This window comes from Terribacillus saccharophilus, assembly GCF_002272075.1.
GTDB lineage: Bacteria > Bacillota > Bacilli > Bacillales > Amphibacillaceae > Terribacillus > Terribacillus saccharophilus_A.
Genome location: NZ_NPBJ01000037.1, coordinates 1 through 56872, shown reverse-complemented (window position 1 = coordinate 56872; position 56872 = coordinate 1). Strand labels below are relative to the sequence as shown.

General features: G+C 44.6%; 60 protein-coding genes and 1 pseudogene (1 of these 61 cut by a window edge). 46 read left to right on the top strand and 15 right to left on the bottom strand.

Features of this window, described 5'->3' with window-relative positions; genetic code table 11:
• The 10 genes from CHH48_RS17055 to CHH48_RS17010 form a co-directional block, all read left to right on the top strand.
• Nucleotides 1-655 carry the 3' portion of an ABC transporter permease gene (locus tag CHH48_RS17055; RefSeq protein WP_176466504.1) on the top strand. The gene continues 209 nt to the left of window position 1, outside the view, so only the last 655 of its 864 coding nucleotides appear in the window; its start codon lies off the left edge, out of view; the stop codon is at nt 653-655.
• Nucleotides 656-676: 21 nt separating this feature from the next.
• Complete coding sequence (locus tag CHH48_RS19980) at nt 677-2491, top strand: ABC transporter ATP-binding protein (protein ID WP_095220509.1); 1815 nt, start codon at nt 677-679, stop codon at nt 2489-2491.
• Nucleotides 2488-3834, top strand: coding sequence for an LLM class flavin-dependent oxidoreductase (locus CHH48_RS17045; RefSeq protein WP_095220510.1), 1347 nt, complete (start codon nt 2488-2490; stop codon nt 3832-3834). Before CHH48_RS19980 ends, CHH48_RS17045 begins: the two co-directional genes overlap by 4 nt.
• Nucleotides 3835-3842: 8 nt before the next feature.
• The gene (locus CHH48_RS17040; protein ID WP_095220511.1) at nt 3843-5456 is read left to right on the top strand and encodes an ABC transporter substrate-binding protein; all 1614 of its coding nucleotides are present in this window, start codon (nt 3843-3845) and stop codon (nt 5454-5456) included.
• Between the two features lie 35 nt (nt 5457-5491).
• Nucleotides 5492-5758, top strand: coding sequence for a hypothetical protein (locus CHH48_RS17035; protein WP_245840430.1), 267 nt, complete (start codon nt 5492-5494; stop codon nt 5756-5758).
• Nucleotides 5755-7050 carry an O-acetylhomoserine aminocarboxypropyltransferase/cysteine synthase family protein gene (locus CHH48_RS17030; protein ID WP_095220513.1) on the top strand — a complete coding sequence of 432 codons (1296 nt, stop codon included), beginning with the start codon at nt 5755-5757 and terminating at the stop codon, nt 7048-7050. Before CHH48_RS17035 ends, CHH48_RS17030 begins: the two co-directional genes overlap by 4 nt.
• A gap of 15 nt (nt 7051-7065) precedes the next feature.
• Nucleotides 7066-7449, top strand: a complete 384-nt coding sequence (locus tag CHH48_RS17025; protein WP_095220514.1) for a hypothetical protein — start codon at nt 7066-7068, stop codon at nt 7447-7449.
• A 13-nt stretch (nt 7450-7462) separates the two neighbouring features.
• On the top strand, nt 7463-8791 hold the full coding sequence (locus CHH48_RS17020; protein WP_095220515.1) for an LLM class flavin-dependent oxidoreductase: 1329 nt from the start codon (nt 7463-7465) through the stop codon (nt 8789-8791).
• A gap of 13 nt (nt 8792-8804) precedes the next feature.
• Nucleotides 8805-8945 (top strand): YezD family protein, encoded by a 141-nt coding sequence (locus CHH48_RS17015; RefSeq protein ID WP_318250124.1) that lies wholly within the window; start codon nt 8805-8807, stop codon nt 8943-8945.
• Nucleotides 8946-9258: 313 nt separating this feature from the next.
• Nucleotides 9259-10029: a zinc ribbon domain-containing protein gene (locus CHH48_RS17010; RefSeq protein WP_176466503.1), complete on the top strand. Its 771-nt coding sequence runs from the start codon at nt 9259-9261 to the stop codon at nt 10027-10029.
• 51 nt (nt 10030-10080) lie between these two features.
• Here the strand turns inward: CHH48_RS17010 and CHH48_RS17005 are convergent, their stop codons facing one another.
• The 4 genes from CHH48_RS17005 to CHH48_RS16990 form a co-directional block, all read right to left on the bottom strand.
• Entirely contained in the window at nt 10081-11679 is a 1599-nt protein-coding gene (locus CHH48_RS17005) for a zinc ribbon domain-containing protein (protein WP_095220517.1), read from the bottom strand.
• A 195-nt stretch (nt 11680-11874) separates the two neighbouring features.
• The gene (locus tag CHH48_RS17000) at nt 11875-12330 is read right to left on the bottom strand and encodes a GNAT family N-acetyltransferase (RefSeq protein ID WP_095220518.1); all 456 of its coding nucleotides are present in this window, start codon (nt 12328-12330) and stop codon (nt 11875-11877) included.
• A gap of 69 nt (nt 12331-12399) precedes the next feature.
• Nucleotides 12400-12828 (bottom strand): universal stress protein, encoded by a 429-nt coding sequence (locus CHH48_RS16995; protein WP_095220519.1) that lies wholly within the window; start codon nt 12826-12828, stop codon nt 12400-12402.
• A 14-nt stretch (nt 12829-12842) separates the two neighbouring features.
• The gene (locus CHH48_RS16990) at nt 12843-14315 is read right to left on the bottom strand and encodes a SulP family inorganic anion transporter (protein ID WP_095220520.1); all 1473 of its coding nucleotides are present in this window, start codon (nt 14313-14315) and stop codon (nt 12843-12845) included.
• Nucleotides 14316-14462: 147 nt separating this feature from the next.
• Between CHH48_RS16990 and CHH48_RS16985 the strand changes: the two genes are divergently transcribed.
• On the top strand, nt 14463-14984 hold the full coding sequence (locus CHH48_RS16985) for a recombinase family protein (protein WP_095220521.1): 522 nt from the start codon (nt 14463-14465) through the stop codon (nt 14982-14984).
• 153 nt (nt 14985-15137) lie between these two features.
• Here CHH48_RS16985 and CHH48_RS16980 read toward each other — a convergent pair whose 3' ends face one another.
• From CHH48_RS16980 to CHH48_RS16965, 4 genes are read right to left on the bottom strand one after another with little or no spacing between them, the layout of a single operon-like run.
• Nucleotides 15138-16010, bottom strand: coding sequence for an ABC transporter permease (locus CHH48_RS16980; RefSeq protein ID WP_095220522.1), 873 nt, complete (start codon nt 16008-16010; stop codon nt 15138-15140).
• Nucleotides 15976-16914, bottom strand: coding sequence for an ABC transporter ATP-binding protein (locus tag CHH48_RS16975; protein WP_095220523.1), 939 nt, complete (start codon nt 16912-16914; stop codon nt 15976-15978). Before CHH48_RS16975 ends, CHH48_RS16980 begins: the two co-directional genes overlap by 35 nt.
• Complete coding sequence (locus CHH48_RS16970; protein WP_176466502.1) at nt 16901-17341, bottom strand: DUF3021 family protein; 441 nt, start codon at nt 17339-17341, stop codon at nt 16901-16903. Before CHH48_RS16970 ends, CHH48_RS16975 begins: the two co-directional genes overlap by 14 nt.
• A 3-nt stretch (nt 17342-17344) precedes the next feature.
• On the bottom strand, nt 17345-17797 hold the full coding sequence (locus CHH48_RS16965) for a LytTR family DNA-binding domain-containing protein (RefSeq protein WP_095220525.1): 453 nt from the start codon (nt 17795-17797) through the stop codon (nt 17345-17347).
• Nucleotides 17798-17975: 178 nt separating this feature from the next.
• Here CHH48_RS16965 and CHH48_RS16960 point away from each other — a divergent pair, with 178 nt between their 5' ends.
• From CHH48_RS16960 to CHH48_RS16915, 11 genes are all read left to right on the top strand, one after another.
• Nucleotides 17976-18818, top strand: coding sequence for an aldo/keto reductase (locus CHH48_RS16960; RefSeq protein WP_245840427.1), 843 nt, complete (start codon nt 17976-17978; stop codon nt 18816-18818).
• Nucleotides 18819-18897: 79 nt separating this feature from the next.
• Nucleotides 18898-19722: an aldo/keto reductase gene (locus CHH48_RS16955; protein WP_095220527.1), complete on the top strand. Its 825-nt coding sequence runs from the start codon at nt 18898-18900 to the stop codon at nt 19720-19722.
• Nucleotides 19723-20063: 341 nt separating this feature from the next.
• Complete coding sequence (locus CHH48_RS19640; RefSeq protein WP_176466500.1) at nt 20064-20231, top strand: hypothetical protein; 168 nt, start codon at nt 20064-20066, stop codon at nt 20229-20231.
• Between the two features lie 151 nt (nt 20232-20382).
• A complete protein-coding gene (locus CHH48_RS16950; protein ID WP_095220528.1) occupies nt 20383-21273 on the top strand; it encodes a DMT family transporter in 891 nt (296 codons plus the stop codon).
• Nucleotides 21274-21332: 59 nt separating this feature from the next.
• On the top strand, nt 21333-22484 hold the full coding sequence (locus CHH48_RS16945) for a GNAT family N-acetyltransferase (RefSeq protein WP_176466499.1): 1152 nt from the start codon (nt 21333-21335) through the stop codon (nt 22482-22484).
• A gap of 15 nt (nt 22485-22499) precedes the next feature.
• Nucleotides 22500-22934: an NUDIX domain-containing protein gene (locus tag CHH48_RS16940; protein WP_095220530.1), complete on the top strand. Its 435-nt coding sequence runs from the start codon at nt 22500-22502 to the stop codon at nt 22932-22934.
• Between the two features lie 89 nt (nt 22935-23023).
• A complete protein-coding gene (locus tag CHH48_RS16935) occupies nt 23024-23785 on the top strand; it encodes a MerR family transcriptional regulator (RefSeq protein ID WP_095220531.1) in 762 nt (253 codons plus the stop codon).
• A 70-nt stretch (nt 23786-23855) separates the two neighbouring features.
• Complete coding sequence (locus tag CHH48_RS16930; protein ID WP_095220561.1) at nt 23856-24161, top strand: DUF3219 family protein; 306 nt, start codon at nt 23856-23858, stop codon at nt 24159-24161.
• Nucleotides 24162-24364: 203 nt separating this feature from the next.
• Entirely contained in the window at nt 24365-24547 is a 183-nt protein-coding gene (locus CHH48_RS16925) for a YolD-like family protein (RefSeq protein WP_095220532.1), read from the top strand.
• A gap of 164 nt (nt 24548-24711) precedes the next feature.
• Nucleotides 24712-26181 (top strand): nicotinate phosphoribosyltransferase, encoded by a 1470-nt coding sequence (locus CHH48_RS16920; protein WP_095220533.1) that lies wholly within the window; start codon nt 24712-24714, stop codon nt 26179-26181.
• Between the two features lie 241 nt (nt 26182-26422).
• Nucleotides 26423-26695, top strand: a complete 273-nt coding sequence (locus CHH48_RS16915) for an HU family DNA-binding protein (protein WP_038557662.1) — start codon at nt 26423-26425, stop codon at nt 26693-26695.
• Between the two features lie 57 nt (nt 26696-26752).
• Here the strand turns inward: CHH48_RS16915 and CHH48_RS16910 are convergent, their stop codons facing one another.
• Both CHH48_RS16910 and CHH48_RS16905 read right to left on the bottom strand, forming a co-directional pair.
• Complete coding sequence (locus CHH48_RS16910; RefSeq protein WP_095220534.1) at nt 26753-27163, bottom strand: hypothetical protein; 411 nt, start codon at nt 27161-27163, stop codon at nt 26753-26755.
• Between the two features lie 13 nt (nt 27164-27176).
• Nucleotides 27177-27815 (bottom strand): serine/threonine protein kinase, encoded by a 639-nt coding sequence (locus CHH48_RS16905; protein WP_095220535.1) that lies wholly within the window; start codon nt 27813-27815, stop codon nt 27177-27179.
• 274 nt (nt 27816-28089) lie between these two features.
• Here CHH48_RS16905 and CHH48_RS16900 point away from each other — a divergent pair, with 274 nt between their 5' ends.
• The 12 genes from CHH48_RS16900 (at nt 28090) to CHH48_RS16845 (ending at nt 40055) form a co-directional block, all read left to right on the top strand.
• Nucleotides 28090-28614 carry a DinB family protein gene (locus tag CHH48_RS16900; RefSeq protein ID WP_245840426.1) on the top strand — a complete coding sequence of 175 codons (525 nt, stop codon included), beginning with the start codon at nt 28090-28092 and terminating at the stop codon, nt 28612-28614.
• Between the two features lie 257 nt (nt 28615-28871).
• On the top strand, nt 28872-29261 hold the full coding sequence (locus CHH48_RS16895) for a sporulation protein (protein ID WP_095220537.1): 390 nt from the start codon (nt 28872-28874) through the stop codon (nt 29259-29261).
• A 178-nt stretch (nt 29262-29439) separates the two neighbouring features.
• Nucleotides 29440-30768, top strand: a complete 1329-nt coding sequence (locus CHH48_RS16890) for a hemolysin family protein (RefSeq protein WP_095220538.1) — start codon at nt 29440-29442, stop codon at nt 30766-30768.
• Between the two features lie 76 nt (nt 30769-30844).
• Nucleotides 30845-31633 (top strand): helix-turn-helix transcriptional regulator, encoded by a 789-nt coding sequence (locus tag CHH48_RS16885; RefSeq protein WP_095220539.1) that lies wholly within the window; start codon nt 30845-30847, stop codon nt 31631-31633.
• Nucleotides 31634-31714: 81 nt separating this feature from the next.
• Nucleotides 31715-32866, top strand: coding sequence for a Gfo/Idh/MocA family protein (locus tag CHH48_RS16880; RefSeq protein WP_095220540.1), 1152 nt, complete (start codon nt 31715-31717; stop codon nt 32864-32866).
• A 13-nt stretch (nt 32867-32879) separates the two neighbouring features.
• Complete coding sequence (locus tag CHH48_RS16875; protein ID WP_095220541.1) at nt 32880-34055, top strand: dihydrodipicolinate synthase family protein; 1176 nt, start codon at nt 32880-32882, stop codon at nt 34053-34055.
• A complete protein-coding gene (locus CHH48_RS16870; protein WP_095220542.1) occupies nt 34052-34870 on the top strand; it encodes a sugar phosphate isomerase/epimerase family protein in 819 nt (272 codons plus the stop codon). Before CHH48_RS16875 ends, CHH48_RS16870 begins: the two co-directional genes overlap by 4 nt.
• A 13-nt stretch (nt 34871-34883) precedes the next feature.
• On the top strand, nt 34884-35978 hold the full coding sequence (locus CHH48_RS16865; RefSeq protein ID WP_245840425.1) for a Gfo/Idh/MocA family protein: 1095 nt from the start codon (nt 34884-34886) through the stop codon (nt 35976-35978).
• Nucleotides 35975-37165: a Gfo/Idh/MocA family protein gene (locus CHH48_RS16860; RefSeq protein WP_095220543.1), complete on the top strand. Its 1191-nt coding sequence runs from the start codon at nt 35975-35977 to the stop codon at nt 37163-37165. The genes CHH48_RS16865 and CHH48_RS16860 overlap by 4 nt, the downstream gene beginning before the upstream one ends.
• A gap of 61 nt (nt 37166-37226) precedes the next feature.
• Nucleotides 37227-38240 carry a TRAP transporter substrate-binding protein gene (locus CHH48_RS16855; protein WP_095220544.1) on the top strand — a complete coding sequence of 338 codons (1014 nt, stop codon included), beginning with the start codon at nt 37227-37229 and terminating at the stop codon, nt 38238-38240.
• A 16-nt stretch (nt 38241-38256) separates the two neighbouring features.
• On the top strand, nt 38257-38748 hold the full coding sequence (locus CHH48_RS16850) for a TRAP transporter small permease (protein ID WP_176466498.1): 492 nt from the start codon (nt 38257-38259) through the stop codon (nt 38746-38748).
• Entirely contained in the window at nt 38745-40055 is a 1311-nt protein-coding gene (locus tag CHH48_RS16845; protein ID WP_095220546.1) for a TRAP transporter large permease, read from the top strand. The genes CHH48_RS16850 and CHH48_RS16845 overlap by 4 nt, the downstream gene beginning before the upstream one ends.
• Before the next feature lie 38 nt (nt 40056-40093).
• On the opposite strand, the gene CHH48_RS16840 is transcribed toward CHH48_RS16845, so the two are convergent.
• The gene (locus CHH48_RS16840) at nt 40094-40564 is read right to left on the bottom strand and encodes a collagen-like protein (RefSeq protein WP_371809661.1); all 471 of its coding nucleotides are present in this window, start codon (nt 40562-40564) and stop codon (nt 40094-40096) included.
• Nucleotides 40565-40694: 130 nt separating this feature from the next.
• On the opposite strand from CHH48_RS16840, the gene CHH48_RS16835 reads away from it, so the two are divergent.
• From CHH48_RS16835 to CHH48_RS16815, 5 genes are all read left to right on the top strand, one after another.
• Nucleotides 40695-41543: a DUF1206 domain-containing protein gene (locus CHH48_RS16835; RefSeq protein ID WP_095220547.1), complete on the top strand. Its 849-nt coding sequence runs from the start codon at nt 40695-40697 to the stop codon at nt 41541-41543.
• A gap of 269 nt (nt 41544-41812) precedes the next feature.
• The gene (locus CHH48_RS16830; RefSeq protein ID WP_038557686.1) at nt 41813-42229 is read left to right on the top strand and encodes a DUF1641 domain-containing protein; all 417 of its coding nucleotides are present in this window, start codon (nt 41813-41815) and stop codon (nt 42227-42229) included.
• 29 nt (nt 42230-42258) lie between these two features.
• Nucleotides 42259-43437: an NAD(P)/FAD-dependent oxidoreductase gene (locus tag CHH48_RS16825; RefSeq protein ID WP_095220548.1), complete on the top strand. Its 1179-nt coding sequence runs from the start codon at nt 42259-42261 to the stop codon at nt 43435-43437.
• 116 nt (nt 43438-43553) lie between these two features.
• Entirely contained in the window at nt 43554-44588 is a 1035-nt protein-coding gene (locus tag CHH48_RS16820) for a potassium channel family protein (protein ID WP_095220549.1), read from the top strand.
• 341 nt (nt 44589-44929) lie between these two features.
• Nucleotides 44930-46141, top strand: coding sequence for an MFS transporter (locus tag CHH48_RS16815; RefSeq protein WP_176466497.1), 1212 nt, complete (start codon nt 44930-44932; stop codon nt 46139-46141).
• 108 nt (nt 46142-46249) lie between these two features.
• On the opposite strand, the gene chrA is transcribed toward CHH48_RS16815, so the two are convergent.
• Nucleotides 46250-47437 carry a chromate efflux transporter gene (chrA, locus tag CHH48_RS16810; RefSeq protein ID WP_428848895.1) on the bottom strand — a complete coding sequence of 396 codons (1188 nt, stop codon included), beginning with the start codon at nt 47435-47437 and terminating at the stop codon, nt 46250-46252.
• A 212-nt stretch (nt 47438-47649) separates the two neighbouring features.
• Here chrA and CHH48_RS16805 point away from each other — a divergent pair, with 212 nt between their 5' ends.
• The 3 genes from CHH48_RS16805 (at nt 47650) to CHH48_RS16795 (ending at nt 50615) form a co-directional block, all read left to right on the top strand.
• On the top strand, nt 47650-48219 hold the full coding sequence (locus CHH48_RS16805) for a TetR/AcrR family transcriptional regulator (protein WP_095220564.1): 570 nt from the start codon (nt 47650-47652) through the stop codon (nt 48217-48219).
• A 27-nt stretch (nt 48220-48246) separates the two neighbouring features.
• Nucleotides 48247-49701, top strand: coding sequence for a DHA2 family efflux MFS transporter permease subunit (locus CHH48_RS16800; RefSeq protein WP_095220552.1), 1455 nt, complete (start codon nt 48247-48249; stop codon nt 49699-49701).
• Nucleotides 49702-49790: 89 nt separating this feature from the next.
• Nucleotides 49791-50615: a GNAT family N-acetyltransferase gene (locus CHH48_RS16795; protein WP_095220553.1), complete on the top strand. Its 825-nt coding sequence runs from the start codon at nt 49791-49793 to the stop codon at nt 50613-50615.
• A gap of 28 nt (nt 50616-50643) precedes the next feature.
• On the opposite strand, the gene CHH48_RS16790 is transcribed toward CHH48_RS16795, so the two are convergent.
• A complete protein-coding gene (locus tag CHH48_RS16790; RefSeq protein WP_095220554.1) occupies nt 50644-51927 on the bottom strand; it encodes an aminotransferase class I/II-fold pyridoxal phosphate-dependent enzyme in 1284 nt (427 codons plus the stop codon).
• Between the two features lie 117 nt (nt 51928-52044).
• Here CHH48_RS16790 and CHH48_RS16785 point away from each other — a divergent pair, with 117 nt between their 5' ends.
• The gene (locus tag CHH48_RS16785) at nt 52045-53172 is read left to right on the top strand and encodes an alpha-hydroxy acid oxidase (protein ID WP_095220555.1); all 1128 of its coding nucleotides are present in this window, start codon (nt 52045-52047) and stop codon (nt 53170-53172) included.
• 26 nt (nt 53173-53198) lie between these two features.
• Nucleotides 53199-53636 (top strand): phosphate-starvation-inducible protein PsiE, encoded by a 438-nt coding sequence (gene psiE, locus CHH48_RS16780; protein WP_095220556.1) that lies wholly within the window; start codon nt 53199-53201, stop codon nt 53634-53636.
• Between the two features lie 18 nt (nt 53637-53654).
• On the opposite strand, the gene CHH48_RS16775 is transcribed toward psiE, so the two are convergent.
• Entirely contained in the window at nt 53655-54203 is a 549-nt protein-coding gene (locus CHH48_RS16775; RefSeq protein ID WP_095220557.1) for a 2TM domain-containing protein, read from the bottom strand.
• Nucleotides 54204-54315: 112 nt separating this feature from the next.
• Here CHH48_RS16775 and CHH48_RS16770 point away from each other — a divergent pair, with 112 nt between their 5' ends.
• Nucleotides 54316-54918 carry a TetR/AcrR family transcriptional regulator gene (locus CHH48_RS16770; RefSeq protein WP_095220558.1) on the top strand — a complete coding sequence of 201 codons (603 nt, stop codon included), beginning with the start codon at nt 54316-54318 and terminating at the stop codon, nt 54916-54918.
• 269 nt (nt 54919-55187) lie between these two features.
• Nucleotides 55188-56633 (top strand): NADP-dependent glyceraldehyde-3-phosphate dehydrogenase, encoded by a 1446-nt coding sequence (locus CHH48_RS16765; protein ID WP_245840424.1) that lies wholly within the window; start codon nt 55188-55190, stop codon nt 56631-56633.
• A gap of 43 nt (nt 56634-56676) precedes the next feature.
• Here CHH48_RS16765 and CHH48_RS16760 read toward each other — a convergent pair.
• Nucleotides 56677-56872 (bottom strand): annotated as a pseudogene (locus CHH48_RS16760) (NAD-dependent malic enzyme); the annotation flags it as partial.

Here is a 56872-nt window from a genome sequence, read left to right as displayed (position 1 = left end):
TCAATTCGGCAGAGATATTTTCAGTCTGATTGTACATGGCAGTCAGCAATCCGTGGTTATCGGTGTTCTGTCAGTCTTAATTGGCGGAGGAATCGGCGCGTTAATCGGGTTGGTGTCTGGCTACTGTAATAACGCATTGGATAATACGTTCATGCGAATCATGGACATTATAATGACGATTCCCGGTATTATGCTGGCTATTCTCGTTTCGGCTGTCTTGGGACCAAGTACGCTGAACCTTATTCTGGCTGTTTCCATCGCTTCATTGCCAGGCTATGCGAGAGTGATGCGCGGGCAAGTACTGCATGTGAAGGATGCGGGATATGTTCATGCATCCAGGTCAATTGGATTGGGACATACAGGACGGATCCTTTTCCACATATTACCGAACAGTCTTCCGCCCATGCTTGTTATGGCAACAATCGGAGTTGGGAATGCAATCTTAATGGCAACAGGTCTTAGTTTCCTAGGTTTAGGTACTGTTCATGAAATACCAGATTGGGGTTATCTGCTGTCCCTAGGAAGGGACTACCTTACAGTCGCTTGGTGGATCGGATTCTTCCCAGGTCTGTTCATTTCATTATTCGTTATTTCCGTCAACATTCTTGGCGATGCCTACCGAAATTATCTTGATCCGCGATCTGCCACGTCTTAAAGAACAGAAAGGAGCTGTAATATGCGTACATTACTGGAGATCAGAAACTTATCTGTAGGGATAGAGCGTGGAAAGGAAGTGATTCCAGCTGTTCGCAATGTGAATCTGGACATTGGAAGCGGGGAAATTGTCTGCCTTGTGGGAGGTTCCGGAAGTGGCAAAACAGTAACATCCCTGGCTGTTCTTCGTTTGATCGATTACGAAGGAGGACGTATTACTGGAGGGGAAATCCTCTTCCAGGAAGAAGATATTGCCTCTTTAGCGCAACAGGAAATGAACGGTATAAGGGGACGAAAGATTGCCATGGTAACACAGGATCCGATGACTGCATTAAATCCAGTTTTTACGATCGGCAACCAATTCGTTGAGGTGATTCGCAAGCACAAATCTGTCAGTCGTTCTGAGGCGTGGAACGAAGCAATCGGATTACTGGAGAAAGTACATATCCCGGAGCCAGCATCCAGGATGAAGCAATATCCACTTGAACTGTCCGGAGGTATGCTGCAGCGGGTAGCCATTGCACTTGCACTTGCTTGTCAGCCAGAACTTCTAATAGCGGATGAGCCGACGACAGCGCTGGACGTAACCATCCAAGCTCAAATATTGAATCTGCTTCTTGAGCTTCGTGCAGAAGAAGGAATGTCAATTTTATTCATCACACATGACTTAGCTGTTGCCGCGGAAATAGCTGATAAAGTAGCAGTCATGCATGAAGGAAGCATTGTAGAGCAAGGGACGGCTCTGGAGATTTTTGCTTTTCCTGGTCATTGGTATACCAAGTCATTGGTGCAATCCAAGCATGATTTGCTTACGAGTTCTGCCTCTGATGAGAACAGGCAGGATGACGAAATAATTTTGGAAGCAGAAGGCATCAGCAAGGTATTTCCGCTAAAGAGCAAACCGTTCCAGCCGAAAAAATACGTTCAGGCTGTGGATGAAGTGAGTTTATATATACGGAAAGGGGAGACGCTGGGCCTGGTCGGAGAATCAGGAAGCGGAAAATCGACACTCGGCAAGCTGCTCGTTTCCCTCCAGGAAGCAGATAGCGGACAAATTCTATACCGCGGTAAGGATGTCACCGGCGGAACGAAGCGGGAGAAAAAGGAACTTCGAAAAAATACACAGGTTGTTTTTCAGGATACCTTTTCTGCTTTGAATCCGCGCTGGAAGGTAGAAGAAATTATCGGAGAACCGCTTCGCGTCCATACCCGCTTATCCAAGGGTGAGATAAGGGAGCGCGTAGAGGAAGTTCTGCAGCTTGTTGACTTGGATCCTGCGTCTCGTACACGATATCCACATGAATTCTCTGGAGGGCAGCGGCAGCGTATCAATATTGCTCGTGCTATTATCTTGCATCCGGAATTCCTGTTACTGGATGAGGCTGTATCTGCCTTGGATCTTGCCGTCCAATCAAAGGTAATCGAATTGCTGAAAAAGCTGCAGCAGGAAATGGGACTGTCTTATGTTTTCATGGCACACGGGCTGGATGTTGTACGTGATATATCACATCGAATCGGTGTCATGTACCTAGGGAGAATTGTAGAGATTGCGCCAGCTGAAGAGCTGTTCACCAAACCGGCTCATCCTTATACAAAAGCATTATTGGAAGCGAATCCGACAATTGACTTGGATCACAAGCGAAAGCGCCATGTGCTGCATGGTGAGATTCCGTCACCTGTGAATCCGCCTGCTGGATGTCATTTTCATACAAGATGCCCGCTGGCTACAGAAAAATGCCGATTGGAAGCGCCAGCGATGGAATTACTTATCGGTGAACGAGCTGTTGCATGCCATTATCCATTGGAGAAAAAGGAAAGGGTGGAGTTATTGAGATGACTGAGAGACGTTTGAAATTGGGAGCAATGCTGCATGGTGTCGGAACAGGATGGGATAACTGGAAACACCCAGATGCTGTAGCCGATGCCGGGACGAATCTGGAATTCTATTTGGAACAGGCCAAGCAAGCTGAAGAGGCGAAACTCGATTTTGCGTTTGTTGCAGACAGTGTCTATATTACGCCTGATTCTACACCGCATTATCTGAGTCGCTTTGAGCCGCTCACCATTCTATCGGCACTAGCGATGGCTACGAAACATCTGGGATTAGTTGCAACAATAACCGTCAGCTATACGCAGCCTTATACTGTCGCCAGGCAGCTGGCGTCACTAGATCATATTAGCAAGGGCCGTGCTGGATGGAATGTCGTAACATCCTTCCTGGAAGGAACAGCGGCTAACTATAGCCAAGAGGAGCATTATCCGCATGACCTCAGATACCAGATTGCTGATGAATTCTTGGAAGTAACGAAAGGGCTGTGGGACTCGTGGGAAGATGATGCATTCCTTCGGGATAAAAAGGCTGGAACTTTCTATGAACGTGATAAGCTGCACGCATTGAATCATAAAGGAGACTTCTTCTCGGTCAAGGGGCCGTTGAATATTTCACGGTCGAAGCAGGGACAGCCGGTCATCTTTCAAGCAGGGATGTCGGAAGCGGGGAGGGACTATGCTGCACGACATGCGGAAGGAATCTTCTGCGGTGTCGGCAGTATTGAGAATGCGAAAGCGTATTTCAAGGATATTAAGCAGCGTACTGCAGCTTACGGAAGAGATCCGAATCATATTTCCGTCATGCCGGGCATCAATCCTATCATTGCACCGACAGAGGAGGAAGCGGAGGAAAAGTATCAGCAGCGCCTCAGTCTGATCACATTGGAAAGCGCGCTTACCTCTTTAGGCAGACCATTCAATTACTATGACTTTTCCAAGCATGACTTGGATGCGCCATTCCCGGATTTAGGGGATATCGGGAAAGAATCGATCCAGAGCACAACCGAAAAGGTAGTTGAAATGGCCAAAAAGCGGCAGATGACGCTGCGTGAAGTAGCTTTGGAAAGCGCTATCCCTCGAACACCTTTCATTGGTACACCGAAGAAAGTGGCAGACCTTGTCCAGCAATGGTTCGAAGAAGAAGCTGCTGATGGTTTCATCATAGGTCCGGAGGCATCCCCTTCAAGCCTGCAAGATTTCACAGCTCATGTTGTACCGATTCTTCAGGAAAGAGGGGTCTTCCGCAGCGAGTACGATCCGGCTGCAACATTGCGTGAGAATATGGGCTTGCCGATTCCGCAAAATCGGTATACCGAGAAAAGAGCTGCAAAAGTGGAAGTAGGGAGGTAGATCAGCAGATGAAGAGATTTTACCTCGTCATCCTCCTTGTAAGTTTACTAGGTCTGACAGCTTGTCAGGATGCAGAACGGACAATCAGCGCTGCTGATGTATCCGAGAATGAAAGGTATGGCGGCACGTTGACCTTTGCAATCAGTGTGCCGATTGTCGGGGACCTGCTTGATCCGCATCGATCGGCTAGTCCAGGTAACTCCCGCATCCAAAGGAGCATGTTTGACAGTCTTGTAGCGCAAGAAGAGGATAGCAGTTTCGCACCTTGGCTGGCGACAGAATGGGAGATATCGGATGATCAGAAATCCTACACATTTCACTTACGGGATGATGTGACTTTCACAGACGGTACCCCTTTTAACGCAGAAGCAGTGAAGTTTAATTTCGAAAGGATCAAAAATTTAGATGCGCCAGGGTTGTCACTCAGCTTCATCGGACCGTATGAATCGACGGAAATAATTGATGAACATACTGTGCGGATCCATTTCAGCAAACCTTTTTCTCCTTTCCTTAGCAATCTGGCAACGGAGAACCTGGCTATGGTATCGCCAACTGCTGTAGAAGAAAGAGGAGATTCATTTGCGGTCAATCCGGTAGGTTCCGGTCCTTTCAAAGTAGCTGATTACACACTAGGCACAGAATATGTGCTGGAGCGAAATGAGTACTACAGCTGGGGACCGGCAAATGCAGTGCATACAGGGAAGGCATATCTGGATAAATTGGTCATTAAAATCATCACGGAGGACTCCACTCGAGTGAGCAGTCTGCACAGCGGGGATGTTGACGCTATCGATACGATTCCACCGCAGCATGTTGAGGTCTTGGAAAACGATAAGGATTTGAATATATCTGAAGTAGAGCTGCTGAATTATAATGCAGCAATTCAATTCAATGCGACAGAAGGGCTTCTTCAGGATAAAGAATTACGGGAAGCACTTCGTCTTGGCGTCGATTGGGATGCTATTGTACGGACCGTCTATCTTGGGACGTATGATCGCGCATATGCGGCGCTATCTCCTTCACTACTCGGAGCCGATACAGCTTTAGAGGGAAAATGGGAGTTTGATGCGGGTCAGGCCGAAGCAATGCTTGATGAACTCGGATGGAAAAAGGGAGAAGACGGCATCCGTGTAAAGGATGGCAAACGCCTTTCGTTAGAAATGATCGACTTCTATGCCAACCGAGAAAAGCGGATGGACGTTATGACAATGGTCCAGAATTCCTGGAAGAATATCGGTGTCGAGCTGAACATCCATACAATTTCCCGAGGCGAGTATACAGACAGAAGAATGGCCGGGGATTATGACATGTGGATTGGCAGCCAGTATGGTCCGGATCCTGATGGTGTGCTGCGTGCTTATCTTGCTGCCAAGGAAGGCTATCACGATGAATACCAGGATACAAGAGTGACAGAATTACTTGATGCAGCCACAGATGAACAGGATACCGAAAAGCGGGCTTCCCTTTATGAGGAATTGCAGGAGTATTTATTTGAGGAAGTATATTCTATCCCTGTATACGTGCTGCCGTATACGGTTGCTGCAAATAAGCAGGTATTCGATATTGATTTTGATACAAAAGGGTCGCCGTATTTCTATGATACGTGGGTCCTGCCAGAGTGATGGGAGACAGGCAAAAAGAGAGGGGACACAACTTGGTGAATACAGAGCAAGCGCAGTTGCAATGGCCCGACCTCCAGTTCATTAACTGGTGCAGTGGCCAGTATGGCATCAATCGAGGCATCTACAATACGATTGATGCCTGGCTGTATGAGTACGGCATCCTCGAGTTGAAGGAAAGAAGAAAAGTGATGATTCTATTCTTGCAGCAAGCAGGACAAAGAGATGGAGATAAGTTTGGTAAAGGCGGACTTGCAAGGAATTTGGAGCAGTTCATCACAATATTTGAAAGGGTGGGGACATGACGGAGAAACAAATTACCACTAAAAAGTTAGGATTTGATACAGCTGCTCTCCATGCCGGCCAGCATCCAGATCCCCATAATGGGGCGAGAGCAGTGCCGCTGTTTCAGACGAGTTCCTATGTATTTGAGTCAACAGAGAAAGCAGCTGCTTTGTTCCGTATGCAGGAGCCGGGTTACATCTACTCTCGGAACGGCAATCCAACCAATGCGGTATTGGAGGAGCGCTTAGCAGAATTGGAAGGAGGTATCGGCGGTTTTGCCGTTTCTTCCGGTCAGGCTGCGATCTCGGTCGCCTTGCTGACACTGGCAAAAGCAGGAGATGAGATCATCACAACGAACGCACTTTATGGCGGAACATATAATTTGTTCTCAGAAACGTTCAAAGGGTTCGGTGTGACGGTTAGATTCGTCGATGGACGTAATCTTGAGGAAGTAGAGCAGACAGTCAATGACCGGACAAAGGCAATTTTCACCGAATCTATCGGGAATCCAAATGCGGAAATCGCGGACCTCCACAGTTTATCTGCAATTGCCAAAAGAAATCGTCTGCCATTAGTCGTAGACAATACATTCACCACACCATACTTGCAAAAGCCGATAGATTTCGGAGCAGATATCGTCGTCTTTTCCACTACGAAATTCATCGGCGGACACGGAACATCCATTGGGGGTGCGATAGTGGATGCCGGCACATTCGACTGGACGAATGAACGTTTTCCGGACTTCAATCGGGATAAGCCGAGTATCGGAAATACATCATTCACAAAACTGGCAGGTAACCGGGCATTCATAGCCAAAGCGCGTTTTGAATTGGGGCATGACCTTGGCACGAGTCTTTCACCATTCAATAGCTGGCTGTTCATCCAAGGGCTGGAGACATTGTCGTTCCGTATGAAGCAGCATGTCCATAACGCTAAAGAGACTGCGGCCTTCCTGCGCCAGCATCCAGCTGTTGAGTGGGTGAACTACCCGGACTCAAAGGATGATCCGCAGTATGAATTGGCACAGGCATATTTGCCAAAAGGAGCAAGCTCTATTTTCACATTCGGTATTAAAGGCGGTCGAAAAGCTGCAGAGGAATTCATCGATTCCCTGTCACTAATCTCGCACTTAGCCAATGTAGGAGATTCGAAAACATTAGCCATTCATCCGGCAAGTACGACACATGCTCGAATGACAGAGGAGCAGCAGCTGCAGGCTGGTGTATACCCGGATCAAATCCGATTATCAATTGGCTTGGAAGATATCGATGATATTCTTGCAGATCTTGATCAGGCGTTGCAAGCAAATTAAAAGGAGGAAAATTATATGAAGATAGCAGCAGTAATTAACCAGAAGGATTATATTGTTCCGATAGTTGATGGCGAAACAATTCGGTTGTTTGATACGCAAACGAAAGAATTAACAAATATGGAAAATCCGGCGCCTAAGTTGACGGAAGGCAGGAGGGGTGCAGCTTTGGCGTTAGCTAGACAACATGGTGCAGAAGCCTTCGCAGCACCTCCTCAGACGTTTTGTGAGCTATCTTATGAGAAAGCGCAGCAAGAGCATCTCTTATTCTTCAATCTGGAATCGCCGCTACCATTCGATACATTTCTGGAACTACTGGAGCAAGGATTTGTTGTTGGAGAAAGAGAGATTGCATCCAAAAACGTAGCACCAAGCACTCCAGCTCCATTCCAATCTAAATAAAGGAGGATTAACCATGGGAGATAAGCAATTGCATTTAGGGCTCTTCCTAATGGGAAGCGGACACCATATCGCATCATGGCGACATCCAGATGTTGATTCAGACCAAGTAACATCCTTCCGCTATTTCGCAGAGATCGCTAAGAAAGCGGAAGCGGGTAAGCTGGATATGCTTTTTCTCAGTGATGGACTATCCTTTCATGAACTATCCCACCCTGCAGAGTTGAGCCGATTCGAGCCGGTTTCCTTGCTGAGCGCGCTGGCTGTTGTCACGAATAAGATAGGGCTCGCTTCCACGGTCACTACTACCTATAATGAGCCCTTCCATGTGGCGAGGAAATTCCTTTCCCTTGATCATTTGAGCGAAGGGCGAGCCGGTTGGAACGTGGTTACTTCCTATTACGAATCGGAAGCTAAAAACTTCAGTAAGTCCGAGCATCTTGCCCATCAGGATCGATACATACGGGCAAAGGAATTCCTTGATGTAGTGAATGGACTATGGGACAGCTGGGAACCGGATGCATTGGTGCGAAACAAGGAGCAAGGCATTTATTTCGAGAAAGAAAAGCTTCATCGTATCCATCACAAAGGTACGTATTTCTCTGTAGAAGGACCGCTGAATATCGCGAGATCACCGCAAGGGAAGCCAGTCATTATTCAAGCAGGCTCTTCGGATGCTGGAGTGAACCTTGCTGCAAAATCAGCTGACATCATTTTCACTGCCCAGGATAACTTGGCAGATGCCAAAGCCTTCTATCAAAGAGTCAAAGATAAAGTCCAGACATATGGACGCGATCCTGATCATGTCAAAATCATGCCAGGTGTTTCTGTATATGTCGGAAACACACGTGCAGAAGCTGTAGAAAAGTATGAGCAATTGCAGCGATTGATCACGCCGGAGGTCGGAAAGAATCTGTTATCCGAATATCTTGGGGGCTTTGATATTAGTCCGTATAGTGTGGATGGACCACTTCCTGAAATACCGGAAACGAATGGCAACAAAAGCCGCAGGGCATTGCTGATCAAGCTGGCCGAGGAAAAGCAGCTGACGATTCGGGAGCTGTATCAATATGTAGCAGGATCGAGAGGGCATCGTCTTATTTTTGGAACAGCCGAAGAAATTGCTGATGATCTAGAGAACTGGCTTCATGAAGATGGCGCAGATGGCTTCAATCTGATGCTGCCATCCTTTCCGAATAGCTTGGATGATTTCGTAGATCAGGTGATTCCTGTACTTCAAGAGAGAGGAATTTACCGAAAGGATTATACGGCCAGCACATTGAGAGCGCATCTAGGTCTTCCGGAACCAGTATACAAAAGTCCGATTTTAAATAATCAAAGATGAAAGGATGATAGATTTGAGTAAGCAAGAAAATGAAGAAAAATGGGAAGAGATCATTGAGAAAGTGGATGACCTGCAATATGGCACTGTCTTGATCACTGTGCATGATAATGAAATCAAGCAAGTGGACATTACGGAAAAGAAACGTTTTGGTTAAAAACTAGATTATGTGGGGAGGCATTCCATGACCTATCAATTGGGCATTCTGGATCAAAGCCGATTAGCGGATGAAGACAATTCGTAAGATGCGCTGCAGGTTACTTTTCAGCTTGCCATTCAGAAGGAAGAATGTGGTTATGATCGGTTCTGAATTTTGCCGTACCTGAATGAATTGACGGGGCATGCACTCCAGAGTGTATGTCCTTTTACATAGTAAATTATAATAAGAACTGCCTCTTTTGACCTATTTTTTGTATAATGAGGAAGTACATAGATAAATGTGCGATTTTTTAGGTAAGGGAGTAGATTTTATGGTAACTTGTCCGTCATGTGGACACAACAATACGGAAGGGAGTAAGTTTTGCGAGAATTGCGGTGCTGCTTTGCAAGGGCAAACTGCAGCAGGTAACACACAGCAGGCGGCGCAGGCTCAATATGCAGCGACAAGCCAGCAAGATACCAGTGGAAAAGCGAATGAATATTTGGAGACAACTAAAAATGTATCCAAACAGTATTTCTCTTATTTCCTTGATGTCTTGAAGCGCCCTGATGGTAATGGAATGAAATACGGAACGGATAATTTTGTGAATGCTATTATTACATTTGTTTTATTCTCATTGATCATTCCGTTGACTCTTTACGTCCATGCTAACCGTCAGAGCTATTTTGAGGTACCATTTGGCGAAGTAGTGGTTAAACCTGTTATTGTTTTTGCTGTTTTCTTATTTATTTTTGCTACTATCATTTTTGGTGTCTTGAAATTGGATCAATCGTCTGTATCTTATAAGTCTGTCCTAGTCCGATACGGGAGCTTATTAGTGCCTTTCACTGCAATAATGTTCGTGGGGGCTTTGTTGACCTTCCTTGGATTGGAGTTATGGGGAAGCGTATTAGTTTTAAGTGGTTTCTCTTTTGCTCTTGTAATTGTCCCGTTGATTTTGATTCCTGGTTTCAAGCAGGATAGACAACGCGGAATTGATAATGTCTATTTAGTAATAATTGTGTATGTAATTACTAGCATAGTACTTGGTATCATGTTCTCCATGATCATGGATTCATTAGAGTATTCAAGCTTTTTCTAAACTTGGTTTTAATCGTAAAAGCACATCAGCTTAGCTGATGTGCTTTTTTCTTTACTCAATATTTGATAGCTTCCAATCGTCTCCGGATTTTTCTGCTGTGTATGTCCAGTTATAATCTTGTTGTTCGGAGGTTCCATCGCTATAAGAGATTGTAATCGTCTCATTGGTCTTGATGGTTGCTGAATCGCCATCTTCTTCGTAGCTGGTAATCTCGTAATCATCCAGAGATTCAGTGATGCTTTTGGATGTAAGATTATCAACAAGTGTTTGTTGTGATTCATATAACGCTGATCCTTCAACCATATAAGGAGAAACACTGCTGAAGCTATCGTAATTAATAGCGTCTATTAAGCCATAAAGGTAGTTGTCCATCAATGTGACTGCTGAGTCGGGAATATCCCCTTCAGCGCTGCTATCATCCGTTTTTGTTTCATCGGATTTGGCAGATCCATCAGCCTCATATACCGTAGGCTTCTTGTTCTCCACTACTTTTGTGTTATCACCGATGGAGCTGAAATAATTATAGTCTGCATCATATGCTTGCCATTTCTTTGCTTTTTCATCATAGATCATAGTGTAATTCAGTTCATGGGACTGCTCTGCTAAATCATCGGATTCTTCATCATAAATCTCTGCTTCGTTGAACGTTTGATTGACATCTACTGTTACCGCCCAGCCCGTGTCCAACTTTGTTACATTAAATGTATCCAAATCAAATTCTGATGATAAATAAGAGCCTTTGTATGAATTACTCCAGAAATCTAAATTGTCAATTTCGTCTTGGACCATCTGCTTGAACGGTTTTCCAGCATCTTTAAGGAGACTGGTGTCTTTAGCCGCTTTAGCATTTGCCAGCTGATCACCGACTGTATTAATCTGCTCCATGATTTGTTTTTTTGTATCTTCTGTTATAGAACCTTCTACTTGCAGGTCACTGTATGGATTCGTATCTTCGCTGTAGAGGTTCATGTTTTCTGTTGCAGCCATTTCTATCATATCGTGGGTCAGTGCAGCAGATACTTCGTGAGTACCAGGTACAAATGGACCATAAGTCTTTTCGAAATCATCTGCGTCTGCCTTTCCAACTTCCTTACCATCTACTTTCAGTACTGTATCTTTGTAAGCAGTGGCTAGGGTTATGTAGTAAGGCTGTACGTTAATTTCGTAATTATCATACAGAAGAAGTTTTTTGCCATCCTTAGAAAGGTGGATAGGGCCAGTAGCATAAGCAACTGTTTCCTCTGTTTGGCTTCTCATATCAGCTACTAAAATGTCCAATTCTTCTGGATTTTCATTGTAGTAAGCAATCAGCCCTGTTACTGAATCCTCATCAATCTTAAGCTCTTTATCGTCTGTTGTGATGATTTTAGCAAGTTTCTTTGCATCTTTCTCTGCTAAAGCCGTTTCGAATTTGTCAATCACCTTATCTTTGCTAGTCATTGCTTCTCCTGTCTTGTAGCCGGCAAACAGGATGATCAGAACTGCGATGACACTTGCTAGGATGATCTTGTTCTTTTTACTCATTTTCTTCTTGGGTGCGGTTTGCTGCTGGCGCTGAGGAGTGGGTTTACCGCTCGAGCTTGTGCCGCAGTTATTACAGAACTGTGCGCCAGGCTTCAGTTCGTTACCGCATTCTTTACAAAAATTCATAATTTCTCCTTCCTCTGTCTTATCAGAATAATAGTATAAGGACAAATAAAGACAGCATTCTTATTATAATATTATCCTACTAAATATCTAGATAAATAAGAGAATTAAATTGAAAAAATGGAATTTCATTAATAAATATTCCAATAAAAAACGACCTCGCTTGGCGGGTCGTAGATTAATAGGGTAATGCTGCAGTTACAGGTTATAACGAAAACGAATCATATCCCGGCACTGGATACCATTTTCAAAAATAGGTCTTTCGTAGTTGCGAAGAAAGAAATCATGATCAATTGCTATCATCCTGAAGCCGCATTTTTGATAAAAGGCAATTTGATCGATACTGGAATTGCCTGTTCCTACTTCCAGACAAGTATAGCCCTGTGCGCGGGCTTGCTCAATCGCATGATGGATGAGTTTTCTGCCTATACCTTTTCCTTGATCAGCTTCTCTTACAGAAATGTTGATTACTTCCACGATGTCTGAGCTGGTCGGCAGCAAAACGTAAATGCCCGAGATATGATTGTCTATTTCTGCAATAAAACTGCTTCCATGACGAAGGTATGACTCTATTTTTGTTATAGATGGATCTGCTTCGAGCAAGAGATCCATGGGCGGTGTTTCAGTTGTTGGGTGGAGCTTGCGTATCTTCATCAATTCACCCCTCTAATTATTTAGTATAGGCTATGAAAAAGGCTGCCGGAACTCACCGGCAGCCTTTTGTTACGGCAGGTATTTGACAATCATGACAGAGCACTTCGCTCGTTTAGCGACACGGCTGCTGACACTTCCCATGACGATTTCCTGGAGTGGATTCAGTCCGCGACTGCCGATGATAATAAGATCAGCTCGAGTATCACGTGCATGCTCTAATATCATCGGTGCAGGCTCGCCGTGTTTCATGATCAGCTTGTATTGGATGGATGCTGCTTCGAATGCATCTCGGAAACGCTGGAGCTTCTCATCGCGTTTGCTTTGCAGTTGAATTGGATCACTGCTGTGCAGAACGTCTGCTTTGGTCTTTTCATAATCAAGAACTTGGATCCCCTCCACATGGGTTCCGGGCTGCAGCTTCGCCAGTTGGATGGCATGCTCTGCTGCTAGGAAGGAGTGGTCGGACCCATCAATTGCTACTACGATTTTCTTATACATGGATGCACCGCCTTTTAGTGGTTTGATACGTTCACATGTGCTGAATCGTTAGTTGTCAATTTGTGCATAAGTGCCTGGCTATCCTTGTTCAACCCTTCCAAAGTAACGGAAGAGCCCTTCTCCTTGAATTTTAGCACGATTTTGTCAATCGCTGCTACTGCTGAGTCATCCCAAACATGCGTGTTGGTGAAATTTAGTGTTATATGCTTGGATTTATTCTCAAATGAGAAGCTGTTCGTGAAATCAGTGACGGAAGCAAAGAATAGCTGTCCGCTGATAGTGTAGCGGGTATGATCTGCTGTAGTGCCGGTACTTTTTTCGACTTTCACTTTCGATATTTTTGCAACAAAGAAAATTGCGCTCAATAGTATGCCGATGAATACACCTATGGATAGGTTATGGGTCGCCACTACAGCGATGACGGTTACTACCATGACTACTGAATCCGATAAAGGAACGCGGGTAAGGCTGCGCAGGGAAGACCAGTCAAATGTACCGATACAAACCATGATCATAACACCGACTAGAGCGGGCATCGGGATTTTCACTACCCAGTCTCCTAATACGAGAATTAAGAACATCAAGAATATACCTGCAACAAGCGTAGACAGTCGTCCCCGTCCGCCTGATTTGACGTTGATAACGGACTGTCCGATCATTGCACATCCTGCCATTCCGCCAAAGAAGCCTGTTACGATATTGGCAATACCTTGTCCGCGGGCTTCTTTGTTCTTGTTACTGTCTGTATCCGTCATGTCATCAACGATAGACGCAGTGAGCAAGGATTCCAGCAACCCAACGATCGACAAAGCTAGTGCAGTCGGGAATATTATTTGCAATGTCTCTAAGTTGAGTGGGATATTTGGCAAAAGAAAGGTAGGCAGTGCTTGCTTGATTTCCCCTAGATCACCAACGGTGCGGACATCAATATGCAGGAACAACGAGATAATTGTCACTGCCAGAATGGCCACAAGCGGAGCGGGTACAGCTTTCGTAATGAGCGGGAACAGATAAATGATGGCAAGCGTGACTCCCACTACGATATAGGTGGTCGTATTGATGCCGATGAAATGTGGAACCTGCGCCATGAAAATTAAGATAGCAAGCGAGTTCACGAATCCGATCATGACAGAACGCGGAATGAACTTCATAAAACGGGCAATACCTAAGACACCGAATAAGAGCTGTAATACCCCGGTTAGAATCGTAGTAGCGAATAAGTATTGTAAGCCGTAATCTTTCACTAATGTCACCATCAATAATGCCATTGCTCCTGTTGCAGCGGAAATCATTGCTGGTCTGCCGCCGACGATAGCAATGACGACTGCCATCGAGAAGGATGCATACAATCCGACCATCGGGTCTACCCCTGCGATGATGGAGAAGGCGATTGCCTCCGGAATTAAAGCCAAAGCAACAACGATACCGGAAAGGATGTCTCCGCGGACGTTGCCAAACCATTGTTTATTCAATTTTGCTGTTGCCAATTTACTTACACCTCATTTTTATTATCTTGTTGACTTCTAAGTCTCATAGAAGTCGGGTCCGAATTTTGATAAGCTTACTGTAACACGATTCAGCAAGTTTTGGAACCAAAACTACCGTTTTTGGTACTTTGTTTGGAGTGAGATAAAATGAAGATTGGATATATACGGGAATTCGTACAGGGGAAATGGGACAGTCAGCCAACAGAAATGATGAACTGCGAGACCGTGATAGAAGAGAAGGACGACGTGCAGGGTCAGCCTTTGTTAGAGGAGCTTTTGGAGAAGCTTCAGCCGGGAGATGTGCTAGTTGTACGTAAGCTTTACAGCCTGGCAAATTCGACAAAGCATCTAATCGAAATTTGTCGTAACCTGCAGGAGAAGCAGGCGGATCTGTTATCAATCGAGGATAGTGTTGATACGCGAGGTGATTCGTTTTTTCAGCATTTGGAGCAGATTGCTGTATTCCGGAAAGAAGTAGTAGGAGAGAGGACCAAGGCAGGACTTTCCGAAGCAAAAGCAAAGAACCGAGCGGGGGGAAGACCGCGTAAACCAGATAGGAATGTTCAAAAAGCTATCGATATGTATCGAAGCAAGAAGTACTCGATAGCCGACATAACCATTGAAACAGGTATTAGTAAAACGACGCTGTACAGGTATCTTCAAGAATAAATTTGTCAGCATTTGTTTATGATCAATCGTTTGTTTAGCTGAAAAAGAAGCACCTTCATCGACTTTGGATGAAGGTGCTTTTCATTTTTTATCTACTATATTCCTTGTTGTAAACAATTTGAAGAATGATATAACTCCATTCTAAAAATACTTCTACATCCGGACAGATCGCATCCATACACCAATGCTTAGGAATATAACCCCTGTTAACAGAAGAATACCGAGTATTACGGGAAGCTGAGCGGTTGCATCAAATAAAGTGATTTGCAGGCCAAATGTTTCTTTGAATTCATCCAAAATCGAGGCGGGAGCTTCGGCAAAGGTAGTTTCAATTGCAGGCTGCATCAGAACGTCACGCAGTGCTGCGACACCATAAGTCGGGGGAAAGAACTTGGTTATTTCCTGTACAAATGCCGGCAGCTGTCCGATTGGTATGTAGATGCCAAGCAGAAAACCGGATAAGGTACCGACCAGAGTACCCATGGATGAAAAAGATTTTCTGGAACGTATTAGAACTGTGATGGCGAAAAGGAAGGCTGCAGAAGAAAAAGTAATCAGCATGATTAAGCCGATAGCCGATAGTAAGCCATTCCAAGTAACAGTAGGTTTATCATTCAACCAGAAATATCCTTGAGCAATGAGCAAGGCGCCGACAGAAAATAGTACAGCGATCAGCCAAGCGGATAATAGGTACCCTATAACCAATTGGGTTCTTGTTATTGGTGTGATCAGTAAAGCGTGCAGCTGGTTGCTGACGGCGTCTTCAATCATCGTGCTTAAAACAGCCAATGTGACTGTCAGAGAGATGACTACAATGATTCCGGCGAGAAGCCAGCTTTGCATCAGCTCTTTCATGCCGGTTGCTCCCTGTGCAGCTTGCTGTGCCGAATTAGTCGTCACATCAGCCAAGAAAAGCAAATAAAGGACAATAATGATACCTGTTGTGAGTAAAGACATGAAGACAGCAGTCTTGTCACGAAAATACAATCGATTAGAGCGCTTTGTCAGCTGCCAGATTGTGTGCATGTGTATTCTCCTTTACTAAGTTAATGAACACATCGTCCAGACTGCCTTTGATTAATTCGAAATCGGTGATACTGTCCTCTAAATGCCGGAGGATATGGTACGCATGCAAACTATTTGAGACAGAAATTTGGAATAAGCCGTTCTTAAGGTTATAGCTGTAACGATGTTCATCTAAATACGTTGCTGTAAAATCGTTATCGTTAACTTGTAAGCGCAATGTATCTGAAGCGTAAAGCCGTTTCAACTCTGCTGGTGTTCCTTGTGCTTTGATTCTGCCCTTATCAATGACAACAATTTGATCTGCTTCAGCTGCTTCCTCCATGTAATGCGTCGTCAAAAACACAGTCATTTGGAGCTGCTGCTGCAGACTTGCAATTGTTTTCCATACATCGACTCTTGTTTGGGGATCGAGACCCGTCGTCGGTTCATCTAAAAATAAAATGGCTGGCCGGTGCAGCAGTGCCCGGGCTATCTCTGCACGTCGTTTCTGGCCGCCTGACAGATGCCGGAATTGTTTTTTTAGGATTGGTTCCAGCAGCAAGGTATCGGTTACCCAGGAGATACTTTTCTGAGTATCAGTTTTTGACATACCATAGAATCGCCCCCACATGTCGAGATTCTCCTTTACGGTAAGAACATCATCGAGGACATTATCTTGAAAAACCAAACCAATCCGCTTGCGAATTTCTGCGTCATCCTTGCCCGCTTGGAAGCCATCGACGAAGATAGAACCATTAGACTGCTGCAAGCGGGTTGCAATCATATGGATGGTTGTCGATTTTCCCGCACCATTTACACCTAAAAATGCGAATAGATGCCCTTTCTCCACATCGAAGGATATGTCATCCACCGCAACGGACTTCCCATAGCTTTTCGTTAGATTATTAATTTCAATGATTTTCATTCGCTCCAGCCTTCTTCCTTTTATAATTAGCTAGTTCTTCATTCAATTGCTTTGCTTCAACACTATGAATAAGGCGATAGATAGCCCAAAGGACGATATAAATGAAGATAACAAGAGCAAATAATAACGCGAGCAGCTTCCAGTTACCTGTATCAAACCAGCCGAACAGGGCAGCGGAACCTGTGAAAGTACCCAAGACAACAAGGAGGAACAGAAGTGAGCGGGTAAGGATGTTAGATTCATTTGCTCGACCCAGAATCAAAATCTGTATCCAAGTCAGCACAAAAGTAATAAGTAGATTTTGAGGTACAAGGGCAATATCCATTGTGTTATTTCCGATGAAGGCATAAATGTATATGCTTGTTGCCAAAATAGAGAACATAAACATGATGCCCCATGATTGGATGAAACTTACGAAAGTCTTCATCATTTACTCCTCCTTTCCTATTCCGAGCTTGTGTTTTAGCTGCGGTACGTACTGCCTGGAAATTATTAATTTTTCTCCGTTTGTGAGGGTGGCTGTAAGTTTCCGGCCTAGAGCGGGCTTTAGTTTTTCCACCTTTGAAAGATTGAGGATAACAGATTTAGATATACGTATTAGATCGGGACTGAAATGCGACTCCTCAATTTGATACAGCTTTAATGAGGATTGGTATACAGCGCTCTTATCATAGAGAAATACAGTATTATCCACTGACTCGATATAGTAGATAGAGTCTGGCTGCAGAAGATGCAATTCTCCATTCCTCTCACCAGACAATCTTTCTTTGTTAGAGGCTGAGAGGATTTTGACGAGTTCCAGAATGCTGGAGTCTGTTTGACGGCAGGTGATTTGCACTTCGGTTTCCTGGCAATTATCGTCCTCCTGAATTGTGATTTTCATAGCACGCCTCCTGTCTTTTACTTGTTGTTATTTCCAGTGTAACGGTCAGCAGAGGAAAAACAATAGCAGATGGTGTATCCTGCCAATAAGAGCAGTTAAGCTGCCATCTATGTATTGATCAAACGTTTGATAAAGATTGCTGACCGGGAAAAAGTAAGTGATGAAGGAGGAGAATATGATGAAAACAATTACCCTACCGGATGGAACTGAACTAGCGACGATCGGACAAGGAACTTGGTATATGGGGGAAAACGAATCGAGACGTCATGATGAGATTCAGGCCTTGCGCACGGGACTTGATCAGGAATTGCAGGTGATTGATACAGCCGAGATGTATGGTGATGGCCGCTCCGAACGGCTCGTACAAGAGGCGATTGCAAATCGAAGGGAAAAAGTATTCCTTGTTTCAAAGGTGCTGCCCTCCAATGCAGCGTTCGATGATGTGCTAGCAGCCTGTAACCGTTCCTTGGAGCGATTAGGAACTGACTATCTGGACCTATATTTGCTTCACTGGCGAGGAGCAGTACCGCTCTCAGAGACAGTGGCTGCTTTTGAGCAGTTGAAAGAAGAAGGAAAGATTAAGCGCTGGGGTGTATCGAATTTCGATACTGATGATATGGAAGAGTTATGGAATGTAGAGAACGGGAAGAATTGTGCGGTCAATCAAGTACTCTATAATCTTACTGCGAGAGGAATTGAATATGATCTGATTCCGTGGCAGAAGGAAAAAGGTATACCGATTATGGCGTATTGTCCATTAGCTCAAGGAGATCGGAAGGAAATTCTGCATAATGATACAGTCCGTGAACTGGCAAAAGCATACGAAGTATCCGTTTCTCAGATTGCTTTAGCATGGACGATTCAGTCAGGACATGTGCTTAGTATTCCAAAAGCTGGACAGGCTGCTCATGTGGTAGAAAATGCGGAAGCTGCCAATCTCGTATTAAATAAAGAAGATCTTGCAAAATTAGACAAGGAATTCCCGCCGCCGACGTCGAAAGTACCGTTGGAGGTCGTGTGAATGCATAGGCATTTTACATGACAGTCTATGCAGGCAACGCTATACTAAACGAGAAAAACCGCTAAAGGAGTGCTTTTAAATGAACTATGTAACACTGAACAATGGCGTGAAAATGCCACAGCTTGGCTTTGGAGTCTGGCAGGTTGGAGATGAAGAAGCAACTGCAGCAGTAGCGAAAGCACTTGAAGTTGGTTATACAAGCATCGACACAGCAATGATTTACAAAAATGAAGCAGGCGTTGGCAAAGCGATCAAGGAAGCAAACGTAAACAGAGAAGATCTGTTCATCACAACAAAAGTTTGGAATTCTGATCAAGGATTCGACAATACAATTGCAGCTTTCGAAGCAAGCCTTGAGCGTCTTGGTCTTGAGTATGTGGATCTTTATCTAATCCACTGGCCGACACCACAATATGATGAGTACGTGGATACGTTTAAAGCATTAGAGAAGCTATACAAAGACGGCCGCGTGAAAGCAATCGGCGTATGTAATTTTGAAATCGAGCATTTGGAACGCCTGTTGAAAGAAACAGAAATCGTTCCAGTCTTGAACCAAGTGGAGTGCCACCCGTACTTGGCACAAAACGAATTAAAAGACTTCTGCAAAAAGCATGACATCTTTGTAGAAGCATGGAGTCCGCTTGATCAGGGCGGCGATGTTTTGAAGGATGAAGTCGTGACAGCAATTGCTGAAAAGCTTGGTAAAACAGCTGCACAAGTTGTGCTTCGCTGGCACCTTCAGAATGACACAATTGTCATTCCGAAATCTGTCACACCATCCCGTATCGAAGAGAACTTCCAAGTATTCGACTTCGAGCTATCTGCAGAAGATATGGATGCGATCAATAAATTGGATGCAAACCGCCGTAAAGGTGCACATCCAAACGAGATGAACAAACGATAAGTAAGACAGGGAGAGCGCCGAGATGGCGCTCTTTTTTTGCGTTGACAGTTATTTGGGGAAGTGATTGTATGGATGTAGAAACCTCGAGCGCAGGAAGGATTGATTGATGTGTTCTCAGACGTTATCGGCTTTATCATAATCGTTTTAATTTTCGCGGTGCTGATCAAATTTAGAGTAATTAAGATAGTAAGTAAGAATGGTACAAATATAAGCAATCCAATCATGAGTTAACTCTCACTTATAAGAAATTTAATGGTTTCGATTACTATTATTTTAAATTTAGTCAAGGCCGGACGATGACACTCTCTTATGATGTGGAGGTCGATGAAGGAGAACTGATATTGGAATGGCGTGATCGTAAACAGTTGCTCTGGCAAGAAGTATTTACTGAAAACACACAAGGGTCTATTACAGCTCAGACACATAACCGGCGTTACTCAGTCAGAATTGAAGGTAAACATACAAAGGGTGGATGTCGTATCCAGTTTACGGAAAAGGATTCGCAGTAATGATAGTAGGATTTGAGTAGGTATATCCCATAACTCGTATATCTCATTGACAGCTTTATGCTGTTGGAGGAACTGAAATTATCATTGTTATGTACATTGATTTATATGGAAATGTTATCCTGTTTAAGAACTAGAAAGAAGGGAGAGGTATATGGAGAAAAAAGGACATATCTATAACCTTATTTCTATCCTTATGATGGCGATTGGGCCTTTGCTAGCTAAGTTTGGTGTGCTGGAGATAAGTCCGGCGCAAGCTGCAATCATTAATGTTCTGGTTATTTTACTAGCAAGCTATCTATTTGGGTACATCCAAGGTAAAAAAGTTTCATTCTATGCAGACAAAGAGATGATTTTGCTAGGGGTGTTGAATTCATTCGGTGTTATTCTCCTTTACATTAGCACCAGTTTGTTATCTCCCGTTGAGATTGGATTTATTGGCCGCTTCTATACGGTATTCGCAATTTTACTGTCTTTGCTTATTCTGAAAGAGCGATTGACCAGAAAAGAGACATTCTTTATTATGGCAGCCATGTTGGGCATCTTTCTATTCATTGATACAGCGAACGTATACGGTGCGAGTCTGATAGGCAGCATATGTGCACTCTTCCAGACATTCTTCTTTGCTCTCTCCAATATCTATATTAAAAGGACTATGGCGACAGATAAGGATTCCAATTCTATCTTGTTCACCAATAACTGTATCGCACTAGTTTTTGTGACGCTCTATGCAATCGTTACAGGGCAGCTTTGGGAAGGGGCTTTGTCGCTTTCAGGAATAGGATTGATTGCATTATCTTCTTTACTGACAGGTTTCGTCGGAACACTGTTCTTATATGAAGCATTGAAATACCTGAGATTTTCAATTGCTAATACTATACGCGCATTTAGTCCAATACTGCTCGCTGTTATCTCTTTTCCATTCTTTCCAGTTGAGATTACTTGGCAAAAAATTGCAGGGGCAAGTGTTATGCTGCTTTCGATTTTTCTTCTTACTTCTAATAAAAAGAAAGAACAGCATTCATCTAAAAAGAGTGCGGGTTGATGCTAAGGTTTGTGCATGTCTATGCTATAGTAAAAGGGAAAATTAGAGGAGGGATCAGGATGCAGACAGAACGGTTACAGAAGCAGGATTTGGAAGCGGCGATGCAGATGTCGGAGTATGCTTTCCGATACCGCATACCGGAAGATAAGCGAGACGCAAGGCTGGAGCAGATGGATCAGCACCAGCAGCTTTATGGTATCAAGGAAAATGGAAAGCTGGCTGCAAAGCTGCAGCTGCTGCCGCTTAGCATCAGACTCGGTGAACAGACAATGCTGATGGGCGGGATCGCCGGAGTGGCAACTTATCCGGAATATCGCCGGAATGGCTATATCAAGCGACTTTTGACTGATACGCTTTATCACATGCGCGATCAAGGGATGCCTGTTTCCATGCTGCATCCGTTCTATGTCGATTTCTATCGCCGCTTTGGGTATGAGTTATTCACGGACCGTACGATTTATACATTGAAGAAGAAGGACCTTAATCGTTTGGCTCCGGTGGACGGAACAGTTGAGCGTATGAAGAAAGAAGAACATACGCAAGAGATTGAAGATATCTACACTGCTTATGCAGCTACATACAGCGGCATGCTTGCGCGGGAGGATTTTTGGTGGAAGTATCGGGTATACCGAGACCATGACTTCATTGCCCTTTATCGTGATTCTGACGGCAAGGCGCAAGGGTATATCATTTATGAGATTTCTTCACGTGACAAGCTAGATGTTTCGCAATTTATTGCGCTGAATGCTGAGGCCCGCATTGGTCTGTGGAATTTTCTTGCTCAGCATGATTCCATGTTCGAAGAAGTGACACTGGATCTTCCGCAGCATGATCCACTCATCTTCATGCTGCCGGATCCGCAGCTTGAGGTGAAGCATTATCCGTACTTTATGGCTCGTATTTTAGATGTGCCTGCTTTCTTTGAGAAATACGATTGGCAGGGAAGTCCTGCGGGTGTTGTGCTGCATGTGGAGGATCCAATCATTCAGGAAAATAACGATACTTTCACTCTTAAAGATGCAAATACAGAGATGTCATCAGAAGCAAAAGGCATCAAGCTATCTATCAACATGCTTTCTGCCATTGCGTTTGGTTACAAAAGACCGCTTGTCCTTTGGCAAGCAGGGTTGATAGAGGGACCAGAGGAAATGATCCGGAAATTCGAGCTGAGTATCCCGAGGCGGAAACCGTACATTTATGATTTCTTCTAAGGAGATTAACAATATATGAAAAAGAAACAATTTCACCGCCTTGCCCGTGCTGTGATCCGAAAAGGAGACAGCTTCCTGCTTGCCAAGGCTGAAGGGTGGCAAAACAGCTTCTTGCCTGGCGGTCATGTGGAAATTGGAGAAGGTGCTGAAACTGCCTTGCTGCGTGAACTGCAGGAGGAGCTTGGCGTAAAGGGGAAGATTACTAGCTTCCTCGGTGACTTCGAACATAGCTGGCAGCATGAAGATACTATGCACTTTGAATTGACGCATGTGTTTGAAGCGGTGATTGATGAGGAGCAGATCGAGAGCCAGGAGCCGCATTTGCGGTTCTTTTGGGCAACCACAGAAGAATTAGAAGAGCTGGATCTGCAGCCTTATCCACTTATCAATACGTTGCGTGGAAACCAACTCCCTGCATCTGTGTGGCGGAGCACATTGGAGACAAACTGATTTTATCGGTTTGTCTTTTTTCTTTAAAAAAGTCTTGCGGTTGACGCTGCGTCAGCGTTTATCGTGTAAAGCATAGGGAGGGAAGCATGATGACATATACCGTTCAAAAACTGGCAGAGCTTGCTGGTGTGAGCAAGCGTACACTGCGCTATTACAATCAAATTGGTTTGCTGCATCCGGCTGAAATCAATGCGAGCGGTTATCGGATTTACACGGAGAAAGAAGTAGATCTGCTGCAACAAATTCTTTTTTTTAGAGAGTTGGATTTGGATCTGGATACGATTAAGTCCATTATTTATTCTCCGGATTTCGATAGGAAGAAGGCTTTAGAGGAGCACCGCGACAGTTTGCTGGATAAGCAGGAGCATATCCGTATGCTTCTTGGAAACGTTGAAAAAAGCATTCAGGCGATAGAAAGGAAGGTAGAGATGACCGATAGCGAGAAATTCATAGGCTTTAAGGAAGAGAAAATTGCTGAAAACGAGACCAATTATGGAGAAGAAATCAGAGAAGTATATGGCAAGGAAGCAGTAGAGGCTTCCAATGCGAAATTCCGCGGTCTGACTGAGGAACAGTACAGGAAAATGGAGGCAGTCGAGCAGCGTTTATTCGAAAAGCTGAAGAGTGCAATGCAGGCAGGAGATCCAACAGGACCAGAAGCATTACAGATTGCTGAGCTGCATCGGGAATGGCTGGAATTCACATGGCCTGCCTACTCCAAAGAAGCACATGCAGGTTTAGCGGACATGTATGTCCAGGATGAACGTTTCAAAGCATATTACGAAAATAATATCCAGGAAGGAGCAGCTCAATTTCTCCGTGACAGTATTCAGCATTATACAAAGCTTTAACGTCATGCGCAGCTTTTGTATACCGGAGCAAGGAGGTGATACACTTATTGGAAAAGGAGAGATGATATATATGAACAAAAAAGTGGTAGTGAATGGTATGGAATTGGCGGCTTATGATTATGAACATAGATATGTAACGAAAAACGGAAAAGAATTGAACGAAATCAGCTTCAAGTTCCCGGTTACAAGTGAGGCATACCATGATGTTGCGGTTTTGTTGTATAAAGACGATTTCCAAGTGGAAGTTCCGGAAGCAAACATTACTTTCGAAGCAGCAATCAAACAGTACAGCACAAGTGTCACAAATCTGTATGAGAAAAACCAGGTAGGCGAATATTCCCTAGTGCTGGAAGAGAAGGCAGGAGCTGCTTTATAAAGTAGCTCCTGACTCCATCAAGGAGAGTATGCAATTTCCCGGCTATTCTAAAAGAAATCTTTCCTTGAAATAAATGATTTGAAAGATACCTTTCTTTATGTATAAAACTTCACAAATTGGTCACACTGTTATGTGTAAGCGGTTACTTTATAGCGTATACTAACAATATAAAGTGGAGGGTATACAGAAAGGAGAGGCTGAGGATGATCTTGAAAGCGCTTAAGGAAACAGGTGATATGACGATCTCTTATTATGAGAACGGCATGCTGCAAACCTTTACCGGAAGATATCATAATCTGAATCTCTTGGACCAAACGCTTTGCCTGGAAAATGATGAAAAGAAACGAATGATAATCCATATCGCGGGTATTCAACATATACATTAACAAACAGCCGAAAGCATCTCTTGATGTTTTTCGGCATTTTTTTTATGTTTTTTACCATTTATGCGGTACAATAGATGGAACAAATAAGATACCCGTTGCCTTATGTAAACGGATACGGGAAAACAGCTGTCAGAAGAACGGGCTGATTAGTGGAGGTTTCAAGCATGAGTTCGCAATATCCAGATGATGGACTGACTTTACATACAGATCTTTATCAAATCAATATGGCGGAGACGTATTGGAGTGATGGGGTCCACGAAAGAAAGGCAGTGTTCGAGGTTTCGTTCCGCAAGCTGCCGTTCGGTAATGGCTTTGCCATATTTGCAGGATTGGAACGCGTTATAGAGTATTTGCAGCAATTTCGTTTCACAGAGAGTGATTTGACGTACTTAAAGGATGAGCTTGGCTATGGGGAAGACTTCCTGGCTTACCTGAAGGATCTGCGCTTTACGGGGACAGTTTACTCCGTTGTAGAAGGGGAGCTGGTCTTCAGCAATGAACCGCTAATGCGGATTGAAGCACCGCTGGCTGAGGCGCAGCTGGTAGAGACAGCAATTTTGAATATCGTCAATTACCAGACGTTGATTGCGACAAAGGCATCCAGAATTAAACTCCTGCTTGGAGATGAGATTGCGCTGGAGATGGGGAGCCGTCGTGCTCATGAGTTGGATGCAGCAGTCTGGGGTACACGAGCAGCCTATATCGGCGGTTTTGAGGCTACTTCGAATGTCCGTGCGGGCAAGAAGTTTGGCATTCCGGTAGCGGGGACATTGGCACATTCAATGATTCAGGCTTACCGTGACGAATATACAGCATTCACCAAGTATGCGGAGCGACATACGAATTGTACATTCCTTGTCGACACATATGATACGCTTCGTTCTGGTGTACCAAATGCCATCCGTGTTGCAAAGGAACAGGGTGATAAGATTAAGTTCACTGCAATCAGACTTGATAGCGGAGACTTGGCTTACTTATCCAAAAAGGCTCGGAAAGCATTGGATGATGCTGGATTTACTGAAACGAAGATTTCCGCATCGAACGATTTGGACGAAGAAACGATTCAGAGCTTGAAATCACAAGGGGCGAAAATCGATATCTGGGGTATAGGTACGAAGCTGATAACTGCTTATGATCAGCCGGCTTTAGGTGCAGTGTACAAACTGGTGAGCATCGAGGATGACGGTGCTATGCAGGATACGATCAAAATCAGTGCCAATCCGGAGAAGGTATCGACGCCAGGCTTGAAGAAGGTTTACCGGATCGTCAATCGGATTAGTAAAAAATCCGAAGGCGACTACATTGCCATGGAGGATGAAAATCCGCAGGAAGAGGATCATCTGAAGATGTTCCATCCAGTCCATACGTATGTTAGCAAGTTTGTGACGAATTACGATGCAGTCGATCTGCATCAAAAAATATTCCATGACGGCGAGCTTGTATACGAGCTGCCAGCTATTGAAGATATCAAGGCTTATGCGAAAGATAATCTATCTCTGCTATGGGATGAATATAAACGCCCGAAAGCGCCGGAGGAATACCCTGTCGATCTCAGTCAGAAGTGCTGGGATAACAAGATGGCAAACATCCAGAAAGTGAAAGAGCATGTAAAATCTTTGCACACAACAACTTGATAGGGTTACAATTCAGTATATTGGGAATAACTGTATCATCCAGTTCTTATCTTCTGAAGGAAAACCTGTGAAAATGCTGTTGCAGCAATGTTAAGAATGCAGATTAATAGCCATGAACACAGGGATGCATGCTATAATAAGGAAATACGGGAACAGCTATGTTCCTGCATATCAATCTAAAACATACAGCTTTTACATCAGGTGAAGGTTATGTATAAATTTATTAAATGAGGTGTTTTTCATGAACAAAGCAGAACTAGTAGAAGCAGTAGCACAACAAGCAGAACTATCTAAAAAAGATGCAAGCAAAGCAGTTGATGCACTACTTGAGACAATCTCTGAAACACTAGCAAAAGAAGAGAAAGTACAGCTTGTAGGCTTCGGTACTTTCGAAGTGAGAGAGCGTGCAGCACGTACTGGCCGTAATCCACAGACAGGCGAAGAGATCACAATCCCTGCTTCCAAAGCACCAGCTTTCAAAGCGGGTAAAGATTTCAAAGAAGCTGTAAAATAAGAAAGATTCCTTCATGGAATAGAAAATACCGACGCACACTAGTGCGTCGGTATTTTTTTATAGCTTGCTGATATGGATGATCGACAGTTGTCCGCTGTTTGTTTCCACTTTCCATAACGGCTCGAACATTGTACGTAATATGGCAGCTGTAGGTTCATCTGTTTTCAGGCCTTGGACTGACTTGTCATCTACAACGTAATCCTTATCCTCCTCTAAACCGAAGCGCAAATGCAGAAGGTTCCGTACACCATTGAAGGTAGGGAAGGAAATGGTGTAGCCATTCTTCAGAGCGGCTGTTAGTTTGCTTTTCTGCGACTGGAGCATTTCTGGATCAGCTTTTGGGTAGCTGTCCTGAATTGTAGACCATTCACCTGCGTCTATTAGCTTTGCAGTTTGCTCTCTTCCCAGACCGCTATGGGCAATACGCTCGATCTGATAGGCTTCTGCTTGAGAAATGGTGATTGTCATGTTCAAGTCTCCTTTAGTGAATGACTTTATTAGATGGTGCTTGGATGGTGAAGGATTTTCGTCTTTTGTACAGGTAGGCAATCAGTTCCAGCAAAAAGCCGGGAACCTTTTTTGGAAATAGCTTTTTCTTGTAGAATCTCTCATAGGCCCGGTGAAGGTCTTCCCACTGTGTGCAATGCTTTTGCTGGCGGAATCGTGCAGGATCAATTAATCGGATGCCTCCATCAGGTGTGATCAGGATATTCCGCAAATGAATGTCGGATGGATTCAACCCTTCTGCTGCTGCGCCTGCCAGGGCATTGTCAATGTCGGCTATATGATGATCTGTTATGGGGATCCCCTCACGAAGGCAATCGTACAGTGTATGGCCGGGGATATAATCCATTACTAAATAACCGTTTCCGGCTGCGTGAAGATCCGGGAAGAAGTGATTGTTCTCAAGCGTTTTATATATTTCCGCTTCTTCCGCCGCAACGTGACGGAAGGCAGGAAAAAATACCTTCATTACTTTAGAGGATTCCTTAAGGCGGAATGCAAATGCGCTCCTGCCGGTCCCGATCAGCACGAGAGAGGAAGGGTACGCTGTTAAATGGGGCATCGTATCAGAACCAGACATGTGAATCTGCTCAGCAATCTGCTCAAAATCAGCCATTTCCAGCACTCCTTTTCTTTGGAACAAGGGCTCGTACAATTATCATACGCACAAAAACGAGAGTAGGTGCATAAAATAGTAAAAAAGCTAGTCCATCCTCCGTAATTCCTATCTCTGCTTTTCCTGCTTTCTGGCTATTTTCATCGTATCAGGGACTGTTTCCTTTACCTTTAGGGAAAATAACTATATCGTCAATCTATAAAGTTCTACTTTTTCCCAATCTAATCGAAATCATATAAAGAAAAAAGGTGATTACATGCAAGAGAGACCTAGTATGACAGAATATCCTGCTTATTTCCAAGATTACATGAAACTTGTGCCGGAGGGAAATATAGTAGCTCTGTTTAAGGAACAGGAAAGGCAAACATCCAATCTTCTGCAAGGCCTGACTGATGAGCAAGCTCGCTTCGCTTACGATATTGAAAAATGGACGATCAAGGAAGTGATCGGCCACCTTACAGACACAGAAAGGATTATGTCTTATCGACTGCTTACCATTGCCCGCGGAGATGTGACGCCGCTGCCAGGTTTCCATGAAGATTCCTATGTGCTGCAAGCGAAATTCACGGAGATGACAGTAGCGAGCCTACTGGCGCAATATAAGGCAGTGCGTGCATCCACGATCGCTCTGCTGGAGTCACTGTATGATCAGGATTGGGTCAGACAGGGAATGGCAAACGGTCATGTCACATCGGTTCGCTCGCTGGCGTATATAATGCTGGGCCATGAACGTCATCACCATAATATCCTTCATGAGCGCTACTTCGCTTCTGCTACGTATCCGCTCAACCGCATGTGATTTGGGGTATATTGACAGAGAACAATCAATCGTGTATGCTATATTGCAGATTAATAGAATAGGATTGTGATTGCTCCAAAGGGGAGTAGCTTCCAGTTAAGTCGACAACACGTGATAGCTTGCTATCGCCGGTTTAACTGACAACGTTAAGTTGTTTGCCAGACCTTTGCCAATTTGGTGAAGACTGATTACAAACAGGACCTTCACACTGTGGGGGTCCTTTTCGTTTAGTACACATAAATGGAGGAATTATTTCCGTGTTGAAGAAATGCTTAGAACTGATGCAGCTGCGAGCACCATCCATCAAGCTCGAACTGAATCAGGCAAGCTATCATGCAGGCGATAAAATCGAGGGACATTTTCAGCTTCTCGGAGGCTGGAAGGACCAGAATCTAAACAGATTGGATTGCGATTTGGTTATAAAAAACAGTGCAAACGATAAAATAGTGAATATAAAGAATGTACTAAGCATTTTTATGACCAAGCAATTGAAATCAAATGAACAAATGAAGAAGCCGTTCACATTCCGTTTGCCGGAGGAATTGGAACCAAGCTCCAGTGCATTGGTCTATGAGCTGCAGACAAAGCTCGTGTTCGCCAATGAAAAATGTACGAAAGATGATAGGCAAGTACAGATATTAGCGTAGACGCTATAAGAAGGAGGAGATTGCATTGGGAAGGCTTTGCTGAAGATAATAACCTTATATAACAGAAGTTTTGCTGGCGCTGCTCCTCGTCGAGGTGTCGCAGCTATTTTATTAATCTGCTTGTAAACTATCAAACAAATAAGCGAGGTGAGTCCCTTCAATTAACGAAGGGAACTAATTGGACCCATCAATAGTCATTAATTTAAGTTTAGTAGTGTTATTCATCATTTTTACAGCCTTTTTCGTAGGTGCAGAGTTTTCAGTTGTGAAGGTCCGTATGTCACGGATCGACCAGCTTGTTGCAGAAGGTAACAAACGGGCAATCATTGTCAGTAAGCTAGTGAATAATCTTGATTATTACTTGTCAGCCTGCCAGCTGGGTATCACTGTAACGGCGCTTGTACTAGGTGCGTTAGGTGAACCTACAGTAGAGAAAATACTGCACCCGCTGTTCAATGATTTAGGGTTGTCTGAATCTGTTTCCACCTTGCTTTCCTACGCCATTGCTTTTGCGTCAGTCACTTTCTTACACGTAGTAATTGGTGAATTGGCGCCGAAAACACTAGCGATTCAGTACACGGAGCAATTGACATTAATTCTAGGTCCGCCGTTGTATTGGTTTGGTAAGCTAATGGCTCCGTTCATCTATTTGCTGAATGGTTCTGCTCGTGTATTTTTGAAGTTGTTCGGCGTGAAGCCAGCTGCTCATGAATCAGCACATTCGGAAGAGGAACTGCGTATTATTATGACGCAAAGCTATCAAAGTGGTGAAATCAACAAAACAGAACTTAGTTATATGGAAAATATTTTCACATTCGACGAACGTGTGGCAAAGGATATCATGGTGCCGCGGACACAGGTGGTCACCTTGGAGAAATCCATGACAGCTGCAGAAGTGATCGAGATCATCGATGAACATCAATTCACGCGTTATCTTGTGACAGAGGATGGAGATAAAGACCATATCATCGGTTTCGTCAATGTGAAGGAAATGCTTACGGATTTTGCAGCAGGCAGAAGACAGAGTCTGCCTAACTTCATCCATGAGCTGCCGCTTATTCATGAAGGAACATCCTTGCAGGATGCTCTTTTGAAGATGCAGACTGAACGCGTGCATATTGCACTCGTAGTGGATGAATACGGCGGAACCGCAGGTATTCTGACGATGGAGGATATTCTGGAAGAGATCGTCGGGGAAATCCATGACGAATTCGATGAAGATGAAGTGCCGGATATCCAGGAAGTATCTGACCGTACGTACCATATCAATGGTCGTGTACTATTGGATGATCTGGAGGATCAATTTGGCTCTGTGTTCGACAATCGGGAAGATGTCGATACAATCGGAGGCTGGATTTTCGTCAAAAATGACGAAGTAGATTCTCAAACGACTGTGGTGGATGTAGCAGGAAATGAGTGGGAGGTTATCGAAATGGATAACCATCAGATCCTTATGATTGAACTGCGCATCCTGGAACAAGAACAGCTTCCGATGCTGGAAGCTTAAGAATCGTTAATAAAGAAAAAGGCCGGGATGCCTCCTATGCATCCCGGCCTTTTTCTATTGGAGGTAAACAGACAAGATGATCAGACTTTATGAAAATAAACATCAGGAAAAGAATGAGGTGGCCAGGCATCAGCATGACACACATCAGCTGCTTTATGTACTGGATGGAGAAGGAGAATGTGAATTGGACATCAGGAGCCAGAATCTTCTGCCTGACAGCATCATGCTCATCTCTCCACATACAGATCATGGAATCCAAGCTCATTCGAAGATGACGGTGCTCGTGTTGGAATTCGATATCCGCCATTTGGCGGAGGACGTTGTTTCTTATCTCGTCGAGCCAGTGTTTGCAGTATCCCGTGTCTTGAACCTATCTCTGTTCGAAAGCAGTGAGCTCCGTCAGCTGCTGCGAAAGATGCTATTCGAACAATCCCAAAACCACCCCATTCATACGATGGGACTGAAGCTTCTGCTGGCTCAGGTGCTTTATCAGCTTGCTATCATGCAGCAGGAAGATACGACACAGGATACAAATACAAGAAGGGCAAAGTGGCTTAAGCATCACTTGGAAACACGATATTTTGAGATTGCCAGTATGGAAGAAGTTGCGGCCAAAGCAGGTGTGAGCAGCCGGTACATGAATCAGATTTTCAAAGAAATGTATGATACGACTCCTTATCAGTTCCTGACAGAAGTGCGACTGTTAAAGGTGAAAAAAATGCTGCGAGAATCTGACAGAGAAATTGTTTCCATCTGCTTTGAAGTTGGATTTGAAGCGGTCTCGACATTTTATCGTGTCTTTAAGAAATATGTCGGTGTGACGCCAAATGTTTATCGACGGACAACAGATGATTTCCGAAATTGAGAATCTAAGAAAAGAATGATAAGAAAAATGTAAACGCTTTACTTATACTATCCTTAATATGGATAATGGGAGGGCGTAAGAATGGCGACGAAGAAAATTGGGATAATCATGAACGGTGTTACAGGAAGAATGGGAACAAATCAGCATCTTATCCGATCAATTGCAGCAATTCGTGCAGAGGGCGGTGTGCTGCTTTCGAACGGAGATCGTTTGCTGCCGGATCCGATTCTTGTCGGGCGGAATGAAGAGAAGCTTGCTAAACTTGCCAGTGAGAATAGTGTAGAGCGCTACAGTACTGATTTGAAGACTGCTTTGGCTGATGACTATAACCTGATTTATTTTGATTCACAAACGACTAATCGCCGCGAAGCCAGCATCAAGCAGGCAATTGAAGCAGGTAAGCATATTTATTGTGAGAAACCGACGGCTACTAGCTTGGAAGGATCCCTGGAGCTGGCCAGGTTGGCACGGGAGGCTGGTGTGAAAAACGGGGTAGTGCAAGATAAGCTTTTCCTGCCTGGGTTGCTGAAGCTGAAGCATCTGATCGATAGCAATTACTTCGGGGAGATCCTGTCCGTAAAGCTGGACTTCGGCTATTGGGTATTCGAAGGCGATTGGCAGGAGGCGCAGCGTCCAAGCTGGAATTATCGTGCAGAAGACGGCGGCGGTATCATTGTTGATATGTTCGCACACTGGCGTTATGTCATCGACCATCTCTTTGGAGAAATCGACAGTCTGACTTGCCTTGGTGCGACTCATATTCCTTATAGGGTGGATGAAGCCGGCAATCGTTATAAAGCAACAGCAGATGATGCGGCATATGCAATTTTTGCCCTTAAGAACGGAATAGTTGTACAGGCAAACTCTTCTTGGACGACAAGAGTTGACCGGGATGATCTGGTAACTTTCCAAGTGGATGGGACGCTTGGAAGCGCAGTAGCTGGTCTGCGAGATTGCAAGGTCCAGCATCGTGTGACAACGCCGAAGCCTGTGTGGAATCCGGATATACCTAATGCAATTGATTTCCGTTCCCAGTGGGAGTCATTGCCGGAGAATCGTACGTACGACAATGGATTCAAGATTCAATGGGAGCTGTTTTTGAAGCATGTGGAAGAAGGTGCGGCATTCCCTTGGGATTTGCTGGAGGGAGCAAAAGGTACCCAGCTGTCAGATTTGGGGCTAGAAGCATGGCGCGAGAAGAAATGGGTCACTGTTCCGAGTCTGGAAGTATAAAGGAGGAAGCAGCATGACAACGATTCTTTTACCGAAGCAAGGTCATTTGTTAGAGGCGTATACACTTGTCCATTCAGCTTCCACTTACCCGACAGAAGGAGCTTTTCGGGCAAGAACAGCTTATTCTGCTGCTCATGTCGTTGCGGATGCGCATTCTGAAGCACACCCTATTTTAGGCGGTGCGATTGATTGGGATGCAACTTTAGAATATCGGAAAGCGCTGTGGAAGCTTGGTTTCGGCGTAGCGGAGGCAATGGATACAGCGCAGCGAGGCATGGGTCTCACATATGAGATGGCGAAAGAACTAATTTCCATAAGTGCAAAGGAAGCGAAAAAAGAGAAGGCATTGCTTGCTTCAGGAGCTGGTACGGATCATTTGCCGGCTGACAGTACGTATACGATGTCGGAGATCAAGCAGGCTTACGAAGAGCAATGCACATTCGTCGAAGGAACCGGGAGCCAGATCATCTTGATGGCGAGCCGAGCGTTGGCTGCCAGTGCACGATCCGCAGCGGATTACAAGGACGTATACGGGCACGTGCTTGACGGAGTGCAGAAACCGGTTATCCTCCATTGGCTCGGTCCGATGTTCGATCCGAAATTGACTGGCTACTGGGGATCAGAAACGATCAGCCGTGCAATGGATGACTGTCTGGAGCTGATCTATCAGTATGAAGGAAAAATCGACGGAATCAAGATCTCTTTGCTCGATAAGGACAAGGAAATTGAAATGCGAGCGAAACTTCCGGCATCGGTTCGGATGTATACAGGAGATGATTTTAATTATCCAGAGTTGATCCAAGGTGATGGAGACCAATATAGCCATGCGCTGCTCGGTATCTTTGATGCAATTGCACCAGCAGCTTCCGAGGCACTGCGTGCACTTGATGCAGAAGACCTGGACCGATATCGAGAAATCTTCGATAAAACGGTGCCGCTTGCAAGGCATATCTTTGAAACGCCAACATACGCCTACAAAACAGGTGTTGTTTTCCTGGCATATCTGAATGGGTATCAATCACATTTCCGGATGATCGGCGGTGCAGAAGGCGCCCGGTCGGTTCTCCATTTGAGTGAGCTGTTCAGGCTTGCTGATCAAGCGGGAGTCCTAGTGGATCCAGCGCTTGCAGCAGAACGGATGCAGCTCGTACTGAAGCTGGCGGGTATTGAACAGAAGGTGATGTCATGACAAAGGCTGATTTGCAGCTTCTCAGTTTGAATCAGATTACGACAGAAAACTGGTCGCTGACCGAAGCGATCCAAGGCTGTGCTCGGCATGATATCCACTGGATATCCATTTGGCGGCATAAGCTTGAGGAAATTGGTGTGAAAGAGGCAAAAAAGCTGTTGACGGAATACGGCTTGCGCGTGTCGAGTCTTTGCCGTGGCGGTATGTTTCCTGCAGCTACAGAGCGTGAGAGGCAGCAGCGTATAGATGACAACAAACGGGCAATTGAAGATGCGAAGACATTGGGGACAGATGTGCTAGTGCTTGTATGCGGTCCGGCTTCGGACAAAAATATCGCCCAGGCTCGACATTGGGTCGAGGCAGGAATAGAAGCGATACTCCCATATGCGGAAGAACTGGGTGTGAAGCTTGGGATTGAGCCGCTTCATCCGATGTATGCGGCCGATCGCTCCGTCATCAATACACTAGGGCAGGCCAACACTATAGCGGAGAAGCTGCAATCAGATCATCTTGGGGTAGTAGTGGATGCCTTCCATGTTTGGTGGGATCCAGAGCTGAAACACCAAATTGATCGGGCGAAGGGTAAGATATTAGGTTTCCATGTGTCAGATTGGAAGGTGCCGATGAAGGATATGTTCAAGGGGCGAGCTATGATGGGAGATGGCGTCATCAATCTGCGTGAGATGCGCAGCATGGTGGAGGAAGCAGGCTATCAAGGACCAATCGAAGTGGAAATCATCAATCAGGAGATATGGGATCAGCCAGGCGATGAGGTGCTCCATCAAATGAAGCGCTGCTATCAGGCGCACGTATAAGGGGAGCTGAAAAATGGCACTGCTGAATCAATTAGAGGAATTAGCCCAGGAAGCTGCAAGAGCTGGTGACACTGAGATAACAGTCCCTTTCGCTTTTTCTGTGGCTGGCCTTGATCATCCGCATATCTACAGTATGGTACAAGGGCTCTTGGACGCAGGGGCACAGCTAATGCACATCTATGACAGGAATCTGGATCAAGCAAGTGCTCTTCAACAGAAATTCCGAACAGGAAAGATAGTCTCAGAGCTATCACAGATTCTGCAGAGCGAAGTGGATTTGGTTGCAACTAGTATTGTGCCGTCGGAGCGCGGGGCATTAGGCATCCGGGTGTTGGAGCACGAGAAGCATTTTCTTTCTGCAAAGGCGCCTTTTACTACAATGGCTCAATTGCATGCGGCCGAGGAAGCGGTGCGCCGTACAGGAAAGAAATGGGCGGTGTTTTATAGTGAACGATTGGCTGTGGAGGCGGCGCTGCTGGCAGATAACATCTTACAAGAAGGTTTGATCGGAGACTTATTCCAGCTTACTGGTTCGGGTCCTCATCGGCTGCAGGCAGACACAAGGCCGAATTGGTTTTTTGATCCGGTGAAAAATGGCGGTATTTTATGTGATATTGGCAGTCATCAGATTGAGCAGCTGCTTCATTATGCGAGAAGTAAAGAGGCTGAGGTGCTGCATAGTAAGGTGGCGAATTATACCCATCCGCAATATGGTGCATGGCAGGATTTCGGTGATGCAACACTTGTAACGAACACCGGTGTAAGCCAATATTTCCGTGTTGACTGGTTCACGCCCGATGGACTTCGGGTCTGGGGAGACGGACGAACAGTGCTGCACGGCACAAACGGGTTTGTGGAACTGCGAAAATACACGGATGTAGCACGCACGGCAGAAGGGGAGCATCTGTATGTGGTGACGGATCAGGAGGAAGTCTACTTTTCGGCTAAGGGAAAGGTAGGAATTTCGTATTTCAAACAATTGATTACCGATTGTCAGCAAGGGACGGAATCAGCAATGAGTCAGGAACATACTTTCCGGGCTGCGGCTCTGGCAATCCAGGCACAGGAGCAGGCAATCAGCCTGACAAAGGTAGGGGAGAAGCGATGAAGCAAGCGGTTGTTTTAATTGGGATGAATGGATACGGTGAGCATTACTTGGATGCATTGTTGAAGCGTGAGGACATCACATTCGCTGGTATCGTGGAAATCCATCCGGAGAAAAGCAGACTTTTGGAACAAGTAAAGCAGCGTGGAATCCCGATATTTTCTACGCTGGACGTTTTTTATCAAAACAATCAAGCGGATCTAGCCATCATCGCCACACCTATTCATTTGCATACGGAGCAGGCGATCTTTACACTACGACATGGCTCAAATGTTCTTTGCGAAAAACCGATCTTTGCTGATATGCGAGATCAAATGAAGTGGGAGCAAGCTATCTCGGAATCAGGAAAGTGGGCTGCAATTGGTTTCAACTGGTCGTTCACTGCCCCAATTTTAGAGCTTAAGGAAGATATCCGGAAGGGACTCTATGGGAAGCCGCAGCAGATGAAAACAGTGGTACTGTGGCCGCGGGATGAAGCATATTTTACACGTTCATCTTGGTCGGGAAAGCTGATGACGCCTGATGGACGGCAAATACGTGATAGTGTAGCCAATAATGCAGCTGCCCACTTCATCCATAATATGCTTTTTGTGCTCGGGCATGAACTGCAAGAAACGGCGAGAGTCAAACGCCTGGAAGCCGAACTGTATCGGGCAAACGATATCGAAACTTTCGATACGTGTGCCATCCGTCTGCAAACGGATTCCGGATGCGAGCTGCTTTTTTATGGATCGCATGCAACAGCAACAGAGCAAGGACCACAATTCTTATATACTTTCGAAAAAGGCTATATCGTCTATGATTGCAATCTCGATCAAGGCATTATCACGGCATACACGAAAGATGGACAGGAAAAGATTTATGGAAATCCGCAGGCCAACCATCTGGATAAATTGGATTATTGCATCGCTGCACTTACAGATGGCAGGGACATTCCATGCACGTATGAGACTGCGCTCGGTCATGCGGCGATAATTGAGGCATTGCACCAGAATATTTCGGCTGGAGAGCGTTTTCCAGAAGAAGCAATCAAACAAACAGCAGGCAAGCTCCAAACTGTCATCAATTTAGAGCAGACGATGAATGCATGTTTTATGAGTGGAAAACTGCCATATGAATTACAAATACCTTGGAGCAAGCCAGCTAAACAGGCTGATGTGATTCTGCCAATCCAGAAGAGGAGCGTCTAATCACAGCCTGTAGAATGCCATCAATTGTAAGCGCTTTATAATAACTTGTGGAGGGTGAAACATGAAACGAGCAAAAACAACGTGGCTAATTCTTGCTGTTCTGCTGCTTAGCATAGGTGTGCTGATGGTTGTCGCTCCGGCTACAGATGCTGCTGGCCATGAGACGAGAAAGCTGACGATGGGACATATTCATAATCCGAATAGTCCTGTATATGCCAGTCTGGAGGAATTCAGCGGCGAGTTGGAGCAGCGTACAGAAGGTGTATTGACGACAGATATATACACAGAAGGCGGACTTGGTGACGAACGGGTAATGTTGGAGCTTGTCCAGAATGGAGTAGTCGATATGGCCAAAGTGAATGGCGGTGTGCTTGAGAGTTTCTACTCTGATTTCTCCGTTTTCAGTTTGCCTTATGTATTCGAAGATGAAGAGCATTTTAAACGAGTTATGGTGTCCGATATTGTAAAAGACCTTTATGAAGAACTGGAGACGATTGGTCTGCATGGTATCGCTTATTACGATGCAGGTGCAAGGAGCTTTTATACAGCAGACACGCCAATTGAAAAGCCAGAGGACTTGCATGGGCTGAAGATTCGTACGATGACGAATACAACATCAATCCGTACGATGGAACTGCTTGGAGCTTCCCCGACGCCGCTGCCTGCGCCGGAAGTATATACAGGACTGCAGCAAGGTGTCATTGATGGGGCGGAAAGCAGTCCGATTGCTCTTACCGATGCGAACCATGGCGAGGTAGCCAAATACTTTTCTTACGATGAACATACGCGAATTCCGGATTTTCTAATTATGAGTGAGAAGACATGGGGCAGTCTGAGTCCGGAGCAGCAGCAGGCAGTCGAGGAATCAGCAGCAATCTCCTCGGAAAACCATAATGCGCGTTGGGACCAGCTGATTGAAGAGAGCATTAAGCAAGCAGAAGATGAGATGGATGTTACCTTCAATGAGCTTGATCAGGAGCCTTTCAAGGAACTGGTACAGCCGCTGATCGAAGAAAGGCGAGAAGACCCGGAAGTGGCTGAAGTGCTGGATGACATCGCGGCGTACAGTAAATGAAGAGGAGCTGAACAAGGTGGAAAAAGTACGATATTGGGTGGATAGATGTATTTTGCTAGTGACTTGTACGCTAACCGTCTTCTTGGTCGCAGGTGCAATATGGCAGGTCTTCACTCGTTTTGTCCTGCAAAATCCGAGCGTGTTCACAGAAGAGGTACTGCGATTTTCCTTCATCTGGGTAGGGCTGCTTGGAGCCAGTTATGCTTTCGGGGTGAAAGAACATATTGCGCTGACGTTCTTGATGTCAAAATGGAAACATGCAAAGGATAAAAAAGCAGCCGAGATTATTATTGAAGTGACGGTACTAGTGTTCATGGTAATGGTCTTTATTGTTGGCGGAACACAGCTGATGCTTGCTTCCATGACACAGACTTCACCAGTCCTCGGTCTGCCGATGGGATATGTATATGCTGCGCTGCCATTGTCTGGCTTGCTGAGTGTCTATTATATAGTCACGAATCGACTCATGGCACGCAATGAAGCTGCTAGAGGGAGGGATGCAGCATGACAAGTATCGTTTTTGCAGGGATCGTTCTGTTCGCGCTTTTCTTCCTGCTCATTTTCTTCGGTGTTCCAATCGCCATCAGTATTGGCTTGTCAACTTTGATTGCAGGAATGATGCTGCTCCCTTTTGATGAAATCTTGATTGTTGTCTCGCAGCAGTTCGTTACCGGGATTGACAGCTTCGTGCTGCTGTCGCTGATTTTCTTCACATTAGCAGGCAGTATCATGAATACAGGTGGAATCGCGCAACGGCTGATCAACTTTGCAAAGCTACTGGCGGGGCGACTGCCAGGCTCCTTGGCTCACACAAATGTTATTGGTAACACATTGTTCGGAGCCTTGTCCGGCTCTGCTATAGCTTCTGCAGCAACCATGGGTAAAATCATGTCTCCCTTACAGAAAAAAGAGGGATACGACCCTACATACTCGGCAGCTGTAAATGTCGCATCTGCCCCGGCAGGATTAATTATCCCTCCAAGCGGCACCCCGATCATTTATTCAGTCCTTAGTGGGGGTACCTCAATCGGGGCTTTGTTCATTGCGGGTTACCTGCCTGGTATACTTATGGCAGTTTTGATCATGATTACAGCTTATATCATCGCGAAACGCAAAGGTTATGCGGTTTCTGAACCAATCCGCTTTACTCAGGCAGCTAAAGTGATATTAGATGCAATTCCTAGTCTTTTGCTTATTGTCGTTGTTATCGGAGGAATATCACTCGGTGTGTTCACAGCAACGGAAGGAGCGGCTGTCGCCATTCTCTATGCAGTGGTACTATGTTTGTTGTATCGAAGCTTAAAGTGGAAGGATGTACCTGTAATACTTCGAGATACAGTCATTTTTTCAGGCGTCATCTTATTGCTTATTGGTGCTTCCTCAGCAATGTCTTGGATACTATCTTATTCCAAACTGCCACAGCTAGTTAGTTCAGGGATACTCCAACTCAGTGATAGTCCGATGATTTTAATACTAATTATGGTGCTTTTGCTGTTGCTTGTCGGTACATTCATGGATATTGCGCCAGCTTTGCTTATCTTTACGCCGATACTCCTGCCGATTGCTTTGGAGATAGGTGTTCACCCTGTCCATTTCGGAATGATTATGTCCATGGGTCTTGCAATTGGCACAATTACACCGCCAGTTGGAACAGTGCTCTTTATAGGGGCTAAAGTAGGGAACGTTACAATCGAACAAGTTACCAAACCGCTCTTGCTCTTCTATATCCCAGTCATTCTTGCTTTTCTAGCTGTTGCCTATATCCCAGCTCTTAGTTTGTGGCTGCCAGAACTTATGGGTGTACTGGATAAATAAAAAAAGGCCTTCTTCTGAGAAGGCCTTTTTATTAGTGCCTAGAAGCAGCTAAATGCCGCAACACGTCTGAGGTCGATGCCAAAATACTGCCAGCGGAACTGCTGTGGGCGCCAACGGAAGCCGGCAATGGAAGTGCGACCGACAAATACTGGATAGTACCAGAAGCGCTGCCCGTTTTCAAGCTGCATGTAAGTGTATCGGAAAAGACAGAAACGGATTCCACCCGGATCTACAGCAAAGGTAGAAGGGCCACCTGCGCCTACTGACTGCAGCTGTGGAATTTGAGATGGAGGAGGTCCGGGAGGTCCGAATTGCCCCTGCTGTCCGCCGCTTCCTGGAGGAGGTCCGCCTGGAAAGCCGCCCTGCCCGCCCCCAAATCCAGGACCACCGAAACCGGGACCGCCTGAGCCAGGTCCGCCGGGGCCACCAGGACCGCCAAAACCAGGTCCGCCTGGAAATTGAATTTGTCGTTGCTGTTCTTGTTTATCATCATTTTCGTTATACATCATCATTCTCCCTTCTTGCTTCTCCTTCATCGTATGTAGGCATCTGTGCAAGGGTAGCTTGCCTATCCTATTTTTCTGGTTTCTCATATACATAGCTTGGGTATAGCTCTTAAAACAGGAGAGGAAGACGATTATGGCCGATAAACAAGAAGCCAAACGAAAAGCAAGGGAGACTAAGGAAGAATCAAAACCATGGATTCGAAGATTCGGACGAATCGGGTATATGTCTCAGGGAATCGTCTATGCCCTCATCGGTGTTCTGGCACTCTTAGCTGCGCTTCATGTGGGAGGAGATACAACCGACACAGGCGGTATGCTGCAAAAATTGGCAGCTATGCCCTTCGGAAATATTTTGTTATGGCTGATCGGAATAGGATTAATTGGGTATGTATGCTGGGATGCAATACTTGCCATCAAGGATCCGAACAATGAAGGAAACGGGGCAAAAGGAATTATTGTTCGCATAGGCTTTGGCGTCAGTACGGTCATATATGCCAGTATTGCATTTAATGCGCTTCGTTTTGCTGCCACGAATCAAGGAAGTGGTGGAGGGAGCGAGCAATCCCTAACAGCAAAGCTTCTTACATATCCCTTTGGACAATGGCTGGTTGCAGCTGTTGGGCTTATTATTATCGGATACGGTATCTTTGAATTTTTCAGTGGGGTGTCGGGAAGTTTTATGAACCGATTCAAGACAGGAGAAATGAATAAGCACGAAAAACGGGCTGCCCGCCATGCGGGCCGTATCGGTCTGATTAGCAGAGGTATTGTGTTTGGCATAGTGGGATTCTTTTTTGTCATGACTGCTATTCAATCCGATCCGGATGAAGCTAAGGGGCTGGATGGTGCACTCTCAGAAGTGTCACAGCAGCCATTCGGACGCTGGCTTCTTGCAATTGTAGCTGTTGGTTTCATTCTGTTCGGAGTATACAGTGTCATCCGCGGTCGCTATGAAAGTATGAGCTTTGGGAAGAACGCATAAGAATATTAATATTTCTCTCAAATAGGGGAAAGCTACGTAAGCAGAAGAGTGACACGGCTTTTATTATGTCTATTTTCGAATATATAATAGGAAATGAAAAAAAACATTAACGTGTGTGAAATAACTTTTGACAAGTTCTCCAAGTAGGAGTAAAGTTGTAGGTGGATATTTTGAGCAAATTGTGAACGTACAGTTGTGAACAAATTCACAACAAAGTATAATGTTTACGTATAAATATAATGCATTACCATAGCAAAGGAGAATACGTTATGTCAGAAACAAACGAAAGTGTTAGCCAGAGCCAACAAGACCTAGCTGCACAATTGCTAAAACCTGAAGTACAAGAATCATTGACTTCTTTAATTGAACAGCTTCCAAAAATCAATGAACTTGTGAACGCTTTGACTGCTTCTTACGACTTCGCGCAAGCTGTAGCTACAGACGATGTGTTGAAATCCGATACAGTGGGTGCTATTACTGAAGTGCTGCACCCAGTCACAGACTCAGTGAAATCAGTTGCTCAAACTGCAATTGAAGCAAAAGACCGCGCAGAAGCAAGTAACGAAACAATCGGTTTGTTCGGTTTGCTTCGTCTGATGAAGGATCCACAAGCACAGAAGATGTTCCGTTTTGTTCAGAGCTATCTGGAAGTTGCGAACGAAAAAGAAAAACAAAAACAAAAATAAGAGCTTAAGGTAAGGACGGAGGATTAAGTATGGCAAAGAATATCGTTATTTTAGGCGCCGGTTATGGCGGAGTCTTAGCCGCTCAAAACGTACGTAAGTATTACACTAAAGCGCAAGCGAATGTAACGCTTATCAATAAAACACCTACACACCAAATCATCACTGAGCTTCACCGTCTTGCAGCAGGCAGCATTTCCGAGCAAGCAGTGGCAATGCCTGTAGAGAAGCTTTTGAAAGGTTTGGATGTAGACTTCAAAGTAGCAACAGTAGAAGGCTTTAATGTCGACAAGAAAGAAGTTGTTCTTGCAGGCGGAAATACGCTTTCTTACGATGCTTTGGTAGTAGGTCTTGGAAGTAAGACTGCTTACTTCGGTATCCCTGGATTGGAAGAAAACAGCCTTGTATTGAAATCAGCAGATGATGCAAACAAAGTATTCAACCAAATCCAAGATAAAATTAAAGCATATGCAGCTTCTAAAAACCCGGCAGATGCAACAATCCTTATCGGTGGTGGCGGTCTGACTGGTGTTGAACTAGTCGGCGAAATCGCGGACAAGCTCGCTTCTTACTGCTTGCCTCACGGTGTAGATCCAAAAGAAATCAAGCTTCAACTCGTTGAAGCTGGTCCAAAGGTTCTTCCAATGCTTCCACAGCATCTAATCGATCGTGCACAATCCAGCTTGGAAAAACGCGGCGTAGAGTTCTTGCTTGGCTTGCCTGTAACGAACGTGGAAGGCAATGTCGTGGAATTAAAAGATGGTCAGAAAATCGAAACGAATACATTTGTTTGGACAGGCGGCGTACAAGCGCTTCCAATGGTAGCTGAATCCGGATTGGAAACAGATCGCGGCCGTGCGACTGTAAACAACTTCCTTCAGTCTAAGAGCCACCAAGATGTATTTGTTGTCGGTGACAGTGCTGTATACTTCGGTGAAGATGGTCGTCCTTGGCCTCCAACAGCACAAATCGCTTGGCAGATGGGCGAACTAGTAGGTTACAACCTATTCGCTTATCTTGAAGGCAAAACAATGGAAAACTTCAGCCCGATCAACTCCGGTACACTTGCAAGCCTTGGCCGCAAGGACGCTGTAGCATTCATCGGTGCTAACCAAACACCATTGAAAGGTCTTCCAGCTACAATGATGAAAGAAGCTAGTAACATCCGCTACTTGACTCACGTAAAAGGACTATTCAGCTTAGCTTACTAAGCAGAACGAAAGCACCTCCCCGTTGGAGGTGCTTTTTTTGTATGTTACGAAATGTCTAAGATACTGAACATTTCTCTTATTTTTCCAGTTATAATGGAAGTCTAGGAGGAGAGACCATGCTTTTTTTCATTCGTTTATGGAAGAGCGTTACAGGGTTTAATTTTCTTGCAATAGCTTTAGCATCCGTCCTTGTCGTGCTGGTAGGAACCATCGGTATTCATCTAATAGAAAGAAATAATTTTCCATCATTGTTTGATGGATTTTGGTGGACGATGACGACTGTAACTACAGTTGGTTATGGGGATTTTTATCCGGAAACGATACCTGGAAGGCTGCTAGGAATCTTTCTGTTTCTGTTTGGTATCGGTGTAATCGGTGTATTGATCGGGAAGATCGTGGACGGTGCCTCAGCATATAAGCGCATGCAAAGGGAGGGGAAATTGATGATCAAAAAGAAGGGGCATTATATTTACATCGGCTGGTCAAAAAAGGTTAGAAGATCTATCGAGGAAGTGCTGGCAAGTGAAAAAGATGCCTATATTGTCATTGTCGATGATACGAAAGAGCATCCATTCGATCACGAACAAGTTGCGTTTGTACAAGGAGACCCTTCAGATGAAGCAACTTTGATTCACGCGAATCTTCTGGAAGCTGCACGCGTCGCTGTATTCTCTGATCCTGAATTGGAATCTACACTACTGGCAGATGCCAAGACCCTCTTGATAGCTTCAGCGGTCGAAGGGCTTTCCAAGAAAGAAAATACTAATATACATACTGTTGTAGAAATCAATAATGAAACACACATACCTAAATTTGAGCATATATCCATTGATGATTTTATTCTATCCAATGATTCTGTTTCCCTTCTGATGGCGAAGGCTGTAATGGCACCGGGAACATCCAATCTCTTCCGTCAGCTGTTGAGCAAACAGTACGGTGCGAATATTTATGAGATACAACCTGACCCTGTCTGGAGAACATATCAAGATGCACAAGAAGCTTTGACAAAAGAGGGGGTGGTTCTGCTTTGTATAAATCAAGACATGAACTACCTCGCAAAAAGGGAAACCTTCCTTCGGCCCGAAGACCGGCTGTATATCATAGCGAGCGATGAAGCTTACGAAAAATTCTCACAACGTATTGTACAGTAGCCTCTTTCATGATATTATAGAAAAAATTTACAGGCGATGAAGCGGAATAGTACAGTAATGTAAGCTCCCTCTACAGAGAATCCCTGCAATGCTGAAAAGGGTGAAGGAGCTCAGCTGGAACAAACCGCAGAGCTGTCTGCCGGATAAGGATGATGGCAGACCGGGAAAGTGCCCGTTACAGCACAAGGGTCTACGCAGCAATGCGTGTACTTTTTGAGCCTGGCTGGGTGACCTGCCGGGGAAGCTAGGGTGGCACCGCGACGGAATCTCGCCCCTAAGATGACAATCTTGGGGGTGGGATTTTTTTATTTGCTTCACTTCAAACAGAGAGGGGAATGAAGGTGAAGAAATACCGTATTCGTGCTATCGGAATGCTTATCGCAATTGCATGTGCATCCTGTGGGGATTGGCTGTATTTGATTGCTTTGAATTTGAAGGTATATGAGCAGGCAGATCAAGCTGCAGCAGCTGTTGCAATTCTCTATATGATTAAGCCGGCAGCTGGGCTGCTGATGAACAGCTGGGCGGGCAGTATTATTGATCGGCTGGATAATCGGAAGCTGATGATTCTATTATACGCTATAAGGATTTTCGGTATAGCCGGGATGATCATCGCCACTTCCCTATGGCAAATTTATGTGCTTGTTTTCTTCGTAGCAGCTGCAGGCGCCATCTTTGAGCCTGCAAGTTTGCCGTATATCACTGGGTTAATCCATAAGCGGCACTGGCAGAAATTCAATTCCTATCGTGCCATTGCGGATGGCAGCGGCTTTGTATTAGGTCCGGCGGCTGCAGGGATTTTAGTTGGTGCAGGATCTGTTGAGATTGCATTGGGTGCTAATATAGTGTTGTTACTGGCAGCAGTTATTATTTGCATCGCTTTGCCATCTGTAAAAGTTGTCTTGGAACAAAGTTCGGAGGAAAAATGGCTGAAAATCTGGAGAGAAGACTGGCGTCTTGTTACAGCTTTCAGTAAAAAGTTTGTTATGCTGACTCTATTGCTTCTGGTGTTCAGTTGTATCACTGTTATGACTGCAGCTGTTGATTCCATGGAAGTTGCTTTCTCTTCAGAGGCGATCGGATTATCAAAACCTGCTTATGGATTGCTTGTAAGTATTGCTGGAGTTGGCTTTGTTTCAGGTTCTTTACTGTTGACTATCGTAAGTCGCCATTTTCGTTCCATTCAGCTGCTTGCTTATGGGGCAGCTGGTGGAGCCTTAGGGTATGTGCTGTTTGCTTTTTCTCAAAACTTTCTCTCAGCAAGTGCAGGTGTATTCATCTTATCCGGTGCGCTGGCTTTTGCAAACGCTGGATATGTAACCTATATACAGGAGCATATTCCAGTTGAGCAAATGGGTCGCATGCTTAGTATGTATCAATCAATAGAAGCGATTCTAATTATCGGGATGACAGCAGTTTTGGCTGGAATAAATCAGCTGACGAATGTAGCAGCAGCAGTTCAGACTGGGTGTCTGATTATGCTGTCGCTGACGGTCCTATTAGTCATAATCAGCAAAAGAACATTAGTAGAGAAGAAGCCTGATATCCTTTAGGGTATCAGGCTTCTTCTTATGCGCGTTTTGGGCATAGGTGTGCTATTCTGCAGTGACGACCAAAAATATAAAAATGAATCGATTTTGTTTTTTGAGTATTTGAAGATACTATAAAATCAGACCGCTAACAGCACCGATTATTACAATAATCCAGGCAGGAACTTTCCAAAAAGCCAGCAGGCTGTAAAAAACAGCAGCAAGTGCAATGTCAATGGCTGAGTGGATGGTCGATGACCAAATAGGGATGAAGAATGCACTGATTAATATTCCTACAACTGCCGCATTAATTCCGGCAAAAGCCTTGCGGAAACTGCTATTTTTCTGCAGGCTTGTCCAGAATGGCAGAGCTCCCATTATGAGCAGAAATGCTGGCAGGAATATAGCAGCAGTTGCCAGTAAACCACCTTGCCAGCCGTAAAGCATGGTTCCGAGATAAGCTGCAAATGTGAATAATGGTCCAGGGACTGCCTGGGCAGCTCCGTATCCTGCAAGAAAGTCTTGCTGACTGATCAAACCGGTTGGGACAAATTCGCGCTCCAAAAGCGGAAGGACAACATGACCTCCACCGAATACAAGCGAGCCGGCGCGGTAGAAGCTGTCCGCCATAGCGAGAAGCGGTGTATCTGTTATAGCGCGCAGCATAGGCAGACCAGCTAATAAAAGGAAAAACAGACTTAAGCAGATAGCGCCGGACTTTTTGCCGATAGAAATGGTTAAATGACCGGATTCTTTATCGTTCTGATTCGGGTGCAGCAGAAAATATCCTGCGCCTGCTGCCAGTAATATAGCTAGCAACTGTGCCAATTGATGTGGCCATAAAAGCGTGAGTACTAGAGCGCCTAATGCAATACCCTTCGTTATAGGATTTGCTGTGAGCTTCTGACTCATTCCAAGTACAGCATGGGCTACAACGGCAACAGCTACAAGCTTCAATCCCTGGATCCAACCAGCATCGGCAAGATTCATTTGTCCAAGGAATTGAGCGAATAAGATGAGTAGAAGGACAGAAGGCAGAGTAAACCCGATAAATGAGATGATCCCTCCGAGTATACCGCCTCTTAAAATACCGATACCGATACCGACTTGACTGCTGGCAGGGCCTGGGAGGAACTGACTTAATGCTACCATATTGGCATACGCCTGTTCATCGAGCCATTTCTTATTGCGTACATACGTCTGCTGGAAGTAACCAAGATGGGCAATAGGTCCGCCGAAGGAAGTACAGCCTAATCGGAGGGAAATAAGAAATATTTCGAGAAGAGCTGATAATTTCTTTTGACTATTTGTCATATTCAGTGCTCCTTTCCATATATTAATCGTTGGTGGAGGGTGAAACGGGTTATAAAAATTCATTTGTACTATAACATCTCCTTTACTTTAGCGTTTCGAAATTTACATAAACTTTACAAACTAAATTGCAAATCACATTCTTGACATAGAGAACAAAAAAAATTATTATTATCTAGACCAATCGTTATAATTTAAGGGGTGCAAGGTTGTATGGGGCAGTGAAAAAAAAGGAAAGCACAAAAGAACTCATCTTACGTACCGCTTCGGAGCTTTTCCAGCGTCAGGGTTATCATGGCACAGGCTTGAATCAGATTATTGAGGAAAGTGGTGCTCCTAAAGGTTCGCTGTACTATCATTTTCCGAATGGGAAAGAAGAGATTGCAGTAGAAGCAATTAAGCTGATGAAAAAGCATCTCCTCGAAGGAGCCGCAAAGGATCTGGAAGAGAAGGATACTGCAGCAGAGGCTTTTCAGTATCATATCCATAAGATTGCTTCTGATTTTGAAAAAAAACATCAAATGGAAGGTGTTCAAATCGGATTGATTGCGTCTGAAACTGCGGCAACACACGAATCGTTGCGAAACAGCTGCCAGCATGCCTACGCGGACTGGCAGGCATTATACGCAAATCGATTGATTGCTTATGGCTATGAAAAGGAAATGGCGAATGATCTAGCCGTTACGATAAATGCCTTGATAGAAGGGGCAGTGACCCTGGCTCTGACAAGTGCATCGGGAAGCCCGCTATATAGTGTGGCGAGACAGCTTCCGTCATTACTTAAACAATAATTCACATTGGAGGAGAAAGCTTTGCAAATGGATAGTAATAATACTGCTTCAACAGCAGTGAATAACAGCGAAATCAAAGCTATGCCAATCATCATCTCATTCTTGATTGCTGGTTTTGTCGGTCTGTTCAGTGAGACAGCGCTGAATATTGCGCTACAGAATATTATTAATGGATTTGGTATCTCGGCATCTTCAGCTCAATGGCTGACTACGGGTTATCTATTGACACTTGGTGTGCTCGTGCCAGTATCTGGTTTAATTATGCAGTGGTTCACGACACGTCAGCTATTTTTAACATCCTTGGTCTTCTCAATAATCGGTACTATCATTGCTGCCGTTGCACCATCATTTGCTGTGCTGTTAATCGCACGTATTGTGCAGGCAGTGGGAACTGCGCTATTGCTGCCGCTTATGTTCAATACAATTTTGAACATCATCCCGCCGCATCGACGCGGTAAAGCAATGGGATTGATCGGGCTAGTTATTATGTTCGCACCTGCAGTAGGTCCGACAATTTCTGGATTGATCATCGATAAATTAACTTGGCATTGGATCTTCTGGTTCTCCTTGCCGTTGCTTTTAGTTGCACTTGTTTTCGGTGCATTCTTCATGCAAAACGTAACACAATTAACGAAGCCGAAAATCGATATACTATCTATTATCTTATCGACTATCGGTTTCGGCGGAGTTGTTTATGGCTTCAGTCATGCTGGTGAAGGCGGCGGTTGGGGTGACCCAATCGTAATCGTTGCTATTACAGCTGGTGTCTTGAGTCTTATCTTATTCTCTGTTCGTCAGGTTAAGATGGATCAGCCGATGATGAATTTGAATGCATTTAAGTATCCAATGTTCGTATTAGGCTTGGTACTGATTTTAGTAAGTATGATGGTTATGCTTTCTTCCATGATCTTGCTGCCATTGTACCTGCAAACATCTCTAGCTCTTACTCCGCTGGTTGCTGGTCTGACAATGCTTCCTGGCGGTGTTATCAATGGTTTGCTTTCCCCTGTCATGGGTGGACTATTTGATAAATTCGGACCGAGATTCCTTGTTACTCCTGGTCTTGTCATTGTCACTTTGGTTATGTTCGGGTTCTCTACCATTTCTCTAGACACGTCTACTGGCTTCATCGTTGGATTGCATATTGCTTTGATGATTGGTATCTCAATGATCATGATGCCAGCGCAGACAAATGGTTTGAACCAGCTGCCTCCTAGTCTGTACCCAGATGGAACAGCTATCATGAATACATTGCAACAAGTTGCTGGTGCAATTGGTACTGCTGTAGCAATCTCTATCATGACAGCTGGACAGAAGAGCTTCATGGAAGACGCAGCCAATCCGCAAGATCCAGCTACAATGATTCAAGCATTCACTGAAGGTGTCCAAAGTTCATTTATCTTTGGTATCATTGTTGCTATTGTCGGTGTGGTCATCAGCTTCTTCATCCGACGAGTGAAAGTGGATCATCAAGCAAATTAATTAAAATCCTGCCGTATATTCGGCAGGATTTTTTTGTGTGGAAAATTAAGGTATGATAAGTAGGTAAACAGAGATTGGGGGTAATGTGTTTGCTTACAATTGAACAATTAAAAGAAATAAAAGCACTTCAGCAAGTAGTAGAAAGAAACGACAGTATAGAGTTGAAGCTGAATTGGGATATGCTCGAGAACAGAAGTGAAGAGGAGCAGACCGATTTTTTATCATATGACTCGGGCCAGCTTGTCGGATTCCTTGGATTATATAGTTTTGGAAACAAGATTGAGGTATGCGGAATGGTGCATCCAGAATACCGCCGAAAAGGCATCTTCAGCAGGTTATTCCAGAGCAGTCATCCTGCCATGGAAAAAGCTCGGTACATACTGCTGAATGTTCCAGCAAACAGTAAATTAGGCAAGCTATGGTTAGATTCGATAACTTGTACATATGAAGAATCAGAGTACATGATGAAATGGGAGGGAAAAGTACTTCCTGATTTGGATGGATTAATCTATTTGCGACCTTCACGTAAAGAAGATATCGAAATGAAGATGAAATTGGATGTCGCCTGCTTCAATTTCAAAGCGGAGGAAGCAAAAATGTATAATCACCGTTTGGAAAAGGATGGATTTCAGAAGGAATTTTTCATGATTGTGGTGGAAGGTAAAACAGTCGGGAAAATCCGTATCCATCATGATAAAGAACGAAGTGAAATATATGGCTTTGCTGTACTGCCAGAATTCCAAGGAAAAGGATATGGAAGAAAGGCTCTGCAGGAAGCTGTGCGGATGGAAGTTCAGCGGGGGCAATCAGTCTATTTGGATGTCCAGTCTGAGAATGAAAAGGCATTGTCTTTATATACGTCGACCGGATTTATAAAGGAGAGCCAGCAGGATTATTATCTTTATTCTATATAAAAAGGCCGCCTTAAGGGCGGCCTTACTTTTATCTCTGCAACAGACGATTAATGCTCACCATTTCGACGCACAAGCATAGTACATCGATGGCTTTTTTCAGTTCTTCAGTCGGCGGCAGTGTTGGGGCAATACGGATGTTCCGGTCATATGGATCTTTGCCGTAAGGGTAGGTTGCACCTGCGCCAGTCAAGGTTACACCGGCTTTCTTGGCAAGCTCCACGACATCCTTGGCGCAGCCTTCCATTGTGTTCAAGCTGATGAAGTAGCCGCCTTTCGGATTCGTCCAATCGGCAATGCCTTTACCACCCAGCTTCTCTGCCAAGATTGTAAGGACAGTCTGGAATTTTGGCGCAATGATTCCGGCGTGCTTTTTCATATGGGCAGAGAGTGTGTCTTTATCTTTCAAAAACGCTACGTGGCGCATCTGATTCAGCTTATCCGACCCAATTGATTGAACAGATAAATGCTTTTTATAGAAAGTAATATTCTTTTCGCTTGAAGCAAGAGCAGCAACACCAGAGCCTGGGAAAGTCACCTTGGAAGTAGAAGTGAATTCCATGACACGATCCGGATTCCCCGCAGCTGCCGCAGCACGCATGATATTTTTAAGTTCATCTGGCTCTTCTGTAAGATGATGCACGATATATGCATTATCCCAGAAAATGCGAAAATCATCTGCAGCCGTCTGCATGCCAGCAAGACGATCAACAACAGCATCGGAGTATGTAAAACCATCCGGATTGCTGTATTTAGGTACACACCAAATGCCTTTGATTTGCGGATCCGCTGCAACGAGCTTTTCCACTTCCTCCATGTCAGGACCTTCAGGTGTCATTGCAACAGGGATCATCTCTATTCCTAATGCTTCGCAAATTGTGAAATGACGGTCGTAGCCAGGGCTAGGGCAGAGGAATTTCACGTTGTCTTGCTTGATCCATGGTGTTGCTTCCTCTGATACACCATGAAGCAGGAATTGAACGATAGAATCATGCATCAAAGTCAAGCTGCTGTTTCCGCCGACGATTACTTGTTTCGGTTCAACATCTAGGATAGAAGCGAAAAATGCCTTTGCTTCAGGAATACCGTCCAATACTCCATAATTTCGGGCATCCGTTCCATTTTCCGTTTTTACTGTGCTGCTTGATGTAATAATATCGAGCATCGGCTGGGAAAGATCAAGCTGCTCGGTACATGGTTTCCCGCGGGACATATCCAGCTGCAGCTGCTGACTGGCGATCGCCTCGTATGCATCTTGCAGCGTATTGTATTTCTGTTGTAACGCTTCATTCGAAAGATCTTGATAATTAGCCATGGTTGCCGCCTCCGTTGCTTATTTTTCAAAGATTATCTTAACACGAAAAGAGTGGAATTCCTAACGTGTTCGAATTATTCTATTAATATTACAAAGAAAGGAATGGGGGGTTAGGAAATGGGAAATGTTTTTACAAGAATCGGAGAAAAGATAAGTGATTATCCGTTATTTGCAGCGGAATGGGAAGAACGCGCTCAGGAGATTCTTCCAGCTGGTCCCTTTGGATTTTTGCAAAGCGGAGCTGGAGATGAACTGACTCTCGGACAGAATCGAGAAGCATTCAGTGAGTACGACATCCTGCCGCGAGTATTGCGGGATGTCTCGAATGTAGATACTTCTATCAAGCTGTTTGGACAGGAGCAAAGTATGCCTGTGATGCTGGCACCGGTAGGGTTCCAAGGAATCTTTCATTCACAGATGGAGATTGGCAGTGTGAAAGCTGCAGCAGCTGCTGGTATTCCGTTTGTTGCAAGCACTGTTACATCTGCTTCCTTGGAAGAGATTGCTATGGCGGCACCTGAAGCAGTGAAATGGTTCCAATTGTATTGGTCTAAAAACCGTGATTTAACTGCCAGCATGGCAAAACGAGCAGAGAAAGCGGGCTATAAGGCAATTGTAGTAACAGTTGATACAGGACTGTTAGGCTGGCGGAAACGTGATTACCGGAATGGATATTCGCCGCTGAAGCTGTTAAAAGGAGCAGCTAATTACATAAACGACCCTGTTTTTCAAGAACTGGTACCAGAGCTTACAGAAGAGCATGTAAGGGAAGCGATACTGGAGAATATTCATCATCCGAATCTTACATGGGATGATTTGTTATTCCTGCGGGAACAGACAAGATTGCCGATTGTTGTGAAAGGTATTTTGCACCCAACAGATGCTAAGCAGGCAATCGAATTAGGAATGGATGCTATCGTTGTGTCCAACCATGGCGGAAGACAACTGGATAGTGCCATTGCTTCTTTGCGTGCATTGCCCGCTATTGTGAAAACAGTAAATGGAGCAGTGCCGGTATTAATGGATGGCGGTGTGCGGAGTGGAGCAGATGTATTCAAGGCAATTGCTCTGGGAGCGGACAGCGTCTTGATTGGCCGGCCTTATGTATATGGACTCGCAGCTGGCGGACAAGCTGGGGTAAGCCGGGTGATTGAGGATCTGCGAACAGAGCTACAACTGACCTATGCATTGTCAGGAGTATCATGCACGAAGAACATTGATGCAGCTTATCTAATCAAGAGGTAGGGAATAGTAATTTTAGAGGTGAAACTATGCGGACACAAACATATACAAAGAAAAAACGGACGAAGGCAACCATTGCAACTGTCCTGCAATACGTATTAAATGTAGCCCTAATTCTTTTGGCTATCGCCATTACCATATTGCTAGTGAAGGAATTGATTGATATTATCACCAACTCCTTGTTCAATGAAGGCAATACGTCGCGACTGGAATTCTTGAATAATATCCTCGTATTTTTCCTGTATTTTGAGTTTATTGCTATGATCGTAAAGTATTTTCAGGAGGATTATCACTTTCCAATCCGTTATTTTCTTTATATCGGTATCACGGCATTGATTCGTCTGATAGTCGTCTACCACGAGAGTGCGCTGAATACATTGTTTTTCTGTGGTGCAATTCTCCTGCTTGTCATTTGTTATTTCATCATGAATAGAGCTAACGAAAGATCAAAGAAAGAAGACTTCTGAAAAGAGAAGCATACTGCTTTAAGAGCTGGTATGCTTCTCTTTTTTCGGAAAAAGGGTATAGCTGAAGCTGATAATAAAATCAATACCGAGAATAATCGACCAGATGCGCAGGACGCTGGTGAGTGCTTCTGTCCGAAGTGGCTCATTGATCCAGTAGATGACGGCGAGCAATAAACCAGCACCTATAATGTATGCGAGCAAGTGCTGCAGCCAGCCTTTCACTTCTTTCATGGCATGTTCTTTCCCATAGAGTTTCTGTGGCTTCTCACCTTGTTTCGCGACAAAATAAGCAAAGCGCTGATCGGCCCAGCGTATCATCGATTTCCCATATGCCAGGCTGACACCGATATAAATGGCGGCAATGGCGTGTGCTGCAGTCGCTGTTGCTCCGCGGGCAAGGTCAAAGCCTGTAGCTAAGAGCAGTATCAAATCAATCAGTGGAGTTGCTCCAAGCAGGACCATACCTACTTTTGGAAGCTTGAACACATAGCGTGCGATCAAACCGGCTGCTATAAATACCCAAAAACCAACTTCACACAGAATAATTAAGACAATGATGCTGTTCATTTTTCATCTCCTTTTATAGTACAGTTGTATTATTATGCTAACACGCAAGTCTTTGTGATACAAGTGTATTAAATAAATTGATTTCAAATCAGCTTTTTGCTACAGTAAAGCTATGCCAAAAAAAATAGATCATGCAGCAAGAAAGCAAGATATAGCCAAAGCAACTTGGAAGGTTATCATGGATGGCGGGATGGAGGCAGCCTCTGTCCGAAACATTGCCAAAGAAGCCAATTTATCACTTGGTGCACTTCGTCATTATTTCACGACGCAGGAAGAACTGCTTTACTATGCGATGGAACTTGTTAAAACTCGCTGTGAAGCCAGGATCATGCAAGTTATTCAACAGGTTCTGCCGCCAAAGCAGCTTGTGACAAAGGTTTTGTTGGAGCTTATTCCAATCGATAAGGAAACAATGGCGGAGATGCAAGTATGGTTTTTGTTCACCCTGCATTTCAAATACAAACAAGGTGATGCTTTCCGCCAAACAGATGGTATCCGGGAGACTGTGCAGCGTTTGTTGGTATTCCTTTCAGACAGTGGGTACTTGAAAGAGGGGAAGGATCTGCTGAAGGAAACGGAAAAATTATATGCCCTCATTGATGGATTGGCGTTCCACCGTTTCATTGATTCTGAGAATTTTTCCGGCGAGTATGCGGCAGAAATCCTAACCGAATATGTGGATGATTTATGCCGGGAAGAAAAGAGGAGCAATTGATGCTCCTCTTTTTTTTAGTTAAAAAAGAGTATGTAATTAACCAAAATTTATAGGTTTGCTTTTTGAGTGGGAGTAAATCGGATAATAAAAATGACATACTAATCTTATATGTTATATACTTAGAAACCTTGATATTATGGAAAAAATTTAATTATTTTTTTTGAGCAAAATGATTCCATTATAAAAATGTTAGTAGTAGAATGAGTGTCAGAAACTTTTTTAAGTTTTTTAATTAAATAAACTAACTGTAACACGAGGAGGAAAAAGTAGTGGAGTCAACATTAACAGCGCAACGTTATTACGTGAATGGCGAATGGAAAGAAAGCACCACAGGAAATGTCGTAGAAATCATGTCACCGTACAAAGAGGGTGTCGTTGGTACTGTACAAGCCTTGTCTCAGGAAGAGGCAGCAGCAGCAATTCAATCTGCGAAGCAAGTACAGAAAGAATGGGCAAAGGTTCCTTTGCAGGAAAAAGCAGATCTGCTTTATAAATGGGCGGATGAACTTCTTGCTATGCAGGATGAACTTGCACAAACAATGATGCTTGAAGTTGGTAAGAGCCTGAAGGATGCCAAAAGTGAAGTGCAGCGGACTTATGACTATATCCGTTATACTGCGCAAGAAGCATTACACACCAATGGCGAGAGCATGAGAGGCGACCGTTTCCCAGGTGGATCCAGCTCCAAGGTTGGAATTGTGGACAGAGTACCTTTAGGTGTCATCCTGGCAATTTCGCCATTCAACTATCCAGTAAACTTGTCAGCATCAAAACTGGCTCCAGCACTTATTTCCGGTAATACGGTCATCTTCAAGCCTGCAACGCAAGGCGCTTTAAGCGGTATCAAGATGATGGAGGCGTTCGACCGAGCTGGCTTCCCGGCAGGTGTCGTCAATATTGTAACTGGCCGCGGTTCTGTCATCGGTGACTTCCTTGTGGAGCATAAAGATATTAGCATGGTTTCCTTCACTGGAGGAACTAAAACAGGTGAGAACTTGGCAAAAGTAGCAGGCATGAAGCCTGTCGTTCTTGAGCTTGGTGGTAAGGATCCTGGTATCGTCCGCGAAGATGCGGATCTTGATAAAGCTGTGAAGAATATCATCAGCGGAGCTTATTCTTATTCAGGTCAGCGCTGTACAGCAATCAAACGTGTACTTGTCCATGATAATGTGGCAAATGATCTGGTTGCAAGATTACAGGCTGAAGTGGAGAAGCTGGCTGTTGGTTCTCCGGAAGACGGTAATACAGTTGTTCCATTAATTGATAGTAAATCAGCAGATGGCGTGCAAGCGTTAATCGATGATGCTTTGGAAAAAGGCGCAACACTTATTGCAGGTAACAAACGTGAAGGCAATTTGATTCATCCGACATTGCTTGATCATGTAACCGAAGATATGGATGTTGCATGGGTAGAACCATTCGGTCCGGTACTGCCTGTCATCCGTGTTGGATCTGATGAGGAAGCTATCGAGATAGCCAATAAATCCGAGTACGGCTTGCAAGCGAGCATTTTCACTCGTGATGTAGATAAAGCCTTCTATATTGCGAACGAATTGGAAACAGGTGCTGTCCAAATCAATGGACGCACAGAGCGTGGCCCTGACCACTTCCCGTTCCTTGGAGTAAAAGGTTCTGGTATGGGAACACAAGGTATTGCGAACAGCATCCTTTCCATGACAAGAGAAAAATTGACTGTATTGAACTTGGATAAATAAAATAAAAAAAGAGGAATCCCGCGGGATTCCTCTTTTTTTATTTTTAGTCTTCGTCGATGATGGTAAGTTGACGCGTTTTTTCAGCTATTTCTTCTGGATCAACAGTGATACGGTTGACGCCAGTATCCATTGCTGCTTTTGCTACTGCTTTGGCAACAGCTGGAGCGACGCGCGGATCAAATGGAGCTGGGATAACGTAATCTTCGTTCAATTCGCTTTCGTCGATTAGTTCGGCAATT

Excerpts from the sequence above, each read along its gene's own strand:
- CHH48_RS16855 (WP_095220544.1), top strand. The coding sequence starts at position 37,227 with ATGAAACGAGCAAAAACAACGTGGCTAATTCTTGCTGTTCTGCTGCTT.
- CHH48_RS16910 (WP_095220534.1), bottom strand. The coding sequence starts at position 27,163 with ATGACAATCACCATTTCTCAAGCAGAAGCCTATCAGATCGAGCGTATT.
- CHH48_RS16865 (WP_245840425.1), top strand. The coding sequence starts at position 34,884 with ATGGCACTGCTGAATCAATTAGAGGAATTAGCCCAGGAAGCTGCAAGA.
- CHH48_RS16945 (WP_176466499.1), top strand. The coding sequence starts at position 21,333 with ATGCAGACAGAACGGTTACAGAAGCAGGATTTGGAAGCGGCGATGCAG.
- CHH48_RS16960 (WP_245840427.1), top strand. The coding sequence starts at position 17,976 with ATGAAAACAATTACCCTACCGGATGGAACTGAACTAGCGACGATCGGA.
- CHH48_RS16905 (WP_095220535.1), bottom strand. The coding sequence starts at position 27,815 with ATGGCTGATTTTGAGCAGATTGCTGAGCAGATTCACATGTCTGGTTCT.
- CHH48_RS16845 (WP_095220546.1), top strand. The coding sequence starts at position 38,745 with ATGACAAGTATCGTTTTTGCAGGGATCGTTCTGTTCGCGCTTTTCTTC.
- CHH48_RS17020 (WP_095220515.1), top strand. The coding sequence starts at position 7,463 with ATGGGAGATAAGCAATTGCATTTAGGGCTCTTCCTAATGGGAAGCGGA.
- CHH48_RS17000 (WP_095220518.1), bottom strand. The coding sequence starts at position 12,330 with ATGAAGATACGCAAGCTCCACCCAACAACTGAAACACCGCCCATGGAT.
- CHH48_RS17025 (WP_095220514.1), top strand. The coding sequence starts at position 7,066 with ATGAAGATAGCAGCAGTAATTAACCAGAAGGATTATATTGTTCCGATA.
- CHH48_RS16920 (WP_095220533.1), top strand. The coding sequence starts at position 24,712 with ATGAGTTCGCAATATCCAGATGATGGACTGACTTTACATACAGATCTT.
- CHH48_RS16985 (WP_095220521.1), top strand. The coding sequence starts at position 14,463 with ATGAAGATTGGATATATACGGGAATTCGTACAGGGGAAATGGGACAGT.
- CHH48_RS16825 (WP_095220548.1), top strand. The coding sequence starts at position 42,259 with ATGGCAAAGAATATCGTTATTTTAGGCGCCGGTTATGGCGGAGTCTTA.
- CHH48_RS16860 (WP_095220543.1), top strand. The coding sequence starts at position 35,975 with ATGAAGCAAGCGGTTGTTTTAATTGGGATGAATGGATACGGTGAGCAT.
- CHH48_RS16790 (WP_095220554.1), bottom strand. The coding sequence starts at position 51,927 with ATGGCTAATTATCAAGATCTTTCGAATGAAGCGTTACAACAGAAATAC.
- CHH48_RS16900 (WP_245840426.1), top strand. The coding sequence starts at position 28,090 with ATGACAGAATATCCTGCTTATTTCCAAGATTACATGAAACTTGTGCCG.
- CHH48_RS16835 (WP_095220547.1), top strand. The coding sequence starts at position 40,695 with ATGGCCGATAAACAAGAAGCCAAACGAAAAGCAAGGGAGACTAAGGAA.
- CHH48_RS16930 (WP_095220561.1), top strand. The coding sequence starts at position 23,856 with ATGAACAAAAAAGTGGTAGTGAATGGTATGGAATTGGCGGCTTATGAT.
- CHH48_RS16955 (WP_095220527.1), top strand. The coding sequence starts at position 18,898 with ATGAACTATGTAACACTGAACAATGGCGTGAAAATGCCACAGCTTGGC.
- CHH48_RS16995 (WP_095220519.1), bottom strand. The coding sequence starts at position 12,828 with ATGTATAAGAAAATCGTAGTAGCAATTGATGGGTCCGACCACTCCTTC.
- CHH48_RS16915 (WP_038557662.1), top strand. The coding sequence starts at position 26,423 with ATGAACAAAGCAGAACTAGTAGAAGCAGTAGCACAACAAGCAGAACTA.
- CHH48_RS17030 (WP_095220513.1), top strand. The coding sequence starts at position 5,755 with ATGACGGAGAAACAAATTACCACTAAAAAGTTAGGATTTGATACAGCT.
- CHH48_RS16875 (WP_095220541.1), top strand. The coding sequence starts at position 32,880 with ATGACAACGATTCTTTTACCGAAGCAAGGTCATTTGTTAGAGGCGTAT.
- CHH48_RS16885 (WP_095220539.1), top strand. The coding sequence starts at position 30,845 with ATGATCAGACTTTATGAAAATAAACATCAGGAAAAGAATGAGGTGGCC.
- CHH48_RS16980 (WP_095220522.1), bottom strand. The coding sequence starts at position 16,010 with ATGCACACAATCTGGCAGCTGACAAAGCGCTCTAATCGATTGTATTTT.
- CHH48_RS16935 (WP_095220531.1), top strand. The coding sequence starts at position 23,024 with ATGACATATACCGTTCAAAAACTGGCAGAGCTTGCTGGTGTGAGCAAG.
- CHH48_RS17040 (WP_095220511.1), top strand. The coding sequence starts at position 3,843 with ATGAAGAGATTTTACCTCGTCATCCTCCTTGTAAGTTTACTAGGTCTG.
- CHH48_RS16880 (WP_095220540.1), top strand. The coding sequence starts at position 31,715 with ATGGCGACGAAGAAAATTGGGATAATCATGAACGGTGTTACAGGAAGA.
- CHH48_RS16775 (WP_095220557.1), bottom strand. The coding sequence starts at position 54,203 with ATGAACAGCATCATTGTCTTAATTATTCTGTGTGAAGTTGGTTTTTGG.
- CHH48_RS16970 (WP_176466502.1), bottom strand. The coding sequence starts at position 17,341 with ATGAAGACTTTCGTAAGTTTCATCCAATCATGGGGCATCATGTTTATG.
- CHH48_RS16830 (WP_038557686.1), top strand. The coding sequence starts at position 41,813 with ATGTCAGAAACAAACGAAAGTGTTAGCCAGAGCCAACAAGACCTAGCT.
- CHH48_RS16975 (WP_095220523.1), bottom strand. The coding sequence starts at position 16,914 with ATGAAAATCATTGAAATTAATAATCTAACGAAAAGCTATGGGAAGTCC.
- CHH48_RS16785 (WP_095220555.1), top strand. The coding sequence starts at position 52,045 with ATGGGAAATGTTTTTACAAGAATCGGAGAAAAGATAAGTGATTATCCG.
- CHH48_RS16965 (WP_095220525.1), bottom strand. The coding sequence starts at position 17,797 with ATGAAAATCACAATTCAGGAGGACGATAATTGCCAGGAAACCGAAGTG.
- CHH48_RS16800 (WP_095220552.1), top strand. The coding sequence starts at position 48,247 with ATGGATAGTAATAATACTGCTTCAACAGCAGTGAATAACAGCGAAATC.
- CHH48_RS16770 (WP_095220558.1), top strand. The coding sequence starts at position 54,316 with ATGCCAAAAAAAATAGATCATGCAGCAAGAAAGCAAGATATAGCCAAA.
- CHH48_RS16950 (WP_095220528.1), top strand. The coding sequence starts at position 20,383 with ATGGAGAAAAAAGGACATATCTATAACCTTATTTCTATCCTTATGATG.
- CHH48_RS16940 (WP_095220530.1), top strand. The coding sequence starts at position 22,500 with ATGAAAAAGAAACAATTTCACCGCCTTGCCCGTGCTGTGATCCGAAAA.
- psiE (WP_095220556.1), top strand. The coding sequence starts at position 53,199 with ATGCGGACACAAACATATACAAAGAAAAAACGGACGAAGGCAACCATT.
- CHH48_RS17010 (WP_176466503.1), top strand. The coding sequence starts at position 9,259 with ATGGTAACTTGTCCGTCATGTGGACACAACAATACGGAAGGGAGTAAG.
- CHH48_RS17005 (WP_095220517.1), bottom strand. The coding sequence starts at position 11,679 with ATGAATTTTTGTAAAGAATGCGGTAACGAACTGAAGCCTGGCGCACAG.
- CHH48_RS16870 (WP_095220542.1), top strand. The coding sequence starts at position 34,052 with ATGACAAAGGCTGATTTGCAGCTTCTCAGTTTGAATCAGATTACGACA.
- CHH48_RS16820 (WP_095220549.1), top strand. The coding sequence starts at position 43,554 with ATGCTTTTTTTCATTCGTTTATGGAAGAGCGTTACAGGGTTTAATTTT.
- CHH48_RS16840 (WP_371809661.1), bottom strand. The coding sequence starts at position 40,564 with ATGATGTATAACGAAAATGATGATAAACAAGAACAGCAACGACAAATT.
- CHH48_RS17045 (WP_095220510.1), top strand. The coding sequence starts at position 2,488 with ATGACTGAGAGACGTTTGAAATTGGGAGCAATGCTGCATGGTGTCGGA.
- CHH48_RS19980 (WP_095220509.1), top strand. The coding sequence starts at position 677 with ATGCGTACATTACTGGAGATCAGAAACTTATCTGTAGGGATAGAGCGT.
- CHH48_RS16925 (WP_095220532.1), top strand. The coding sequence starts at position 24,365 with ATGATCTTGAAAGCGCTTAAGGAAACAGGTGATATGACGATCTCTTAT.